Origin of the sequence: Okeania sp. KiyG1 (assembly GCF_014132355.1) — a bacterium.
Classification (GTDB): Bacteria; Cyanobacteriota; Cyanobacteriia; order Cyanobacteriales; family Microcoleaceae; genus Okeania.
In genome coordinates, this window is sequence record NZ_BLZO01000094.1 from 1 (window position 1) to 57,671 (window position 57,671).

At 37.4% G+C, this 57,671-nt stretch carries 36 protein-coding genes and 1 pseudogene; 25 read left to right on the forward strand and 12 right to left on the reverse strand.

Features of this window, described 5'->3' with window-relative positions:
- Positions 1-475: 475 nt before the first annotated feature.
- The 7 genes from SAGCYANO_RS22735 to SAGCYANO_RS22760 all read right to left on the reverse strand — a co-directional run bounded on the left by SAGCYANO_RS22735 (position 476) and on the right by SAGCYANO_RS22760 (position 7,437).
- Complete coding sequence (locus SAGCYANO_RS22735) at positions 476-1,612, reverse strand: agmatine/peptidylarginine deiminase (RefSeq protein WP_237396540.1); 1,137 nt, start codon at positions 1,610-1,612, stop codon at positions 476-478.
- 745 nt (positions 1,613-2,357) lie between these two features.
- Positions 2,358-2,534 carry a hypothetical protein gene (locus SAGCYANO_RS45375; protein ID WP_237396542.1) on the reverse strand — a complete coding sequence of 59 codons (177 nt, stop codon included), beginning with the start codon at positions 2,532-2,534 and terminating at the stop codon, positions 2,358-2,360.
- Positions 2,535-2,549: 15 nt separating this feature from the next.
- Positions 2,550-2,777, reverse strand: a complete 228-nt coding sequence (locus tag SAGCYANO_RS45380) for a hypothetical protein (RefSeq protein WP_237396544.1) — start codon at positions 2,775-2,777, stop codon at positions 2,550-2,552.
- A gap of 331 nt (positions 2,778-3,108) precedes the next feature.
- Positions 3,109-3,450, reverse strand: coding sequence for a Uma2 family endonuclease (locus tag SAGCYANO_RS22745; RefSeq protein ID WP_202222278.1), 342 nt, complete (start codon positions 3,448-3,450; stop codon positions 3,109-3,111).
- A gap of 180 nt (positions 3,451-3,630) precedes the next feature.
- The gene (locus SAGCYANO_RS22750; RefSeq protein ID WP_202222162.1) at positions 3,631-3,918 is read right to left on the reverse strand and encodes a Uma2 family endonuclease; all 288 of its coding nucleotides are present in this window, start codon (positions 3,916-3,918) and stop codon (positions 3,631-3,633) included.
- Between the two features lie 1,082 nt (positions 3,919-5,000).
- Positions 5,001-6,356 (reverse strand): vWA domain-containing protein, encoded by a 1,356-nt coding sequence (locus tag SAGCYANO_RS22755; protein ID WP_202222163.1) that lies wholly within the window; start codon positions 6,354-6,356, stop codon positions 5,001-5,003.
- Positions 6,319-7,437 carry a hypothetical protein gene (locus SAGCYANO_RS22760; RefSeq protein WP_202222164.1) on the reverse strand — a complete coding sequence of 373 codons (1,119 nt, stop codon included), beginning with the start codon at positions 7,435-7,437 and terminating at the stop codon, positions 6,319-6,321. The genes SAGCYANO_RS22755 and SAGCYANO_RS22760 overlap by 38 nt, the downstream gene beginning before the upstream one ends.
- Before the next feature lie 697 nt (positions 7,438-8,134).
- On the opposite strand from SAGCYANO_RS22760, the pseudogene SAGCYANO_RS22765 reads away from it, so the two are divergent.
- The 7 genes and pseudogenes from SAGCYANO_RS22765 (at position 8,135) to SAGCYANO_RS22790 (ending at position 32,187) form a co-directional block, all read left to right on the forward strand.
- Positions 8,135-9,321, forward strand: a pseudogene (locus SAGCYANO_RS22765) (RNA-guided endonuclease InsQ/TnpB family protein).
- 411 nt (positions 9,322-9,732) lie between these two features.
- A complete protein-coding gene (locus SAGCYANO_RS22770; protein ID WP_307785956.1) occupies positions 9,733-15,135 on the forward strand; it encodes an AAA family ATPase in 5,403 nt (1,800 codons plus the stop codon).
- A 540-nt stretch (positions 15,136-15,675) separates the two neighbouring features.
- Entirely contained in the window at positions 15,676-21,138 is a 5,463-nt protein-coding gene (locus SAGCYANO_RS22775) for an ATP-binding sensor histidine kinase (RefSeq protein WP_202222280.1), read from the forward strand.
- A gap of 166 nt (positions 21,139-21,304) precedes the next feature.
- Positions 21,305-22,336, forward strand: coding sequence for a serine/threonine-protein kinase (locus SAGCYANO_RS50585; protein WP_202222165.1), 1,032 nt, complete (start codon positions 21,305-21,307; stop codon positions 22,334-22,336).
- Positions 22,333-26,676: an AAA family ATPase gene (locus SAGCYANO_RS22785; RefSeq protein WP_202222166.1), complete on the forward strand. Its 4,344-nt coding sequence runs from the start codon at positions 22,333-22,335 to the stop codon at positions 26,674-26,676. Before SAGCYANO_RS50585 ends, SAGCYANO_RS22785 begins: the two co-directional genes overlap by 4 nt.
- Positions 26,677-26,782: 106 nt before the next feature.
- Complete coding sequence (locus tag SAGCYANO_RS49400; RefSeq protein ID WP_307785957.1) at positions 26,783-27,808, forward strand: serine/threonine-protein kinase; 1,026 nt, start codon at positions 26,783-26,785, stop codon at positions 27,806-27,808.
- Positions 27,805-32,187: an AAA family ATPase gene (locus SAGCYANO_RS22790; protein WP_307785958.1), complete on the forward strand. Its 4,383-nt coding sequence runs from the start codon at positions 27,805-27,807 to the stop codon at positions 32,185-32,187. The genes SAGCYANO_RS49400 and SAGCYANO_RS22790 overlap by 4 nt, the downstream gene beginning before the upstream one ends.
- A gap of 306 nt (positions 32,188-32,493) precedes the next feature.
- On the opposite strand, the gene SAGCYANO_RS22795 is transcribed toward SAGCYANO_RS22790, so the two are convergent.
- The 5 genes from SAGCYANO_RS22795 to SAGCYANO_RS47925 form a co-directional block, all read right to left on the reverse strand.
- Positions 32,494-32,844 carry a hypothetical protein gene (locus SAGCYANO_RS22795; RefSeq protein WP_202222167.1) on the reverse strand — a complete coding sequence of 117 codons (351 nt, stop codon included), beginning with the start codon at positions 32,842-32,844 and terminating at the stop codon, positions 32,494-32,496.
- A gap of 44 nt (positions 32,845-32,888) precedes the next feature.
- Positions 32,889-34,790, reverse strand: a complete 1,902-nt coding sequence (locus tag SAGCYANO_RS22800; RefSeq protein ID WP_202222168.1) for a GTPase family protein — start codon at positions 34,788-34,790, stop codon at positions 32,889-32,891.
- A 548-nt stretch (positions 34,791-35,338) separates the two neighbouring features.
- On the reverse strand, positions 35,339-36,226 hold the full coding sequence (locus SAGCYANO_RS22805) for an alpha/beta fold hydrolase (protein ID WP_202222169.1): 888 nt from the start codon (positions 36,224-36,226) through the stop codon (positions 35,339-35,341).
- Positions 36,227-36,508: 282 nt separating this feature from the next.
- Positions 36,509-36,982 carry a helix-turn-helix domain-containing protein gene (locus tag SAGCYANO_RS22810; protein WP_202222170.1) on the reverse strand — a complete coding sequence of 158 codons (474 nt, stop codon included), beginning with the start codon at positions 36,980-36,982 and terminating at the stop codon, positions 36,509-36,511.
- A 726-nt stretch (positions 36,983-37,708) separates the two neighbouring features.
- The gene (locus tag SAGCYANO_RS47925; RefSeq protein ID WP_255502664.1) at positions 37,709-37,840 is read right to left on the reverse strand and encodes a hypothetical protein; all 132 of its coding nucleotides are present in this window, start codon (positions 37,838-37,840) and stop codon (positions 37,709-37,711) included.
- Positions 37,841-37,972: 132 nt separating this feature from the next.
- Here SAGCYANO_RS47925 and SAGCYANO_RS22815 point away from each other — a divergent pair, with 132 nt between their 5' ends.
- From SAGCYANO_RS22815 to SAGCYANO_RS47935, 18 genes are all read left to right on the forward strand, one after another.
- The gene (locus SAGCYANO_RS22815; RefSeq protein WP_202222171.1) at positions 37,973-38,647 is read left to right on the forward strand and encodes a hypothetical protein; all 675 of its coding nucleotides are present in this window, start codon (positions 37,973-37,975) and stop codon (positions 38,645-38,647) included.
- Complete coding sequence (locus SAGCYANO_RS22820) at positions 38,644-39,585, forward strand: DUF1822 family protein (RefSeq protein WP_202222172.1); 942 nt, start codon at positions 38,644-38,646, stop codon at positions 39,583-39,585. The genes SAGCYANO_RS22815 and SAGCYANO_RS22820 overlap by 4 nt, the downstream gene beginning before the upstream one ends.
- Positions 39,586-40,623: 1,038 nt before the next feature.
- Positions 40,624-41,898: a CHAT domain-containing protein gene (locus SAGCYANO_RS22825; RefSeq protein ID WP_202222173.1), complete on the forward strand. Its 1,275-nt coding sequence runs from the start codon at positions 40,624-40,626 to the stop codon at positions 41,896-41,898.
- Complete coding sequence (locus SAGCYANO_RS22830) at positions 41,892-43,217, forward strand: ABC transporter substrate-binding protein (protein WP_202222174.1); 1,326 nt, start codon at positions 41,892-41,894, stop codon at positions 43,215-43,217. The genes SAGCYANO_RS22825 and SAGCYANO_RS22830 overlap by 7 nt, the downstream gene beginning before the upstream one ends.
- A gap of 20 nt (positions 43,218-43,237) precedes the next feature.
- On the forward strand, positions 43,238-43,360 hold the full coding sequence (locus SAGCYANO_RS47930) for a hypothetical protein (protein ID WP_255502665.1): 123 nt from the start codon (positions 43,238-43,240) through the stop codon (positions 43,358-43,360).
- 978 nt (positions 43,361-44,338) lie between these two features.
- Positions 44,339-45,919 (forward strand): ABC transporter substrate-binding protein, encoded by a 1,581-nt coding sequence (locus tag SAGCYANO_RS22835; protein ID WP_237396546.1) that lies wholly within the window; start codon positions 44,339-44,341, stop codon positions 45,917-45,919.
- Positions 45,920-46,470: 551 nt separating this feature from the next.
- Positions 46,471-46,740, forward strand: coding sequence for a hypothetical protein (locus SAGCYANO_RS22840; protein WP_202222176.1), 270 nt, complete (start codon positions 46,471-46,473; stop codon positions 46,738-46,740).
- A gap of 59 nt (positions 46,741-46,799) precedes the next feature.
- Positions 46,800-47,528, forward strand: coding sequence for a CHAT domain-containing protein (locus SAGCYANO_RS22845; protein WP_202222177.1), 729 nt, complete (start codon positions 46,800-46,802; stop codon positions 47,526-47,528).
- A gap of 103 nt (positions 47,529-47,631) precedes the next feature.
- Positions 47,632-48,552 (forward strand): PstS family phosphate ABC transporter substrate-binding protein, encoded by a 921-nt coding sequence (locus tag SAGCYANO_RS22850; protein WP_202222178.1) that lies wholly within the window; start codon positions 47,632-47,634, stop codon positions 48,550-48,552.
- A 59-nt stretch (positions 48,553-48,611) separates the two neighbouring features.
- Complete coding sequence (locus SAGCYANO_RS22855) at positions 48,612-48,755, forward strand: hypothetical protein (protein ID WP_202222179.1); 144 nt, start codon at positions 48,612-48,614, stop codon at positions 48,753-48,755.
- 516 nt (positions 48,756-49,271) lie between these two features.
- The gene (locus SAGCYANO_RS22860) at positions 49,272-50,147 is read left to right on the forward strand and encodes a hypothetical protein (protein WP_202222180.1); all 876 of its coding nucleotides are present in this window, start codon (positions 49,272-49,274) and stop codon (positions 50,145-50,147) included.
- 270 nt (positions 50,148-50,417) lie between these two features.
- Positions 50,418-51,278 carry a hypothetical protein gene (locus tag SAGCYANO_RS22865; RefSeq protein ID WP_202222181.1) on the forward strand — a complete coding sequence of 287 codons (861 nt, stop codon included), beginning with the start codon at positions 50,418-50,420 and terminating at the stop codon, positions 51,276-51,278.
- 245 nt (positions 51,279-51,523) lie between these two features.
- Positions 51,524-52,384 (forward strand): hypothetical protein, encoded by an 861-nt coding sequence (locus tag SAGCYANO_RS22870; protein WP_202222182.1) that lies wholly within the window; start codon positions 51,524-51,526, stop codon positions 52,382-52,384.
- Positions 52,385-52,657: 273 nt separating this feature from the next.
- Positions 52,658-53,524, forward strand: coding sequence for a hypothetical protein (locus tag SAGCYANO_RS22875; protein ID WP_202222183.1), 867 nt, complete (start codon positions 52,658-52,660; stop codon positions 53,522-53,524).
- A 296-nt stretch (positions 53,525-53,820) separates the two neighbouring features.
- The gene (locus tag SAGCYANO_RS22880) at positions 53,821-54,021 is read left to right on the forward strand and encodes a hypothetical protein (protein WP_237396548.1); all 201 of its coding nucleotides are present in this window, start codon (positions 53,821-53,823) and stop codon (positions 54,019-54,021) included.
- 993 nt (positions 54,022-55,014) lie between these two features.
- On the forward strand, positions 55,015-56,712 hold the full coding sequence (locus SAGCYANO_RS22885) for an extracellular solute-binding protein (protein ID WP_202222184.1): 1,698 nt from the start codon (positions 55,015-55,017) through the stop codon (positions 56,710-56,712).
- Positions 56,713-56,731: 19 nt separating this feature from the next.
- Positions 56,732-57,451 (forward strand): hypothetical protein, encoded by a 720-nt coding sequence (locus tag SAGCYANO_RS22890; RefSeq protein ID WP_202222185.1) that lies wholly within the window; start codon positions 56,732-56,734, stop codon positions 57,449-57,451.
- Positions 57,448-57,570 carry a hypothetical protein gene (locus SAGCYANO_RS47935; protein ID WP_255502666.1) on the forward strand — a complete coding sequence of 41 codons (123 nt, stop codon included), beginning with the start codon at positions 57,448-57,450 and terminating at the stop codon, positions 57,568-57,570. The genes SAGCYANO_RS22890 and SAGCYANO_RS47935 overlap by 4 nt, the downstream gene beginning before the upstream one ends.
- The last annotated feature ends 101 nt before the right edge of the window (positions 57,571-57,671 follow it).

The following is a 57,671-nucleotide window of genomic DNA, read 5'->3' on the forward strand; positions in this document are numbered from 1 at the left end:
GGCGTTGCTGAATTGAAGTATGAATGCGCGATTGTTTGGTTCTGCTCAAGCTCCCTAAATCCCCCGTTCAACAAAAAGCGCAGCAACATCTAGCTTCCCCTTTCCAAGGGGGACGGGAGGGGGATCAAGGGGGACTTTTAGAGTTTTATTCCCCCAAAATTGGGGGGTTAGGGGGGCAAAATCATACCCAGAATCAGCAACGCCGAAGGAAGAAGGAAGAAGGAAGAGGAGGAAAAGGAGAAAGTTTTGTTGTTTGCTGGCGCAAAACTGCGTTAACGCGTCAGTGGAACTGAGTTCCATCGCTAATTATCCAGAAATGATCGGGACTTATATCATGTCCGGTAGCATCGTTTGTGTATAAAATTAAGGTGACAATAGGAGAAAACCTTCTGCTTAGGGAGAGGTAATTATCAATTATCAATTATCCATTATCCATTATCCATTATTGAATCCTCTTTTTACTTCAACTCCCTAACTAAACTAATGGTTCTTGCTGAGTCGTGCAATGTATTCCTCCGCCTCCTGCCGCAATTTCATCAATATTAATTTGCACAATATCTCGACTGGGGAAAAGTTCTGCTAGAGTTTCTTTGGCACGACGGTCACTCTGGCGATCGCCAAATTCTGGTGCAATAACAGCACCGTTAATCACATAAAAATTAATATATCCTGCTGCAAAGTCATCGCTTTCGTATCCCGGTCTGATTCTTTTCGGTGCTTCCAGCACAACAACTTCTAGTTTTTTCCCATCCGCATCCGTTGACGACCGCAAAATTTCTAAATGTTTTTTGGTAACAGCATGGTCAAAAGATTCAGGGTCTGGATCGTATGCAGCAACAACAACACCGGGACGAACAAAACGGGCATAAAAATCTGTATGTCCATCGGTAATATCATAACCTCTAATACCTGGTAACCAGATGATTTTACGCAACCCCAATAAATACTTCAATTCTGTTTCGCAATCAATTTTACTCCAACCAGGATTGCGATTATTATTGATAATACAACTTTCAGTTACGATCGCTGTACCCTGACCATCAACTTCAATACCACCTCCTTCAAATACAAGTTCTGTATTGATTAGCGGTACTCCTGATTTTTTGGCCACAAACCGAGCTACTTCAGCATCGCGGTCATGATATTGTTTGTTTCCCCAACCATTAAAATTAAAATCAATAGCTGCTTTCTGACCTGCTTCATTCACCACAAAAACTGGCCCTGTATCCCTAATCCAAAGGTCATCTATTGGGCAAACAATCAACTCCACACTAGAGCCACATTTGTCTGCGGCCACATCATAGTCTGCTTCACGAACTAACATTTTTACGGGTTCATATTTGGCGATCGCTCTGGCGATGTTTGCTAGATTATCTTGTACGCCAGAATAGTATTTGTGTCCCCAAATATCTTTACTTGCACTAAATGCCATCCAAGTACACAAATGAGGTTCGCCTTCATCTGGCATATAAAACGAGGTATTTGATGACATAGAAATTGATGTTTGATTTAATAATTGAGGATTAGTTGTGGCAAAACTGACTAAATTCTTGAGAAGAATATAGCTTGATGTGGTCGATATTAACTGGAGAAAAAATCGTCTATTCATCATAAGTAATATCATACATATATTTGGGGGTGGGGAGTAGGGGAGTAGGGGAGTAGGGGAGTAGGGAAGTAGGGGAGTAGGGGAGTAGGGGAGTAGGGGAGTAGGGGAGTAGGGGAGTAGGGGAGTAGTTATAGAATTATAAACATATCAGGACTTACCCACCCATAAGAAATTATACACCATTTGTAGGGGCGGGCGGCCGTAGTAATTCCCAAGAAGCGTGAGGTACAAAATTCTTGTATTGCGCGGGAGTAGGGAGTAGAAAATCAGAAAAACAACTGTACCTCAGTAACTTGAGAAAGGCTATATTCATTTTAAGGAGGGGTCATTTCAGTTATCAGTTATCAGTTATCAGTTATCAGTTATCAGTACCTCTGTCTATTTGCGCAGCATGACCTAGGAAAGCAAAGTGAATTGAAAATACTGAATCGAATATTTTTTTCATCCCCTTCAAAGGGGAGGCGCATACCCCTATTTTTTGGTAATTATGAATTGTTAATTGTTAATTATTAATTGTGATTGTTTTTCTATTTATCTACTCTTCATTCTCTTCTTTAACTCCGGTGATAATTGCTACTAAAATTTTCATTAATTCTTCTAAATCATTAGGTACTCGATATAAGTTTAGGTCTTGCTTAACTTGATTTTATTGTCGTTTCAACAGAGCAAATTGCCAAATTTTACCGATAGAAACAGCTCCATATAATAAATTTTGTTCTGCTTCTATTCCTTGATCGAGAGCAATTAATTAAACTGCCAATTGCTTAAACCCTCTTTCTAAGTTTTCATCCTTTGCTTCAATAACTAATAAATTATTTCCTGCTTGTAAAAAATAATCTAGAGAACCTTTAAGCTGAGGTGAAACTTCCAAAGGATAGGAAACTTTGAGTTTTGCCTGACAATAATCGACTAATTCTATTAACACTGGAGCAATTAAAAATTATCGCCTTGCCATCTCACTATCTAAAGTAATATAGGGAAGACTTTTGCGAAATCTTTGCTTGAGATTTTCTACCCCATCAACTTGCTGTTGAGACTTTGGCAAAACCAACTCTTCTGTGATTAATTGATAACCAAAATAATTTAATATATCTTCCGGGTAATAATTGAACTTGAAATAATCTGAAAAGTTACAACTATCAGGTAATGTAATTGATATATTTTTCATAAATTTTGCCAGAATATTTTTATGGTTTAAGAGGTTGCCTGAGAAGTCCAATTTGCTACATTCAAGCCCCCTAAATTCCCTAATGCGTGGGGGACTAGAGCAAGCAAATTGACTCTTGTTCCCCCCAAAGTTGGGGGGCTAGGGGGGCAAAATTAAGTGCCCCCTAAATCCCCCAAAATTGGGGGACTAGAGCAAGCAAATTGACTCTTGTTCCCCCCAAAGTTGGCTTGCTCGGGGGGCAAAATTCAGTATCAAAAAACTTTTCAGATATCCTCTAAATACCCCATCATCTATCTTACTTCTTCCTTCTTACTTCTTTATTCTTCCTTATTCAACCTTGAAATATTTGGTCAACGGTTAAATTTAATCCAGGAAAAGTAGTGGATTTAATTGATTCATTACCTCTAAAATATTGAACTTGATATTCATCATCAATAAGCTGATAAATAGAAATAGTTGGTTGTTTTGGATTACCAATATAACGATAACCGCCTATCCCTAAATAATCGACAATCCAGTATTCATTAATGCCAATTCCCTCGTAATTTATTAATTTAGTTAAATAATCATCTCGCCAATTACTACTCACAATTTCTACTACTAAGGGAATTGATTCTCCTTTTGTTAGGGTTGAAGATTTTTCCCACAAAGGTTTATCTTTAAGAGCATTTATATCTACAACTAATACATCAGTTCAACAATTAATAATGAATAATGAATAATGAATAATTACCTCTCCTTGAAAGAAGAGGATTGACAAAGAGATGAAAATTTTTCTTCTCTTGGTCGATTGGATATGGCGAGGAGACCTCGCCATCCCATCCTAACGGACTGCTCCGCAAACGACCGCTTATTATCCCCTTAAAAGGGGAGGCTTTAAACCACAATTTTTCGGTAAATAACCACTATTTTCATTGGGTACTTTTACTAATGCTTGTTTCGGTAAAAAATACGATAGTTTACTCTGTCTAAAAAAAACAGCCAATTCAACTGCTAAAAAGCCTGAAATTTCTTCATGTTTTCCTGTTAGTTGTATTTCTACAATCATTCCTTTATATAATTCATAATGCCCATTTTCTGGCTTCCAATCAAGAAATTCATTAAAGCTCATTAATTTAGGTAAAGCTTGATTTTGTATCATCTTAAATTAGCCTCAAATTATTGATAGGGAATAGGGAATAGTTAGGGTCTGTTGAAAAAATTGATTGCTGGGAGTAGGACACGGGGACGCGGAGACGCGGAGACGCGGAGGTGGGAAGAACAGGCAACGGTTACTGCCATTTTATGTTAAGGAATTTTCTGGAATTTCAGTCGTTATTTTATTGCTTCTTCCCTCTTCCTTCTTCCTTCTTCTTTTAACTTTTAACTTTTAACTTTTGACTTTTGATTTTTGACTTATAACTTCTCTTCCTTCTTCCTTCTTCTTTTAACTTTTAACTTTTAACTTTTGACTTTTGACTTTTGACTTATAACTTCTCTTCCTTCTTCTTTTAACTTTTAACTTTTAACTTTTGACTTTTGATTTATAACTTCTCTTCCTTCTTCCTTCTTCTTTTAACTTTTAACTTTTAACTTTTGACTTTTGACTTTTGACTTATAACTTCTCTTCCTTCTGCCTTCTTCCTTCTTCTTTTAACTTTTAACTTTTGACTTTTGACTTTTGACTTATAACTTCTCTTCCTTCTGCCTTCTTCCTTCTTCTTTTAACTTTTAACTTTTAACTTTTGACTTTTGACTTTTGACTTATAACTTCTCTTCCTTCTTCCTTCTTCTTTTAACTTTTAACTTTTAACTTTTAACTTTTAACTTTTAACTTTTGACTTTTGACTTATAACTTCTCTTCCTTCTGCCTTCTTCCTTCTTCTTTTAACTTTTAACTTTTGACTTTTGACTTTTGACTTATAACTTCTCTTCCTTCTTCCTTCTTCTTTTAACTTTTAACTTTTAACTTTTGACTTTTGACTTTTGACTTATAACTTCTCTTCCTTCTGCCTTCTTCCTTCTTCTTTTAACTTTTAACTTTTAACTTTTAACTTTTGACTTTTGACTTATAACTTCTCTTCCTTCTTCTTTTAACTTTTAACTTTTAACTTTTAACTTTTAACTTTTGACTTTTGACTTATAACTTCTCTTCCTTCTTCCTTCTTCTTTTAACTTTTAACTTTTGACTTTTGACTTATAACTTCTCTTCCTTCTTCCTTCTTCCTTCTTCCTTCTTCCTTCTTACTGATACTCTCGCTTAATTGATTTTGCCCATAACAAAAATGGTATTACACCACCCCCTAATAATACTGCTAAAGTAAATAAGAAAATGATTAGTCTAGTCAAAAAAGGTAGGGAGCGCGACACCCAAGGAAATACATAAGGTTGTTGTTCTGAATCTACTGAACTATCTGGTAAATTGAGACTAACTTGCACATTATGTAACGAACCACGGTCGGCATTTATTGGCTGAATATAGTTAATTTGATACTCATCAAATAAAGCCTCTAAAAATTCGGTCAAACTACTAGAAATATCCTCAGCATTACCAGAAAATTCAGCAATACCATTAGTTACTCCCGCAATTTGTTGTAGTCGTTGTTGGTCAACAAATTCTTCGGCAGCAAGTTCGGTTAATTCTTCAGAATTATTACTTTTTTTTCCTCCTCTCACACTAATATCTCTAATAGTAGGAAGTTCCTCTAAATCATATTTTTCCTGCAATTGTTGGGGAGTCAAACCATAACCCAAAGTATGCACAGTAATATTAGGATAACTTTTCAACATAAACACAAGTTTTTCAAAGTCTTGTGCTTCTAACTCTGGTTCATTTTCTCTATTTCCATAAATACTATGATAGCCATCAGAAAGTAAAATTATCGAACGTCTTGGTTGAGATAAATTAGAATTTGGGCGTGGGTTAAAACGAGTATCTTCGGAATTACCAAAAAATTGTACTGCCTGACGTAAAGGTTCATAAATATTTGTAGCTGCACAAAGATTATCCAATTGATTTTCTAGTTTTTTGAGAGATTGTTCAACCTTTCTATTACCTGCTAAAACAAAATTATCTAGTTCCTTTTTCGTTACTTGATTTCCCGGACAATTTTCACCTCCTTTACCAAAAGGTACAATAGAAATTTTGGTATTTTCCCCCTTGTCCGCTAAATCTTGATTGAATTTTCTAATCGCAGCGATCGCTCCTTCTAATTTGGTTTTTTCCCCACTACTATCTAATTGTTTCATACTGCCACTAAAATCTAATAAAACAATTACCCAAGCAGTGGGTAATTCTTCGGGTAGGGGAATTTTCCAATTAATATCAATAGGATTTAAGGTTTGACATTTTCGAGCTTTAGGGTCTGTTTTAGGCGGACAAACTGTTAAATTAAAATTATCTTTTTGCAGACCTCTTACTGGTTTATTATTTTGGTCATAAGCTTTGACTCGCAAAGTAACTTTACTGTCATTACGTTCAGGAATAGCTTCGATAATTTCTACATTTTTTACTTGAGCAAAGCTAGGATTAATGTAGGAGGTTACTATTAATAAAGATAAACTAACCTTGCGGGTCCAAGAAACGATTGTAGTAGACAAATCTGAATAATTTTTTACCATTATAGCCCTCATTTTCGGCATGAAATGCAATTAAATCGTTATGTTTTAGTTTGATTGGCGTACTTTCCTTCAAGCGATCGCCTTGATATTCTATTTTATTAAAAAACTTGAGATTAGGTACTAAAATTGTTTGGCTAGATGCTAAGTCTAAGTCAGCAATATGTAGTGGCAAACCAGGGATACAAATATCTACACCAAATTGTTGATTGCCCATAATTTTTAACTGAGCTGAACCAATTTTAATTTTACCTCTTGCGGGTAATTGAATTGATAATCCTTCCTCAATTTTATCGGCAAAATCATTACTCACAAATTTAATTCTGGGTGATAATTCTTTCTGTATATGGGGATAATTACTCGATGTTTCAGACTGATTAAAATTGATATTTTCAATATATTCAAAACCAGCTCCAGCTCTCAGGGCAACTAAATGACTAGGAGAGGTAGAAAAACTCAAGACTAAACCTAATAAACCGCCCAATAAAGAAAAGCCTATTGTGTCTTCCCAAACTTGTAATGCAGTGGGTATTCCATCCATTTGTTGTCGTATCCATTCAAAGATAATTGCTGCAATTAAAGCAGTCAAAATACTGGTAGTCAAACTAATGGTAAGTCGCTGCAAAAAACGCCGTTTATCTCCTGCTTCTATACTACGCCATCGCCAAGTCAAACCTTCAGCTAAACCCACTGCTCCACCAATTAAAATCCATCCGACTATTCTGACAAATTCATCAGGTACAGTTATAACTTTATCTCTTAATTGTGGATTGAGTAATATTTGTACTAATCCTCCAGAAGCAATACCGATTAATAATCCTAATCCCGCAGCAATACTCAGTGGTATTATACCTCTGCTGAAGTTGCGTTTAAATCGAGTGGGATTACTTAAAAATATATCTGTTGCAACTATACCAACTGCTAGAGAAATTGCCACACAAGGAAATAATGCTAATTCAGGAAACTTTTGTAACCAGCCTAAATCGCTGAGGATAAATTGCCCTATACTCCAGCCGATTAATGCCGATGTAATTCCTGATAGAATATATAGATATATTCTCATAATTTATAATTAATTTTAATTTTAGATAGAGTCAGAATTAGTAGATAATTATACAAGTTTTGAATCTTTTGCATTTTAAATATTATCTTCCAGAATGTCAATAGTATGTTGACAAAAAGAAGCCACGGCAGGGATTTTTAATACAGATTAGACGAAATGAAGAAAAAAAGATTAATACTATTTTTTTATCCTCTGGTTATTTAGAAATAATATACATCTCCAAAAATTAAAAATAAAATCAATTCTTATCCAGAAATTATCAATTATTCCCTCCTGGGAGGGTTCAGGGTGGGTTCCCTGTTCCCTGTTCCCTGTTCCCTGTTCCCTCTTTTCTGGAGATGTTTAATGAACAAATCTTCTCAAACAAAAATCAGGGGAGGATTTAGCCTGATTTTAGATGATTCATATCATGTCCGGTAGCATCGATCTTGTATAGCAAAGGTAAGGAAGAGGGAAGAAGGAAGAAGGAAGAAGGAAGAGGGAAGAGGGAAGAGGAAGAAAGGCTACCCTCGCAAGAAAAAAACCATTATTTCCTGTAGATATTCACCCTTGGGTTTACACAAACGATATAAACGGACATGATATCAGGCCATAGTTAAAGAGTGGTAATTTGACAGCGGGAGCATTGACTTAATCAGAGAATAACGATATAATACGCTCTTAAGCATACTTTTAGACAGGCTGCACTTACTCAGGAATGAAATCCATTAGAACAAAGCTGAAACTTAATAATAAACAGAAAACTCTGATGGCTCAACACGCAGGCTATTCACGCTGGTGTTATAACTGGGGTTTAAGTCTGTGGAATGCTGTAGTTCGAGATGGTTATAAGCCAAATGCCCGTAAGCTTAGAGAGGTTTTTACTAATCACACCAAACCCCTCTACCCCTGGATGAAAAACCTCTCATCTAAAGTTTATCAATATGCTTTTATTAACTTGGGTGAAGCATTTAAAAGGTTTTTTTCCTACGGAATGCTGCGCAAACAAGGGTTAGGTAAATACCCAAGATTTAAGAAGAAAGGTAAGTCTGATTCATTTCCTACGGAATGCTACGCAAACACAATAGAAAACCAGTGGAAAACCAATAGAATTAAACGGATGGAATCATAAATTACCTTTTATTGGTATGGTCAAAACTTATGAACCAATTGAAGCAACAACTCAAAAAATAACTATCAGTAAACAAGCAGGTGAATGGTATTTAAGTTGTAGGGGCGAACGGCCGTTCGCCCCTACGAATGAATTTACTCCAACTTCAACACCAAAAACTACAGAAGTTGTAGGTGTAGATTTAGGAATTAAGACACTAGCAACACTAAGTAATGGTGAAGTATTCAAGAGTGTTTTTCCTTACAAAAAAGCGCAAAACAAACTAGCTAAATTACAACGACTACTGAGTAGGAAAGTTAAGCATTCAAGCAATTGGTACAAAGCAGTAGTCAAGCTAGCCAAACAACATAGACGAGTAGCTAACATCCGTAAAGACGCACTTCATAAATTGACAACTTACTTAGCCAAAAACCACGGCACTGTTGTCATAGAAGATTTGAATGTGTCTGGTATGTTAGCCAACCATAAACTAGCTAAATCAGATAGCAGATAGTGATTGTATGAATTTAGAAGACAGCTTGAATACAAGTGTCAATGGTACGGCTGTGAATTAGTAGTAGTAGACAGATTTTTTCCATCTTCGTTCGACTTGCTCTAGTTGTGGTCATGTACAGGATATGCCTTTAAACATCAGAACTTATGACTGCCCAGAATGCGGTTTATTAATTGACCGAGACTTAAATGCCTCAATTAATTTAAGGAATGCGGTCGGCTTGACCGTTGATGCCTGTGGACGGAGTGCTGCTGACAGTTCCGGTAGAAGCAGGAAGTAAACAGTAAAATATCGCGCTTGTGACGTTTTATATCGGTTTTATGAAGCAGTAGACAGGCAATACATAGGTAATACCATTTCTCAAAAACTTTTCTACATTTTGTTAAGCAGGGGACCCACCCTAACCCTCCCAGGAGGGGAAATAGGGGAGTGAGGGAGAAATAAAAAGTAATAATAATTCACATTAACTGGGCTATTATTATCAAAAAGTAATTCTGCCTATTTTAATTAGTTAATAACTGAAGTCTTACCCAAGTATAGCTTTACTTTTAGGAATTGGTATAAGAGTGTTACCGTAACTACTCATTGATTTTTGGGAGAAGTCTAAGAGTTGGACTTTCGGGAAAAAACGAATTAAAATAGGTATAGATATGATAAAAACTAGACTCAAAAGACAAACAAATTGAGCCAAATGATGAATACAAAAACAATTAAAGTTGCTAATTATCAAACCCTTGAACTTATCCACAAAAGCGAGCGTACCCTAGTCTATCGTGGTAGAAATATCAAAAGCGGGCAACCCGTAATTGTCAAATTAATGGGTCAGGAATATCCTTCCTTTAGCGAATTAGTTCAGTTTAGAAATCAATACGCCATTGCCAAAAATCTAGACATCCCCGGTATTGTCAAACCATACTCACTCTTGCGTTACAACAATGGCTATGCTCTAATCATGGAAGATATAGGAGCCATCTCCCTCGCCGAATATCAGCGCCAATTTTCTATATCTATTGAAAAAGCATTGCAAATAGCTCTTAAAATAGCAGAAATTCTCCATTATCTCCATCAAAATCAAATTATTCATAAAGATATCAAACCAGCAAATATATTAATTCATCCAGAAACAAAACAAGTAAAACTAATAGATTTTAGTATCTCATCGTTACTGCCGAAAGAAACCCAAAGTTTGCAAACCCCCAATGTTTTAGAAGGAACTCTAGCTTATATTTCTCCAGAACAAACAGGAAGGATGAATAGAGGGATAGACTATCGCAGCGATTTTTATTCTCTAGGTGTTACGTTTTATGAACTATTGACAGGAAAACGCCCCTTTGAAAGTGAAGACCCTCTAGAACTTGTCCACGCACATATCGCCAAAACACCTCCGACAATTCCTGAGTACCAAGTACCGACACCCTTAGCCAATATAGTATTCAAATTAATGGCGAAAAATGCGGAACAGCGGTATCAAAGTGCTTTGGGGCTAAAATATGACCTGGAAAAATGTAGGATTGAATATGAAGAAACGGGGAAAATTGAGGCATTTGCCTTGGGAGAGCGGGATTTATGCGATCGCTTTTTAATCCCAGAAAAACTATACGGACGGGAAAAAGAAGTACAAAGTTTGCTTGATGTCTTTGAAAGAGTAGTATCCCCCCCAACCCCCCTTGGTAAGGGGGGAGGAGCAGAAATGATGCTAGTAGCGGGATATTCTGGTATAGGTAAAACCGCTGTAGTTAACGAAGTACACAAACCCATCACCAGGCAAAAAGGGTACTTTATCAAAGGAAAATTCGACCAATTCAATCGCAATATTCCTTTCTCTGCCTTTGTTCAAGCCTTCCGAGACTTAATGGGGCAATTACTGGGAGAATCTGATGCCGAATTGCAACAGTGGAAAGCCAAAATCCTGGAAGCAGTGGGAGAAAATGGGCAAGTTCTCATTGATGTCATTCCCGAACTCGAAAGGATTATTGGACAACAGTCTCCTGTACCCGAACTCTCTGGCAGTGCTGCTCAGAACCGCTTTAACCTCCTGTTTGAGAAATTTATCGCCGTCTTCACAACAATTGAGCATCCCTTAACCCTATTTCTTGATGACTTGCAATGGGCAGATTCAGCATCATTAAATTTATTGAAAGTGCTGATGGGAGACAGTCGGACGGGGTATTTGCTGCTGTTGGGAGCATATAGAGATAACGAAGTTTTCCCAGCTCATCCTTTGATGTTATGTTTGTCAGAGTTGGAGAAGCAGGAAGCAGTAGTTTCGACGGTTACTCTGGCCCCCTTATCTGTGAATCATATCAATCAATTGGTGGCAGAAACTCTCAGTTGTGCGGTAGAGTTAGCCACTCCCTTAACAGATTTAATCTATCAAAAGACGAAAGGAAATCCCTTCTTTACCAACCAATTCTTAAAAGCACTCTATGAAGATGATTTGATTACTTTTAATCAAAATTTGGGATATTGGGAATGTGATTTAGTGAAGGTGCGAGATGCTGCTATCACTGATGATGTGGTGGAATTTATGGCGGGACGGTTATATAAGTTACCGGAAACTACCCAAAACGCCCTGAAATTAGCGGCTTGTATCGGCAATCAATTCGACCTAGAGACCTTAGCAATTACCAGCAAAACCTCTTCCGAAGAAGTGGCCACCAATCTGTGGAGCGCCCTGCGAGAAGGGTTGATTTTACCTCAGAGCGAAGCCTATAAATTTTTTCAAGAATGGGAAAAAGACGAAGAAAAAGCAGATGGTATTGCCGTTGGTTATCGCTTCCTGCATGACCGCGTGCAACAAGCTGCTTATTCTTTGATTCCGGAAGAGCAAAGAAAAATAACTCATTTTAATATTGGCACGTTATTACTGGAGAAAACCCCAGAAGCTCAACTAGAAGAAGGAATTTTTGAGATTATTTCTCATCTGAATCGGGGGATAGAACTGATTACCACTAACGAGAAACAAATGCAACTGTGTAAGTTGAATTTATTAGGAACTCGAAAAGCCAAATCTTCCACAGCTTATATCGTGGCTTGGGAATATTTAGAAACAGGAATTCAACTCCTGGAGGAAAATAGTTGGGAAGCTGATTATGAACTTACACTGAATCTATACACAGAAGCTGTAGAGATAAGTTATCTCAAGAGTAATTTTGAAACGATGGAAAAAATGGCAGAAATTGTTCTCAGCCAAGCTCGCAATATTCTGGATCGGGTCAAGGTGTATGAGATGCAGGTTCAGCGTCTCTCTGTTCAGAATCAATTTGTTGAGGCCATTGAGGTAGGATTAGACTGCCTAAAACTCTTGGGGGTTGATTTACCATTAGAACCAACAACGGAAGAAGCTGGCAGTTGGCTCGAGAAAACAAATATTGCTCTGGATAATTTTTCAGATGAAGCGATAATTGAACTTCCCGACATGACAGACCGGAAAATTAAAGCAGTTATGGGAATGCTATCACGCTTGATTCCACCTTGTTACTTCGGTCGTCCCAGCTTATTATCTATCATTGTGTGTCAGTCGGTCTTGTTATCCTTGGAATATGGGAACACTTTCGATACACCCCCCGCTTTTAGCTCCTATGCTATGGTTTTGTGTAGTTCCAATGATATATCCAGAGGGTATAGAACTGGAAACGCTGGAATACAAATTCTCAAGAAACAAAACAGTAACCCGCGTAAAGCAATAGTATACAATATGTTTTATGCTCATGTCTCTCATTGGAGTCAACATTCTCGTCATAGCATTGCAGCTTTGCACGAAGGCTACCAAAGTAGCATTAATGTTGGCGATCTAGAATATGCAGCTTATACTTTAAACAATCACAGGGTTTTTAAATATTGCGTAGGAGAAGAACTGAGTGGGTTGATACCCGAATTAAAGCAGTCTGTCGAATTCTGTTATTCGATTCAATTTGAAGGAACAGCCTTGCATATCGCTACTATATTGCAGACTGTTCATAACTTAATTCATTTGTCCGAGTGTCCTTGGTCTCTGCAAGGGAAGTTTTATGATGAAACTACAACAGTCGAGATATTCCAGAAAAATAGTAATATCGCAGCACTCACGATTCACAACTGGAGCAAGATATATCTAAACTATCTGTTTGAAGGAGATTTAGATGTTGTCTATTTCCTTTCTGAAGTAGAAGAAGCTCTCAATTCACTTGTGGGGCATGTATTTTTTCCTATTTTTACGTTCATTGCTGGTTTGACTTATCTTTCTCTGGCAGGGGAAGAGATAGGCGAACAGAGGAATCAATATCTCGAACAAGGGAAAAAATTTAGCGACCGCGTTGAATTATGGGCAACTTATGCGCCAATGAATTATCAGCATAAATCAGATTTGATGCAAGCGGAAAAATGTCGGGTATTGGGACAGAAATTAGAAGCAATAGAACTCTACGACAAAGCCATAGCTGGAGCTCAAGAAAACGAATACATTCAAGAAGAAGCTCTTGCCAACGAACTCGCAGCCAAGTTCTACCTCGACTGGGGCAAAGAAACGGTTGCTGAAGCCTATATGCAAAAAGCTTATTATTGTTACGCTCACTGGGGAGCCAAAGCTAAAACCGACCACCTCAAAAAACGCTATCCCCAACTGCTCTGCTCCATTCTCCAACGACAACAATTGGGTTTGACTGCCAACAGTAAGATAACTACTCTCACCAAAGGAACAGTTTCCAGCACAAGTACAGGAACTGGAGAACTGTTAGATTTAGCTAGTTTAATGAAAGCCTCCCGCAACCTTTCCGAGGAAATAGACCTTGATCGCGCCATTACCAACTTTATGGAAGTTATCCAAGAAAACGCTGGAGCTGAAACTGTGGCTATCATGCTCTTTGAAGCAGATACTCTCATGCTGAAAGCTCACGCGACAAAAGAGGAAATGTCTGTAATCAGCATTCCGGTTGAAACAAGTAACGATGTTCCCCTAACCCTCATTAATCAAGTCAAAAACACGCGATCGCACCTAGTCCTCGATAATGCCAAAGAAGACAACAACTATAGCCGAGATGACTACATCCAAAAGCATCAACCAAAGTCTATCTTATGTATACCTTTAATTGATAGAGGCCAACTCATAGGCATTCTCTACTTGGAAAACAATCAAACCAGTGGTGCATTCACCAGCGACCGCATCGAAATTTTGAATTTGCTATGTTCCCAAGCCGCCATAGCGCTCCAAAATGCCAAATTATATGATAAAGAACAACAAGCACGGAACGACTTACAACAAGCCTTAACAGATTTACAACAGGCACAATTGCAACTTGTTCAAAGTGAAAAAATGGCAACCTTGGGCAATCTTGTCGCGGGAGTCGCCCACGAGATTAATAATCCTGTTGGCTTTATTGGTGGCAATGTGGATGCAGCTCAAGAACATTTGCAAGATTTGCTATCTATTCTTTCTCTCTATCAAGAAAACACATCTCCTCCTAAAGAAATTGCCGAAGAGATCGAAGAGCTGGAACCAGATTTTATTGCTGAAGATTTTCCCAAACTAATTGGGTCAATGGAAGAGGGATGCAATATCATTCGCAATATCAGCAAGTCTCTACGAACGTTTTCCCGCACCGATACCGCCAGCAAAACCGAGTTTAATCTGCACGATGGGATAGATAGCACCTTATTAATCTTAAAATACCGTCTGAAAGGAAACGAGCAAAGACCAACCATTGAAATTGTCAAAAAATATGGGGATATTCCCCTATTGAAATGCTATCCTGGGCAAATCAATCAAGTGTTTATGAACTTATTGGCAAATGCCATAGATGCTTTAGATGAAAGCAATGAAGGAAAAACATTTGCCGATATCGAAAAAGAACCAAATCAGATTACCATTGTCACAGAATTAAGCGGAGACAATAAGCAGGTCATCGTGCGAATTGCTGACAATGGAATGGGAATGCCAGAAGAGGTGAAGTCTAGGCTATTCGAGCAAGGATTTACCACCAAAGGAGTGGGCAAAGGAACGGGTTTGGGGATGGCGATCGCCAAGTCTATCATCGTCGAAAAACATCAAGGTAGCATCAGCGTTAATTCAGAAATTGGTGTCGGAACAGAATTTATAATCTTTCTACCCATGATATAGAATCAGGTTGAATAGTTATTGTATAGTTGGGAGTAGGGGACCCACCCCTAGCCCCTCCCAGGAGGGGAATTTGGGGAGTGGGGAGTGGGGAGATTAAAGGCTTGAAGTAATTATAGAATTATCAACATATACTATATAATCGGATTCTATCTAGAAATTGTTGGCATTGGGCTGACTTTAGTGTATAGTATTAATCTACATTACTCAGGAGTCAGGAGTCATATCAAATCCGGTTAAATACTTATTATATGAGATGGGGGGATGGGGAGATGGGGAGATGGGGGGATGGGGAGATGGGGGATGGGGGGATGGGGAGATTTAAGGCGAGAAAGTGTGGATAGAATTATAAACATATACTGTATAACCGGATTCTATATCAGGAGGGAAGAAAGAAGAAACCGAAACAGGAGTAGAAGGAGAAAGTTTTTTGTTTGCTGGCGCACAACGTATTAACGCGGAGCGCGGAAGGGACTCCGATCGGGAATGATATCATACCTCAAATCACTAACGCCAAATTGTTTAACAAACCAGAAACAAATTATCAACATGATACCCAACTTACCTAATTATCAAATCACAGAGCAACTGTACGCAGGTACCCGCACTCTAGTCTATCGAGGTATCCGTAACAGTGACGAGCAACCTATCGTTATCAAACTACTACGAAACAAATACCCAAACTTTAACGAAATAGTTCAATTTCGCAACCAATATACTATTGCTCAAAATCTCGACTTTCCTAATATTATTAAAGCTTTAAGCCTAGAAGTTTATGATAATAGCTATGCCTTAATTATGGAAGACATGGGTGGAATTTCCCTATCTAATTATCTCCAAATAGTCACAGATAAAAATCCTCAATGTAAATATTTATCTTTAACAGAATTTCTGGAAATAGCCATCCCCCTTACAGAAACCCTGCACTATCTTTACCAAAATCTAGTCATTCACAAAGACATAAAACCTGCCAACATTCTAATTAATCCCCAGACTAAACAAATTAAATTAATTGACTTTAGTATTGCCTCTCTTCTCCCAAGGGAGACCCAAGAAATTCAGAACCCTAATATCTTAGAAGGCACATTAGCCTATATTTCTCCCGAACAAACAGGTAGAATGAATCGAGGTATAGATTATCGCAGCGACTTTTATTCCTTGGGAGTAACATTCTATGAATTATTGACAGGAAAACTACCATTTGTCTCAGAAGATGCAATGGAATTATTACATTTTCATTTAGCAAAAGAACCCATAAAAATACACGAAATCAATTCAAAAATACCACTGGAATTATCAAAGATTGTCAGCAAATTAATGGCAAAAAATGCCGAAATACGTTATCAGAGTGCATTGGGAATTAAGCATGATTTAGAGCTGTGTTTAACTCAACTTCAAGAAACCGGAAAAATATCAGATTTTGAACTGGGAAAACGAGATATTAGCGATAGATTTATGATTCCCGAAAAACTCTATGGTCGGGAAATAGAAGTTAATCAACTCTTAGATGCTTTTGAACGAGTTAGTAATCCCCCCCAGACCTCCCTTAGTAAGGAGGGGGAAGGAAGAGCGGAATTGATGTTAGTTGCAGGTTTTTCAGGCATAGGAAAAACCGCAGTTATCAATGAAGTTCATAAACCTATTGTTCGACAACAAGGTTATTTTATTCAAGGCAAATATGACCAATTTAATCGCAACATTCCTTTTTCTGCTTTTGTGCAAGCTTTCCGGGATTTAATGGAGCAATTATTATCAGAATCAGAAGCCAAAGTAGAAAATTGGAAAACTAATATTCTCGCAGCAGTAGGAGAAAACGGACAAGTATTAATAGATGTAATTCCTGAGTTAGAAAACATCATTGGGAAACAACCAGCAGTCATTGAATTATCGGGAACAGCAGCCCAAAATCGGTTTAATTTATTATTTCAAAAATTTGTCAAAGTCTTCACAAGTAAAGAACATCCCTTAGTAATATTTTTAGATGACTGGCAATGGGCAGATTCTGCCTCATTAAATCTGCTGAAATTATTGGTGCAAGATACAGAATATTTATTATTATTAGGAGCTTATCGGGATAATGAAGTTTCCCCAGTTCATCCCTTTATTTTAACCATAGATGAAATTGTGAAAACTGAAGCAACGGTAAACACAATTACTTTAACCCCGTTAAGTGAATCCGATCTAAATTTGTTAGTAGCAGATACACTGAATTGTGAATCATCTGTTGCCCAACCTTTAACAAAATTGGTATATCAAAAAACAAAGGGAAATCCTTTTTTTACCACTCAGTTTATCAAAGCATTATATGACGAAAAATTAATTCGCTTTAATTGGAATATCCAACATTGGGAATGTGATATTACTCAAGTTAAAGCATTAGCAATTACAGATGATGTTGTAGAATTTATGGCATTACAATTGCAGAAATTACCAACAGAAAATCAGGAAATTATTAAACTAGCAGCTTGTATTGGGGCAGGTTTTGATTTGAATACGTTAGGAATTGTGACTGAGAAATTACCTCAAAAAATAGCTACAGATTTATGGAAAGCATTACAGGAAGGCTTGGTAATTCCCACTACAAAAATCTATAAATTCTTTACCCAATCTGATAGTGAGGAAGTCAGATATGCTTCAGCAAATCCCAGTTATCGATTTTTACACGACCGCGTTCAACAAGCAGCCTATTCCTTAATTCTTGAGGAGCAAAAACAGTCAATTCATCTGAAAATTGGTCAACTGCTCCAAGAAAATTTATCAGACATAGAAAAGCAAGAAAAACTCTTTGATATTGTCGGACATTTGAATTTAGCAATTGAGTTAATTACTCTACCAAGAGAGCGGGAAAACCTAGCAAGACTTAACTTAGCAGCTGCACAAAAAGCCAGAAATTCAACTGCTTACGTTGCTGCTAGAAATTTTGTGCAAACCGGAATTAATTTGCTTCCCACAGACTGTTGGCAAAGTCAGTATGAATTAACCCTAAATCTGTATGTGACTGCCACAGAAACTGCTTACTTAAATGCTGATTTTGAGGGTATGGAAGAAATGGCTACCTTAGTTTTGGAATCGGCTAAAACAATACTAGACAAAGTAAAAATTTATGAGATTAAAATCAACGCACTCACAGGTAGAACTCAGATATTAGAAGCACTCGCTGTCGGCCAAAAAGCCCTCGAACAATTGGATATTACATGGCCTTTAGAACCAGACGAAGCCTTTATTGAGCAAGCATTACACACCCTGGATCAGCAACTTAAAGACAAACAAATAGAGGAATTAATTAACCTACCTGTAATGAGTGAACCTCGAATAATTGCCGCGATGCAATTGTTAGCAATTTTGTTTCCGCCTATTTTCCAAGCAAAATCTGCCTTGTTGCCTCTACTGGGTGCGACAATGGTTAGTTTATCCCTAAAATTTGGGAATACTTCCGCATCAAGCATCGGGTATGCAACCTATGGCTTCGTGTTGTCTAGTTTTTTGCAACAAGTCAAAAGGGGATATTACTTTGGGCGAGTTGCACTAAATTTAGTTCATAAATTAAATGTTAGGAAATTCAAGTGCATAGCTTTACTTATATTTTGTGCTTTTGTTCAGCATCGTCGAGAATCACTGAGAGAGACAATAATTACAGCGAAAGAGGCTTATCTAGCGAGTATAGAAGTTGGTGATTTGCTCTATGCTGGCTATAGCATACTTAATTATTTTTATAATAACTTTTTGGCTGGAGTCGAGCTACAGGATTGGGAAACTGAAATTGAAAATCACTGTATTATCATAGCAAATTTCAAGCAAAGTTCGGCTCTAGATTACCTGAATATGCAACAACAAATAGGGTATAACTTGAGGGAAATCATCCATCAACCGGATTTATTAATTGGCACTGCTTACGATGAAAGTGTGATGATTCCTAAGCACTATCAGGATAATGAGCTTATTATTCTAGGTTTTGTCTATGTTTATAAATTGATGCTTGCTTATCTGTTTGGTTACTATACAAATGCTTTAGATTACATGGCCCAAGCTGAAGGCTATTCAATTACAAAAGGAGGAAACGTTCAAACTCCAGTTTTTCATTTTTATGCAGCATTAACCTACTTACAATTATACTCAAATCAGTCAGAAATTGAGAAAAATAATACTCTTGAAACAGTAAAAAATCATCAAATATCTTTGGCAAAATGGGCGGTTCATGCTCCGATGAATCATCAACATAAACTTGAATTAGTAGAAGCAGAAAAATACCGAATCTTAGGACAGAAAACCGAAGCAATTGAGTTCTACGATCGCGCAATTACAGGTGCAAAAGAAAATCAATATCTTCAAGAAGAAGCCTTAGCAAATGAACTTGCAGCTAAATTTTATCTGAATTGGGGAAAAGAAAAAGTTGCTGCCGGATATATGCAAGAAGCTTACTATTGTTATACCCGATGGGGAGCAAAAGCCAAAGTTGCCCATTTAGAACAAAAATATCCCCAACTACTAGAAGTAATTCTGCAACCTCCTCAGCCTGCGAGCAGATTGAGCGGCACAATCTCTCCCAGTATAACGAAAACTGTAAGTAGTAGCACTAATGGCCAAAGCTCAAATTTATTGTTAGATTTTCCAGCGGTGATGAAAGCAGCACAAGCTATTTCTGAGGAAATCGAGTTAGAGAAACTCTTAGCCACTTTAATGCAAGTTGCCCTCGCTAATGGGGGTGCGGAAACTGGATTTTTAGTGATTCATCGAGAAACTGAATGGTTAATCGTAGCCAAAGCCAATCAAAATCAGACAGAAAACCTAGAAATTCCTCTCCTTCAATGTCAAGAACTACCCCAAAGTTTGATTTATTATGTCGCCAGAAGTAAAAAAATCGCAGTTTTTGATGACTTGAGTGCCACATCTCAATTGGCAGGCGATCGCTACATCATTACCCACCAACCCAAATCAGTTTTATGTACTCCCATTAGCAAGCAAGGAAAATTAATCGCAATTTTATATTTAGAAAATAATCTCACAGTGGGAGCATTTACCAGCGATCGGATTGAAACATTACAATTTTTAACTTCTCAAGCTGCGATATCAATTGAAAATGCCCGTTTGTATCAACAAGTGGAAAACTATTCTCAAACCTTGGAAGTTGAAGTAGAGAAAAAAACTCAAGCTTTAAGTCAAAAAGCCAGGGATTTAGAGCAAGCATTGACAAATTTACAACAAACTCAATCCCAACTAATTCACAGCGAAAAAATGTCAGCCCTCGGTCAATTGGTGGCGGGAATTGCTCACGAAATTAACAATCCTGTTAGTTTTATTCATGGCAATATTACCCATGCCAACACATATATGGAAGAAGTACTGAAATTACTTGCTCTTTATCAAAGCCACTATCCTCAGCCACACCCGGACATTGAAATCGCCATAGAGGAGATGGATTTAGAGTTCCTGCGTTCTGACTTTGAAAAACTTTTAAAATCCATGGGAAATGGGAGCGACCGCATCAAAAATATCGTGACATCTCTACGAACCTTTGCACGTCTCGATGAGTCAAAATTCAAACCTGTAGATTTAAATACAGGGATTGAAAGTACCTTAACGGTTTTACAACATCGGTTGCAAAAACAGGAAAAACGAGCAGAAATTCAAGTAGTTAAAGACTATGGAGAATTACCTTTAGTGGAATGTTATGCTGGACAATTAAACCAAGTGTTTCTGAATATACTTAATAATGCCATTGATGCTTTGGAAGAATGCGAGGATCAAGATTCTCTAGCCCTGAGCATTCGCACGGAAACGGATGGAAAACAAGTAAGAATTACCATCTATGACAATGGAGCGGGAATGAGCGAAGAAACGCAAAAGCGAATCTTCGATCCGTTTTTTACCACCAAAGAAGTGGGTAAAGGAACAGGATTGGGGATGGCGATCGCCCATCAAATCGTGACAGAAAAACATGGTGGTAAGATTATCTGTAATTCCACGGTTGGGCAAGGTACAATTTTTACAATCGTGATTCCTAGATAAAATATGGTTTTCCTGGAAACTGACTATAATTCTCTTTCTTTTGGGGAGTAATCACAATTTATTGATTTTTGGGAGATGTCTAAGAGTTAGACTGTCCGAAAAAAACGAATTAAAATAGGTATAGACATGATAAAAATCAAACTCAAAAGACGAACAAACCAAGCCAATGATAGAGACAAAAACAATTAAAGTTGATAATTATCAAACCCTTGAACTCATCCATAAAAGCGAACGTACCCTAGTCTATCGGGGTATAAATCTGGAGAACGGGCAATCGGTAGTGGTCAAATTGATGGGTAACGAATATCCTTCCTTTAACGAATTAGTTCAGTTTAGAAATCAATACGCCATTGCCAAAAATCTAAACATCAAAGGAATTGTCAAACCATACTCGTTCTTGCGTTACAACAATGGCTATGCTCTAATCATGGAAGACATAGGAGCCATCTCCCTCGTCGAATATCAGCGCCAATTGTCTATATCCGTTGAACAATTAATAGAAATTGCTCTTCAACTAGCAGAAATTCTGCACCATCTCCATCAAAATCAAATTATTCATAAAGATATAAAACCCGCCAATATATTAATTCATCCAGAAACCCAAGAAGTAAAATTAATAGATTTTAGTATTTCATCATTACTGCCGAAAGAAACCCAAAGTTTGCAAACCCCCAATGTTTTAGAAGGAACCCTGGCTTATATTTCTCCAGAACAAACAGGAAGGATGAATAGAGGGATAGACTATCGCAGCGATTTTTATTCTCTAGGTGTTACCTTTTACGAACTGTTGACAGGAAAACGCCCCTTTGAAAGTGAAGACCCGCTAGAACTCGTCCACGCACACATCGCCAAAACACCCCCGACAATTCCTAAAACCCAAGTACCGACACCCTTAGCTAATATAGTTATGAAATTGATGGCGAAAAATGCGGAACAGCGGTATCAAAGTGCATTGGGATTAAAATATGACCTAGAAAAATGTAGAGTTGAATATGAAGAAACCGGGAAAATTGAGCCATTTGCCTTGGGAGAAAGAGACCTGTGCGATCGCTTCTTGCTCCCAGAAAAACTCTATGGCAGGGAAAAAGAAGTACAAACCCTTCTCAATGCCTTTGAAAGAATAGCATCCCCCAAACTCCCAATCCCCCCAACCCCCTTTGAAAAGGGGGAAGGGGAGAAGGGGGAAGAGCAGAAATGATGCTGGTGGCGGGATATTCGGGTATAGGGAAAACAGCAGTTGTTAACGAGGTTCACAAACCCATCACCAGACAGAAAGGATACTTTATCAAAGGAAAATTCGACCAATTCAATCGCAACATTCCCTTCTCTGCTTTCGTCATCGCCTTTCGAGATTTGATGGGTCAATTATTAGGAGAATCCGATGCCCAATTGCAAAAGTGGAAAGAGAAAATCCTAGAAGCAGTGGGAGAAAATGGACAAGTTATCATTGATGTCATTCCCGAACTGGAAAGAATTATTGGAGAACAGCCAAGAGTCCCCGAACTATCAGGCAATGCGGCCCAAAACCGCTTTAACCTTTTGTTTGAAAAATTTATCGGCGTTTTCACAAGCATTGAGCATCCCTTAACCCTGTTTCTGGATGACTTGCAATGGGTGGATTCAGCATCGTTAAACTTGCTGAAAGTGCTGATGGGAGATAATCAGACGGGATATTTGCTGCTGTTGGGAGCATATCGAGATAATGAAGTCTTCCCCGCTCATCCGTTGATGTTAACTTTGGGGGAGTTGGAGAAGCAAAACACGACGATTTCAACCATTACTCTGGCCCCATTATCTGTGGCTCATATCAATCAATTGGTGGCCGAAACCCTCAGTTGTTCAGTAGAGTTAGCCACTCCTTTAACAGATTTAGTCTATCAAAAAACTCAAGGCAATCCCTTCTTCACCACTCAATTCTTAAAAGGATTGCATGAGGATGGGTTGATTGCATTTAATCCCTATTTTGGATATTGGGAATGCGATTTGGCTCAGGTACGAGATGCTGCTCTCACGGATGATGTGGTGGAATTTATGGCCTCCCGATTGCACAAGTTACCTGATGCCACCCAAGCAGTGTTGAAATTAGCTGCTTGTATTGGTAATCAATTTGATTTAGAGACTTTAGCCATTATCTGTGAAGCTCCTAGCGAAGAAGTAGCTGTTAATCTTTGGAGTGCCCTGCAAAGTCGTCTAATTTTACCCCAGAGTGAAGCCTACAAGTTTTTCCAAGGATGGGAAAAAGATGAAGTTCAAAGTCAGAATATCCCAGTGAGTTATCATTTCCTGCACGATCGCGTGCAACAAGCTGCCTATGCTTTAATTGGGTACGATAGCAAGCAAATGACCCACCTGAACATTGGGCGTTTGTTATTGCAGACAATTTCTCCAGGGGAACGGGAAAAAAATCTCTTCAAAATTGTCAATCAGTTGAATATGGGGATTTCCTTAATTGAGCAATCGAGGGAACAAGAAGAGCTAGCACAATTGAATTTAGTGGCTGCACGGAAAGCCAAATCTTCTGCTGCTTACAATGCGGCTGCAAGCTACTTAAATATAGCAATAGAGCTACTGCATACTGAGATGATTTCTGCTGAACCATGGCACACTCACTATGCATTGATGCTGCCATTACACAATTTACTGGCTGAAGTAAGCTATCTCAACGGCGAGTATGAAGCATCACAGCAACAGACACAAACAGTTATTGATAATACCCAAGATATCCTATACCGGGTTAAAGTCTACGAAATCAAAATATCACTGTCAGTAGCACAAGGTCAGTGTCAGATGGCTTTGGATGTAGGGTTAGAAATCTTGAATTTGCTCAATGTTTCCCTCGACGATGCTCCCTTACCAGATATCGATATCGATCGCCTTTACACTCTACCTGCAATTACAAATCCTCAAATTATTGCCGCTTTAAGTATTCTCAGTAAATTATGGGCACCTGCCTTTATTGGCAATCCCCAGTTGCTACCGTCAATCGTTTTAACGATGCTTAACCTGTCTGTAAGCTATGGTAACTCAGCAACAGCAGCATTTGCCTATGCACTTTACGGGATGCTGCTCTGTGGCAAGATGACGGATATTGAATTGGGCTACAGCTTTGGACAACTAGCACTGCATACCCTTGAGCGATATGAAGATGCGGAACTAACCTGCAAAGTCAATCAACTATTCCATGCCTTTATTCGCAACTGGAAAGAGCCAGCACGCGATCGCGTTAGATGTCTGGCGGATAACGTATTAACAGGCTTAGAAAATGGTGACATTGAGTTTGCTTGTTATTCTGCGATTAACTATTGCGATAACCTTTGCTTAATCGGCGAATCCCTAACCGTTATTCATCAAAAACAAACCTACTACATTGAGGTGATCGAGAGTCTCAAGCAAGAATTTCAATACTTTGCTGCCGCAATCTGGGGACAGTTCGTTGAAAATTTAATGGGTATGGCTGTCGAGCCAACACAGCTTGTGGGACAAAGGTTTGACGAATATGCACAAATTCCCAAACTTCAAGAGAGCGGAGCAATTACTTCTTTGTTCTTTGTCTATACCACTAAAACTATTCTCAATTATTTGTTTAACGATTACGAACAAGCCCTGATTGATTCCCAGTGGGCGATTAATTACGAAAAAGGTGGAGAGGGAATGTTACCGATTACTCAGATTTCACTGTATCGGGCATTAGTATTATTAGCTCTTTACCCCACTGCTGACCCTCAAAAGCAGACTCAAATCCTAGACGAGGTCAAAACTCATCAACAACGCCTAGAATTATGGGCAACCCACGCCCCGGAAAATTTTCAGCATAAACTAGATTTGCTTGCTGCGGAAAAGGCAAAAATTCTAAGTCATCGAGAGGAAGCAATAGAGTTATACGATCGCGCCATTGCTGGAGCAAAAGAAAACCAATACATCCAAGAAGAAGCCCTCGCTAACGAACTGTTTGCTAAATTTTACCTCGACTGGGGCAAAAAAAAATATGCTGCACTGCATATGCAAGAAGCCTACTACTGCTATGCTCGTTGGGGGGCTAAAGCCAAAACCGATGACTTAGAACAACGCTATTCTCAGCTACTCCAACCTATTCTCCAGCAACCTAAAATGGGATTAACCCCGCACAGTAGCTCGAACCATTTCAGCACCAAAACTATCGCCAGTACCACTGATGCAGTGGAATTATTGGATTTCGCAACTTTAATCAAAGCCTCCCGCACCCTATCGCGAGACATTGAAACTGAGCGCGTCATTGCTAATTTAATGCAGATTATTTTAGAAAATGCCGGAGCTGAAACCGCGACCTTGATGATATTTAACGATGATCTATTAATCTTAGAAGCACAAATTATCAACGGAGAAATTGACCAAAAAGACTCCATCCCAGTAGAGAAAACCAACAAAGTTCCCTTGGAAATAGTCAATACAGTCAAACGCACCCAAATTCCTCTAATTTTAGACGATGCTCGTAAAGAAATACAATATCTCGGAGACCCTTATATTCAATACCATCAACCCCGTTCTCTACTCTGTTTACCGTTGCAGGATCGAGGTGAACTCCGAGGCATTCTTTACTTAGAAAACAATCAATCGACAGGAGCTTTTACCGAAAAGCGGGTGGAAGTTATCTCGTTACTTTGCGCCCAAGCAGCAATTACTCTAGAAAATGCTCGCCTCTACGAACAAGCGCGTCAAGCTCTAAAACTGGAACGGGAACTCCACGAACTGCAACGCACTCAACTGACTCTCATTCAAAGCGAGAAAATGTTTAGTTTGGGTCAAATGGTAGCAGGAATTGCCCATGAAATCAACAATCCTGTTAGTTTTATTCATGGCAATATTACTCATGCCAACACATATATGGAAGAAGTACTGGAATTACTCGCCCTTTATCAAAGCCACTATCCTCAGCCCCACCAGGAAATTGAAGAGGCAATGGAGGAGATGGATTTAGACTTTCTGCAAGAGGACTTTGAAAAACTGTTAAAATCTATGAAAAATGGGAGCGACCGCATCAAAAATATCGTGACATCTCTACGAACCTTTGCACGTCTCGATGAGTCAAAATTCAAATGTGTAGATTTAAATAAAGGGATTGAAAGTACCTTAACGGTTTTACAACATCGGTTGCAAAAACAGGAAAAACGAGCAGAAATTCAAGTAGTTAAAGACTATGGAGAATTACCTTTAGTGGAATGTTATGCTGGACAATTAAACCAAGTGTTTCTGAATATACTTAATAATGCCATTGATGCTTTGGAAGAATACGAGGATCAAGATTCTCTAGCCCTGAGCATTCGCACGGAAACGGATGGAAAACAAGTAAAGATTGCGATAGCTGATAATGGAGTTGGTATGAATGAAGAAACGCAAAAGCGACTTTTCGATCCTTTTTTTACTACAAAAGAAGTAGGAAAAGGTACGGGACTGGGGTTAGCGATCGCTCATCAAATAGTCACAGAAAAACACGGTGGTAAGATTAGCTGTGATTCAACAGTTGGGCAAGGTACAATTTTTACAATCGTGATTCCGAGATAAAATATGAATTTCAATTCCCTCCTCTTGCTGGACTTTCGGAAAAAAATGAAATAAACTAGGCATAGATATTATCAAAATTAGACTCAAGAATGAACAAGGCAAGCCCATGAGAGAGATAAAAACAATTAAAGTCGCTAATTATCAAACCCTTGAACTCATCTATGAAAGCGAACGTACCCTAGTCTATCGTGGCATAAATTTGGAGAGCAAGCAATCCGTAGTGGTCAAATTAATGGGTCACGAATATCCGTCCTTTAACGAATTAGTTCAGTTTAGAAATCAATACGCCATTGCCAAAAATCTAAACATCAAAGGAATTGTCAAACCATACTCACTCTTGCGTTACAACAATGGCTATGCTCTAATCATGGAAGATATAGGAGCCATCTCCCTCGCCGAATATCAGCGCCAATTGTCTATATCCCTCAAACAATTTTGGGAAATTTCTCTGCAAATAACAGAGATTTTGCATCATCTCCATCAAAATTGCATTATTCATAAAGATATCAAACCCGCCAATATATTAATTCATCCAGAAACCCAAGAAGTAAAATTAATAGATTTTAGTATCTCATCGTTACTGCCGAAAGAACGAACAAGTTTGCAAACCCCCAATGTTTTAGAAGGAACTCTAGCTTATATTTCTCCAGAACAAACAGGAAGGATGAATAGAGGGATAGACTATCGCAGCGATTTTTATTCTCTAGGTGTTACCTTTTACGAACTATTGACAGGAAAACGCCCCTTTGAAAGTGAAGACCCTTTAGAACTCGTCCACGCACACATCGCCAAAATACCCCCGGCAATTCCTAAAACCCAAGTACCGACACCCTTAGCTAATATAGTTATGAAATTGATGGCGAAAAATGCGGAACAGCGGTATCAAAGTGCTTTGGGATTAAAATATGACCTAGAAAAATGTAGAGTTGAATATGAAGAAACGGGGAAAATTGAGCCGTTTGTCTTGGGAAAAAAAGACCTGTGCGATCGCTTCCTCGTCCCAGAAAAACTATACGGACGTGAAATTGAAGTACAAACCCTTCTCAATGCCTTTGAAAGAGTAACATCCCCCAAACTCCCAATCCCCCAACCCCCTTTGAAAGGAGGGAGAAGGGGGGAAGAGCAGAAATGATGCTGGTGGCGGGATATTCGGGTATAGGGAAGACAGCAGTTGTTAACGAGGTTCACAAACCCATCACCAGACAGAAAGGATATTTCATCAAAGGAAAATTCGACCAATTCAATCGCAACATTCCCTTCTCTGCTTTCGTCATCGCCTTTCGAGATTTGATGGGGCAATTATTGGGAGAATCCGATGCCCAATTGCAAAAGTGGAAAGAGAAAATCCTAGAAGCAGTGGGAGAAAATGGACAAGTTCTCATTGATGTCATTCCCGAACTTGAAAGGATTATTGGAGAACAGCCTCCTGTCTCCGAACTCTCTGGCAGTGCTGCTCAGAACCGCTTTCACCTGCTGTTTGAGAAATTTATCGCCATTTTCACCACCCAAGAGCATCCCTTAACAATCTTTCTCGATGATTTGCAATGGGTGGATTCAGCATCGTTAAACTTGCTGAAAGTGCTGATGGGAGATAATCAGACGGGATATTTGCTCCTATTGGGAGCATACCGAGATAACGAAGTGTTTCCTGCCCATCCGTTGATGTTATCTTTGGCAGAGTTGGAGAAACAAAACACGACGATTTCAACCATTACTCTGGCCCCATTATCTGTTGCTCATATCAATCAATTGGTGGCAGAAACTCTCAGTTGTTCGGTGGAGTTAGCCGAACCTTTAACAGATTTAGTCTATCAAAAAACTCAAGGCAATCCCTTCTTTACAACTCAGTTCTTAAAAGGATTATATGAGGATGGGCTGATTGCATTTAATCAAAATTTAGGATATTGGGAATGTGATTTGGTTCAGGTACGAGATGCTGCTCTCACGGATAATGTAGTGGATTTTATGGCCGGACGATTGCACAAGTTGCCTGAAGCAACCCAAGCAGTGTTGAAATTGGCTGCTTGTATCGGCAATCAATTTGACTTAGAGACCTTAGCCATTATCTGTGAAACCCCTGTGGAGGAAGTCGCTACCGATCTGTGGAATGCTCTGCGAGAAGGGTTAATTTTACCCCAGAGCGAAGCATATAAGTTTTTTCAAGAATGGGAAAAAGAGGAGGATAATGCTGAGGGAATTAGAGTTGGTTATCGCTTTTTGCATGATCGCGTTCAACAAGCTGCTTATTCTTTAATTCCCGAAAGTCGAAAACAGCAGACCCATCTAATCATTGGTCGATTACTGCTCGGATATACATCAGAGGAGAACTTAGAAGATAAAATTTTTGATATTATCAATCATCTCAATATGGGAGCGGGTTTAATCGCCACAGATGATGAGAAAAAACAACTCTGTAAGTTAAATTTGCAAGCAGGACGCAAAGCCAAAAATGCAACTGCTTACGAAGCAGCCATTGAATATTTATTATTGGGAATCGAATTATTGACCGAAAATAGTTGGGAGTGCGATTATGAACTGACCTTGGCACTCTACGAGTCGGCCACTGAGTCCGCTTATCTCAATGGTGACTTTGAAAAAATGGAGCAGTTGGCCGAAGTGGGACTGAACAATGCTCGTGCTTTGCTCGATACTATCAAATTTTATGAGGTCAAAATGCAGGCATTAGAAAATAGCACTCGCTTTCAGGAAGCAGTTGATACTGGCATGATGGTTTTGGAAAAATTAGGGATTCGGCAGTTTCCTAAAAAAACAAATTCCTCGGATATTGAGCTTTGGTGGAATGATTTAAAAACAACTTTGGGCGATCGCCATCCAACTACCTTAGCAGAACTTCCTGTGATGACCAACCCTAAGATGCTAGCAGCGATGAGACTTCTATTCTATGTAAGTCCTATTACTTACAAATGCGACCCAATGTTGATGGTATTACTTACTTTTGAGCAAGTTAATTTATCGCTGCGGTACGGCAACTCACCTGTTTCTGCTAGTGGGTATTGCTTTCAAGGTTTTTTGTCATGTAACAATTTTGGTGACATCGAACAAGGATATCAATTCGGCAAACTAGCACTCCAACTCGAACACCAAAGTAATGCAGTTGCCTATGGTCGGGCTTTTTACATGATGACTAATCATATCCAGCATTACAAAGAACACTTGAGAAATAGTATCAAAAATCTTAAAGAAGCCTATACAATCTGTTTAGAAGTTGGAGACCTTCAATTTGCAGCCTATGCTCTTGCCTTTTACTCATTCTATAGCTATCTTAGCGGCAAAGAATTATCCGAACTAGCAAAAGAAATGTTAGTTAATAGTAAAGCTGTAGAACGCATGAACAAGGAAACTTCTAAGAATTGGATTGATATATATCGTCAGATAGTTGATAACTTGTTGGGTAACTCTCAAAATCCTTGTGCGATTGTCGGTGAAGCTTATGATGAAGAAAAAATGCTGCCTCTTTGCAAGCAAGCCAATGATTTGACAACACAAAGTTATTTTTACATTCCTCGGGTATTTCTTTGCTATTTATTTCAAGATTGGAATGGTGCATTTGAGAGTCTGGAAAATGCAGAGAACTGTTTGGGAGGTGCTACCGCAACGCCGTTGGTGACTCTCTTTTATTTTTATCAATCTCTGGTGATGTTAGCTGAGTTCATATCGCAACCAGAAAGCGAATGCCAAAAGAGGCTGGAAAAAATTGCAGCTAATCAGAAGATATTGCAGAATGCAGCAATTCATGCCCCAACTAATTTTTTGCACAAATGGCATTTGGTTGAAGCAGAAACATATCAGGTGTTGGGCAATAAAACCGAAGCAATGGAGCTATACGACCGCGCTATTGCTGGAGCTAAAGAAAACGAATACATTCAAGAAGAAGCTCTCGCTAACGAACTCGCAGCTAAATTCTATCTTGATTGGGGTAAAGAAAAAATAGCGTGTACCTATATGCAGGAAGCTTATTATTGTTATGCTCAGTGGGGAGCAAAAGCTAAAACCGACGACCTCGAAAAACGTTATCCTCAACTGCTATATCCCATTCTACAACGGCAGCAATTTAGGGGAAATGCCAACGATACCATAGCAAATCTTACTAAAGGAAAGGTTCCCAACACCAGTACCTCCACTGGAGAACTATTAGATTTAGCCAGCATTATGAAAGCTGCCCGCAGCCTTTCTCAAGAAATCGACCTTAAGGGTGCCATCGCTAACTTCATGCAAGTTATCCAAGAAAATGCTGGTGCAGAAACTGTCGCATTAATGTTATTCCGCGAGGAAACCTTAATCCTAGAAGCCAAGTTAACTGACGGACAAATCCAACCAATAGAGAGCCTTCCCGTCGAAGAAAGTATAGAAGTTCCCTTCGCGATCGTCAATACCGTCAAACGCACCCGAAAGTCTCTGCTCTTAGATAATGGTGCAGGTGAAAATGACTATGTACGAGATAGGTATATAAAAGAAAATCAGCCTGTTTCTATTTTCTGTCTGCCTCTATCAGACCCCGGAAAACTCATAGGTATTGTTTATCTGGAAAACAATCTAACAATGGGAGCTTTTACCACAGACCGGGTAGAATTGATAGAATTGCTCTGCGCTCAAGCTGCTATTACCCTGGAAAATGCCCGCCTCTACCAACAAGCACAACAAGCACTCCAACTCGAACGAGAACTTCAAGAACTGCAACGCACTCAACTAACTCTCATTCAAAGTGAAAAAATGTTTAGTTTGGGTCAAATGGTAGCAGGAATTGCCCATGAAATCAACAATCCCATCAGTTTTATTCATGGCAATGTTACCCATGCTAACACATATATGGAAGAAGTGCTGGAATTACTTGCTCTTTATCAAAGCCACTATCCTCAGCCGCACCAGGACATTAAAATCGCAATGGAGAAGATGGATTTAGAGTTCCTGCGTTCTGACTTTGAAGAATTGTTAAAATCCATGAAAAATGGGAGCGAGCGCATCAAAAATATCGTGACATCCCTACGAACCTTTGCACGTCTGGATGAGTCAAAATTAAAACCTGTAGATTTAAATAAAGGGATTGAAAGTACCTTAACGATTTTACAGCATCGGTTGCAAAAACAGGAAAAACGAGCAGAAATTCAAGTAGTTAAAGACTATGGAGAATTACCTTTAGTGGAATGTTATGCTGGACAATTAAACCAAGTGTTTCTGAATATACTTAATAATGCCATTGATGCTTTGGAAGAATGCGAGGGTCAAGATTCTCTAGCCCTGAGCATTCGCACGGAAACGGATGGAAAACAAGTGAAAATTGCGATAGCTGACAATGGAGTGGGCATGAGTGAAGAAACGCAAAAGCGACTTTTCGATCCTTTTTTTACTACAAAAGAAGCAGGAAAAGGGACGGGACTGGGGTTAGCGATCGCCTATCAAATAGTGACAGAAAACCACGGTGGTATGATTAGCTGTGATTCAACAGTTGGGCAAGGTACAATTTTTATGATCATGATTCCTATCGCAATATGATTTGAGTTGTGAGATATTGGAAACTTTTAGGGAATAGGGAACAGGGAACAGGGAACAGAGAAGAAGAAAAAAACGTATCATATGAATATAATAATTGCTATATTCTATACTTTTAAGGAACACCTCAATTCTCACAACTGATTCCTGATTGCTATAAATAAAATATAGTTTTCCTTGACATAGAATACTTGACAAGATATAATAAGCATAATGGAAAAGGTGCGCTCATATATAGTAATAATTGAAGGGTCATTTCAGTTATCAGTTATCAGTTATCAGTACCTCTGTCTGTTTGCGCAGTATGACCTAGGAAAGCCAGAGGCTTGAAAATACGGTTTTACCTAATTCTGATTTTGTTGAGAACAAGTAATCAGGCGTTCCATTTAATTTAGCATCATAAGTTATGGACTTGTGGCTCCAAAGAGTATATTTATCAATAAAGTCTTTATAAACTTCTCTTAAAATTGGATAAATAATATTTTCGCATCTTGATGATTCAGATGTGTATATATCCATGTTTTTTTCGCTGAATTCAAATTCCTTGACAAACAAATCAGAAGGTTTTAAATCAGCGACCTCAATAAAGTCTTCTTCCAAATACTTGATATTATACTCTTCTTGAACTTGAGCAATAGTTTTATAATCACTAAAAGCCATTAATAACTCCTATTTAAATGACTGAATACGCTGCTTCTTCAACCTTACTGAAGATAATTATCAAACCTTTCCCGTAATTGTTCAACTGTCAAATTCTGCATCCAATATTCTACCAAAGCGTGACCAAATGCCCAAGCATTCCGGTCTGGTGAAGAGGGATTTTCTAATAACAAAGGCCAAAGTGCCAGTAAGTCAAAACTACCTAAATTTGCATCTCCACTTAAAAGGGAAAATAAGTCGTAAGCCATTTGTAACTTACCAATAACCACAGGCAACTCTTCAACCGGAATTTTTTCCGCCAGCAAATAAGCTAAAGTTGGCGAACCAGTTGTCAGAGTAGAAACGAACTGCAACACTGGACTCTTTAATAAAGCAGTTAACCCCTGAGTAGTCGCCATTTGGAAAGTGTAATGGTCAATAATTTTAGCTGCTGCAACAGTACGAACTTCGCGATCGCGCAAAAACCGAGCCAGACGTAGTTGTTTAGCAGGAGCAATAGCTTCGAGCAAAGACATAGATATCGCATCAACATTCCAAGCACCTCTATTACTTTTAATATCCCCCGTAACTACAGGCAAAACTTGATTACAAAGCTCCCCAAATATTTCCGCGCGATATTGAGTCGCCTCCCGAATAGACTTTTCCTTCGCACCTTTACCCCAAACAAAATCATAAGGAGGTTGCCATTCTCGGATAGGTCGCAAACGGTCAACTTGCGTCACAATAACAATAGTAGGCAAACCTGCAATTTCCTGTTTCATATCTTGGAGAAAGTCTACATCCATTTGTAGCGCTGGATCGAGAGCAGGAGTAACAAGCAACAATAGATCGGCAGTTTCAGCATAGTCGAGTACAAGTTCCCGCAAGTCTGGGCGGTTTGCTTGTTCGTAACCTGGTGTATCCCACAAATTGAGAATTTCTCCAGTTTGCTGCCATTGATAATTTTGAATTTTATCCGTACTAGGTAATACATCCACTTCAGCACGGTCAGCTTGAAACAGAGTATTAATCAAACTACTCTTTCCCGCTCCCGTGCGTCCCACCAACAAAATATTAACAGGTTTTTGCTCTACAATTTCAGCAGGTTGAGCTTGTTCAAGAATTTGTTCGAGGGTTTGAGTTTCTGCCTTCGGGAGAGTAGGAGCAGGAATAACAGACTCAGAAAATTCTAAGTTGTTGCCTCCGTAGAGAGCGATCGCTTGCTGACATAGATTTCGCAATGCCACTTCCCGTAATATCTGACTGAAATTAATCAATAACTGTTGGTTTGCCTGGTTACTGTAACGCCGACTTGCTAGTTTAGCTGCTGCTGTTACTGGGTTAAGAAACCATTGTGCCAAACCCCAAACTCGGAAAAGTTTCCGTGCAGAGGGTTCTAATTTACGATAAATTTCATATCCCTGATACGCCTGACCGACAGTTATTTGGTTCAAAGTTGGAGATAATTTTTGCATCCATCGGTCCATATCATCAACGGTACCTCGAATGAGACCGTAAGCTTGGGGAATGTAGATATTGAGCAGAGGATATTTGCCCTCCGGATGGTAAGTATTAGCAACAGCAACTATTACTGCTTGACAACGTTGCCAAAATGTTTGCCAGTCTTCCCACAGAGGGAGGTCGTTGCGGGATGATTTGAGAATTTCTTGCAGAGCAGTTTCTATCTGGAGAGTTGTATTGCTTTTTGTGGGTAGGGTTATGGTGTCATCAGTAAATTCGATTTGTTTGTTAACTTCTGCTATTACCTCTTTCATTTGTTCAACTGCTGGTCGCGTCCATTTGACCAGTAACCAACGCCATCCCACAAATAGGAGGATAAATACGCCCCATATCCAGTTTATTCCCCACTGGTTGATTTGCATTCCAGCAGATATCATCAGGAAAGCTACAACACTAACAAGGGGAATAGCTAAAATTACTAATTGCCACAGTTTTAATCGTATCATTGTTTATATTTATTAATAGGGGAGCGGGGAGTGGGGGAGTGGGAGTGAGGGAGATTTAAGAGGTTGTCTGAGAAGTCCCATTTGCTACATCGCTCGCCCCCTAAATCCCCCAAAATTGGGGGACTTAAAGATAGCAAATCGACTCTTTCCCCTTTGCTACATCGCTCGCCCCCTAAATCCCCCAAAATTGGGGGACTTAAAGATAGCAAATTGACTCTTGTTCCCCCCAAAATTGGGGGCTAGGGGGCAAAATCCAAAATTGGGGGCTAGGGGGCAAAATCCAAAATTGGGGGGCTAGGGGGCAAAATCCAAAATTGGGGGGCTAGGGGGCAAAATTCCGTATCAAAAAACTTTTCAGATATCCTCTAAGGCTTGAAGTATAGTTATAAACATATACTATATAACCGGATTCTACATAAGGGGATAAAAAAAAGAGAATATTCCTGATGTCAATCCCAATACTTTCCTAGGTCATGCTGCGCAAACAGCTAGAGGTACTGATAACTGATAACTGAAATGACAACCCCCTCTTCTCCCCTCCCTACTCCCTACTCCCTACTCCCTACTCCCTCAAGAAAAAAATCAAGCAATACCTGAGTTGTTTCCTCTGGAGCTTCCTCTGGCAAAAAGTGACCACAGGGGAAAGCTTGACCCCGCACATCTGTTGCTCTTTCTCGCCAAGTTTCCAGCACATCATAACATTTTTCCATCACTCCGCGCTCTCCCCACAACACAAGTAACGGACATTGTATTCTACTGTTAATATCTTCTGCATCATGTTCCAAGTCAATAGTAGCTGCGGCACGATAGTCTTCACAAGTTCCATGAATACTGGCAGGGTCAAAACAACGAATGTATTCTGCTACAGCATTCTCGGTAAAAGCAGCTTGGTTATAACTCCACTGTTTTAGTTTACTGACAAGATAAAATGCCGGGTCAGAACCGATCAGGCGTTCGGGAATATTGTTGGGTTCGAGCAGAAAAAACCAATGAGAGTAAGCAGTAGCTAGTTGTTGGTTGACAGTTTGAAAAATTTTCCTGGTTGGTACGATGTCGAGAACTGCTGCTTTTTCCACACATTGGGGATGGTCGAGTAAAAGGCGATGGAGAACTCTACCTCCGCGATCGTGACCTGCTGCCAAGAATTTGGAGTAACCTAGAGCTGCCATGACTTCTACTTGGTCTTGAGCAGTAACTCGTTTAGAATAGGTGAGATGTTGAGGATCGGAGGGTGGTTTGTCACTATCGCCATAACCGCGTAGGTCTGTGCAGATGACGGTGAAGTGTTGGGCAAGTGCGGGAGCGACTTTGTGCCACATAATGTGGGTTTGAGGATAGCCATGTAATAGTAGTAGTGGATAACCTTTTCCACCTTTTACTAAATTAATGGTGGCATTGGAAGTGGGTATTTTGTGGTAGGTAAATTGTTCAAACATGAAAATGTATTTGAGTTATAGCGTTTCACGGAAGTTATAAGTCAAAAGTCAAAAGTCAAAAGTTAGATTTTATCAGTTCAAAACTGTGATGCTACAGTAATTTCAGGAAATTATTTAACATTTAAAGGAAAAAAGCGGTCGAGGGATGGTGAGGTCTCCTCGCCATATCCATGAGACCAAGAGAAAAGAAAAAATTTTCATTATTAGTCAATCCTATCCGTTTTCAAGGAAAGGTAACTATTAACTATTAATTATTAATTATTAATTATTAATTATTAATTGTTAAATCCCTTTCTGTGAATTTTCATCTACATCAGAGAATACCCTATGAGTAATTTGTACTTCTGGGTTAATTTCAATCCATAAATTTGTTTCCTCAGTATGATGAGAATTATGTTGAGAGGGTTGATAGATAATTTTGCAAGGTCCGAGAATATCAGCTTCATGGCATAAATGATGGCGATCGCCCTGCTGAATATTAATTGCTGGTAAACAAGTGCCGTTTTGATGATTAGCATTGATAACGGTAGGCAATATCTGAATAACTGTTTTGTTTGTACGTTGTCCTTTATTCCAAGTACCATCAGGACCACGACTACCTGGAATAATTTCTGGTATTCCTTGACTATTAAGAGGAATTAGCCAAGACCGTCCTTTTTTATTAGCTCCCTTAATCCGACCTTCTTTCAGCAATACCCGCACCCTAGCAGTTGAGATATTTAGGAGAAAAGCTGCTTCTGTTGTACCTACTACCATCTGAAAAAACCATTACGAAACACTTATTTTATTAGTATAACGTATAGTAGGGAATAGGGTTCATTAATGGATAATGGATAATGGATAATTGATAATTACCTCGGATTTTAACCGTTACGGAATTGAATATAAGGAAATATCCTAGCACTTTTTTTCCCCTTAAAAGGGTCGGCTTCAAGGCACGAATTATTTAATTCTTAATTATTAATTATTCGGTAAGCATTCCGGAGGAAATGCTTACATTAATAGTTGCATTTATCTATATTTTTAATATTGGGTTTAAGACCCCTTTCATATTTCCCTTTTTTTCAAAATTTACAAATTTACAACTGATAACTGAAATGACCCCTTCTTTCTTCTTTCTTATATTTCTTATACCAATTCATTTTCAAGATGTCACAAATAGTTTTGCTCCTTTAAATGTTAAATAACTTCCTTCAATAATTGATAATGGATAATTGATAATTACCTCTCTCTGTCTAAAAGGAAGAGGATTGAATCAAAGGAAAATTTTTTCTTGTTTCTGCTTAAAAGGAGAGGCTTTAAACCTTAATTATTCGGTAAATTACTGTAGCATCAAAGTTTTGAGCCGATAAAATCTAACTTTTGACTTTTGAGTTATAACTTACTTCCTTCTTCCCTCTTCCTTTCAAATCTTACTTTTAACTTTTAACTTTTGACTTTTGAGTTATAACTTACTTCCTTCTTCCCTCTTCCCTCTTCCTTTCAAATCTTACTTTTGACTTTTGAGTTATAACTTACTTTCTTCTTCCTTCTTCCTTCTTCCCTCTTCCTTTCAAATCTTACTTTTAACTTTTGACTTTTGACTTTTGACTTATTTCCTTCTTCCTTCTTCAATAATTTGCATAAAAATCCTTTCCAGGGCAGATATATATACATGGGGTAAAGATTGGGTCTAAGCCAAAATAGTTAGAACTTTGATAAGCTCAACTCATAACATTCAACTGTTGTGATAGGAGAGCGATCGCTGTGGAGGACCAATTACAAAATCTAATTACCCAAATAAAACAATATCAAAATCCGAGTCCAGAACGCCAGAAAGCTATTAATCGTCTATTGATATTAATTCAACAACTCCCTGGACTATATAGTTCGTCCCACCAGGATTATCTGGAGGCTTTTAATCGGACATTAGAATGGGTCTGCAAAAACATTCAAAGTTTTGAACCTCGGCCTCCTTCTTGGGAAAGAAGCTTTGTTGTCTGGATTAATGGTTATCTGAAATGGCGTATCCAAGACCTATATACCCCAGATAATAGATATGAAAGTTTGGATAAACTTATTAGTAATGAAGGAGAAAAACTAACAACTTTAGGAGAAATTTTACCAGCTAATAGTCTAAGTTTACTGGAACAAAAAATTGCTGAATTACAGAAAGCAAAACGTCAAAGACAAGGTGAATCTGTGAGGCAATATATTGAGACAGACCCAGAAGAAAAGCTCAGGTCTTCTCATCCGAAAAAACATCCTGAATGTAATTGTCAAGTCTTAGCTATTCAGTTAAATTTTACAGAACCACCAAATAAAATCTCTGATATTTGTAAAGAAATAAATATTAGTAAACAAACTGTTTATTCCCACTGGAAGCGCAGATGTATTCCGTTATTAAGAGAAATCGCTAATCAATTTGGAGAAGAATTATGAATCTGAATTTTTCACAAGCATTAAAAGTTTTTTTGACTGCAGAAGCTCATAGTTATGCAGAGCTATTTGCAGCAGAACAAGCTACTCCTGAAAAAGGAAAACAAGTTTATCTAAATACTCTTGCTGTTGTGGCAGTTCAAACTTATTTAAAGTGTTTAGGTATTCAGACCGCGATTCATCAAGGTGATTGTTGGCATCCTGGTTCAAGAACAATATTTAATGTGGCTGATTTAGTTTTACCAAATATTGGCAAAGTGGAATGTCGTCCGGTATTTCCTGGTGAAAAAGAATTGTTTTTGCCTCCAGAGGTTATTGATAACCGCATCGGTTATATAGCAGTTCTATTTGAGGAAAATTTAAACCAAGTACAAATATTAGGATTTGTTTCTGCGAGAAATGTTGATGAGTTTCAAGATTCTATTCCCCTCACACAAATAGAATCTTTGGATGCTTTAATTGATGAAATTGATTGGTGTCAAAAGTGGGTGAATTTACGTCGGTGGTTTGAAGGTTTTTTTCCGGCAGAATGGCAAAGTTTACAGTCACTATCTACATCTACATCTACAAGAAGTTTAAGAGTTTCAAAGGATAGTATTTCTCAATCTCCAACGGATGATGTAAGTATTAGTTGTGGAAAAATTATTAATTGGGGTAGTGGAGTAAATGAAAAATCTACAGAATTAGCGGTAAAATTGACGGATAGATTTGAGGAGGAAATAGATATTTGTGTGCGACTTTCTAGTACGAATAAAATTCCATATTTACCTCCTGGTTTACGAGTACAAATATTGGATGAATCTGGTAATTCTTGTATGGAAGCTGAAGCTAGGGAAGCGGATGATTGGATACAATTAGAATTTGGTTGTCAACCTCAAGAACAATTTACTATAGAAATGAGTTTAAATGAGCAAATAATTAGGGAAAATTTTGTAGTTTAAGGGTAAGTATTTCCTGCGGAATGCTGTGCAAATAGCTGTTAGCTGTCAGCTCTCGATGCATAAAAGAGGGGGTTTAAATGAATATAGACTTTAACTTGAAAGCCAGCTTTTGTAGTAAATTTAATTCTGACTCAATTAGTAAAGCTTTTATCTAATACCAATTTCATAAAATATTGCAAAGCGTGAGGACACAGGGAACAGGGAACACCTGAACTGTGACCAGTGAAAGAAAAACATAAATATTAAAGAGGAAAAAAGGTGGCAATTTTATAATTTATGGAATTTATAATTTTTCTTTTAGGAATAAATCACAAATTAAGATGTAACTGCCTTTTTTGAATTTGGTATCAAACTAAAAAAGTAATAGCTGATGGCTGAATGCTGATGGCTGAATGCTTAAAAATTAAGATGTAACTGCCTTTTGAATTTGGTATCAAACTAAAAAAAGTAATAGCTGATGGCTGAATGCTGATGGCTGAATGCTTAAAAATTAAGATGTAACTGCCTTTTTGAATTTGGTATCAAACTAAAAAAAGTAATAGCTGATGGCTGAATGCTGATGGCTGAATGCTTAAAAATTAAGATGTAACTGCCTTTTTTGAATTTGGTATCAAACTAAAAAAAAGTAATAGCTGATGGCTGAATGCTGATGGCTGAATGCTTAAAAATTAAGATGTAACTGCCTTTTTGAATTTGGTATCAAACTAAAAAAAGTAATAGCTGATGGCTGAATGCTGATGGCTGAATGCTTAAAAATTAAGATGTAACTGCCTTTTTGAATTTGGTATCAAACTAAAAAAGTAATAGCTGATGGCTGAATGCTGATGGCTGAATGCTTAAAAATTAAGATGTAACTGCCTTTTTGAATTTGGTATCAAACTAAAAAAGTAATAGCTGATGGCTGAATGCTGATGGCTGAATGCTTAAAAATTAAGATGTAACTGCCTTTTTGAATTTGGTATCAAACTAAAAAAGTAATAGCTGATGGCTGAATGCTGACGGCTGAATGCTTAAAAATTAAGATTATCGCAGATAAATATGGAAGTTATTAAAATTATTAAGATTAAACTTATAGATAGTGGTGAAAATGGGTTTCATGTGATTTTAAATTCAATAGGTGCTAATTTTGAGCCTATTGATGGTTTTTTACCATGTCTACCTGCTGAATTAGAAAAATCTTTTAATCAATGGCAGTCAGCTTATTCTCAGTTAGAAGATGTGAGAAAAGTAGCAACTCGTATTAGTCCACAATCAGTAGTTAATTATTCTAGTTATGAGGAAAAAGAACAACTTAAAATCACTCTTAATCAATGGTTGGATAGTGGCGATCTTAATTGGCAACCTGTACGAGATGAATTAATTTCTGTGTTAACTTATCTAGGAAATTCTGATTCAGAAATTCGGCTATTTTTGGATATTAAAAATCCTAATTTATGTCGCATTCCTTGGCAAGAATGGAATTTATTTCAGTCTCGTTTCCCTCAAACAGAAATTGCTATTCGAGTTCGAGGTAAAGGAAAGTTTAGACGGCCTCGTAAATCCTCAAAAGTAAGAATTATTGCCATAGTCGGCAAGAGTGATGGTATTAATACACAATTGGATTTAGAAGTAATTCAAAAGTTAAAAGAAAAGGGTGCAGAAGTAAGATTTTTAAATCAACCAACACAGGAGATTTTATCTGATACTTTGCGGGAGGAACCTGGTTATCATATATTGATTTTTGCAGGCCATAGTTGTAGTAAAGAAGATGGTTCAATTGGTTGGATATATTTGAACGACCGGGATAAATTAAGTATTAAAGAGTTTAAAAATTCTTTGAGATATGCAATAGATAATGGGTTGCAGTTGGCAATTTTTAATTCTTGTGATGGTTTGGGTTTAGCAAATCAGTTGGCCCAGCTTGGTTTATCACGAATTATTGTCATGCGAGAACCTGTTCCTGACCTGGTGGCAGTGAAATTTTTAGAGTATTTTTTTGCAGAATTTGCGAATAATAAATCTCTGTTTAAATCTATGAAAATAGCTCGAGGAAGATTAGAACATTTTGAGTCTGAATATCCAGGGGCGATGTGGTTACCTACTCTTTGTATTCAAGAAACAGCTTTGTCTCATCCTCTGAGTTGGCAGCAGTTAATTTATCCCAATTTCTGGCAGGCATCAATCAATAAATTTAAGCTTCCTTTGGGACTAACAGCAGGAATTTTGTTGATAATTTTGGCGATAAATTTAGTTAAAAATAAATTCACTGAAACTAAAACAACCGGGATACAACCAGAAATTCATAAAAATATTAGTCAGGGGAAAAGTTGTTAATTTCTTCCGATAAAAATCCGGCAAAAGAAGAAGGAATAGAACAATTTTATAATGGTAACTTTGCTCAGGCGATCGCTAAATTTCGCCAATCTCTCCAAGTCAATAAAAATGACCCGGAAATTTTGATTTATTTGAATAATGCAATTGCTCAAAAAAAATCTGATACTAATATTGGGCAAAAGGTAGAAATTGCAGTTAGCGTTCCTATTAGTCAGGAATCAGATATTTCCCAGGAAATTTTGCGAGGAGTTGCTCAAGCTCAAAGCGAATTTAATTGTGGTTTACCGGAAATTTCTCTGGCGATTAAAAATCCTGAAAATAAACTAAATTGCTCTGGTAGTTTCAATGGTAAATTTTTAAAAGTTACTATTGCTGATGATGAATATCTACCAGAAACAGCAGAAAAAATTGCTCAAGCTTTAATAGCAAAAGAAGAAATTATTGCCGTTATTGGTCATTCTTCTAGTGATATGACTTTACAAGCAGGAGAGATTTATAACAAAGCAGAATTAGTAGTAATTTCTCCTACTAGCACTTCTATTCTTTTGAAAAATTTAGGTAAATTTGTCCTGAGAGTTGCACCAAATGACAGTCTAGCAGCTCAAGCTCTATTCAATTATTTGGAGCGACAAAATTGGGCAGATAAAAAAATAGCAGTTGCCTATGTACCTGGTAATAGTTATAGTCAGTCTTTAGCTAAAGAATTTAATAAATTACTGCCAGAAAAATTCGTATATAAGTGCAATATTTCCTCCGGGAATTTTAGTGCCAGTGACTGTGTGAAAGAAGCACAAAATCGAGGTGCAAAAATAATGCTTTTAGTCCCTGCTACAGACAGAACTTTGAGTAATGTTATCGGCATAATTAATAATGCTAAAGGGTTGAAATTATTGGGTGGAGATTCTGTTTATAATCCTAGGGTATTAAAAGATGCTGGCCAACAAGCAGACCGAGGAAATTTAACCCTTGCTATTCCTTGGCACCGTCATCCTAACTCCCAATTTAGTCAAACAGCTCAAAAGTTTTGGAATGCGGAAATTAATTGGCGTACTACTACATCTTATGATGCCACTCAAACTATTATTAAAGCTGTAGATGAAATGATAGGTAATTATTCTCGTAAACAGTTACAAAGTATTTTATCTAGTCATGATTTTTATCTGGAAGGAGTAACAGGAAAAATTAGATTTGGGGAGTTAGGCGATCGGCAGTTTCTCGAGAAAGATAAACCAGTATTAGTTCAGGTAAAACCTAATGCTAAATCTGGAAAATATGAATTTGTAATTCTGGAGGAGGGGAGTGAGGGAGTGGGGGAGTAGGGGAGTAGGGGAGTAGGGGAGTGTGGGGAGTGTGGGGAGTATGGGGAGTATGGGGAGATGGGGAGATGGGGAGACCTGGAGTGGAAAAAACTGTGATTAGGAAAGAAACCGAAATACATCCTTTTTCTTTTAATTGGAGCTGAGGTAATTAGAACTGACATAATTAGATAATTTGTCCCAAGTTCAATCAATACTATTACCGAAATATTGTTATTTAAAGCCTCCCCTTTTAAGGGGATAATAAATAGACATCTGGTGAAAAAGATATAGATTTTTTGCAGGAGTAGGCAACAGGCAACAGCTCCGAAAGGCAACAGGTAAGATATTTTTATGAAAAAGGCATGAAAAAGGATTTTTTAGGGTAAATTTTTCCTATCCTTAGACTGCTCTAATTAAAATATTTGTTTTCTGGAGATGTCTAATCAAAATTTTCCTGTTCGTCAATCCTCATTCTTTTCAAGGAGAGGTAATTCGCGCATTCTAAATTCGCGCATTCTTGAAGGTTGCAAAACTGGCAAATTATCCTGCATCTACAAGGCTGATATTTTAACTAAAACTGATAGCTGAAAGTTGTTAAACTAGAGCTATTTCAAGTAGTTATTAATATCATGTATCTTTAAACAATCACAATAAAAATTTTAGAGAATAGGGAAAAGGGAAAAGGGAACAGGGAGAATTGATCAGAGAAAACATTTTTATTATGGCTAATTAATGAGACTTGATATAAGTCACAATTATTTGCCACCTCACTTAACGAAGTCAGAAGTCAGAATGAATAGGTTTGATACCATTTCCTATGTAGTAATTTATCTTTTTCGTCCAATAGATATTTCCTACAAATTATTTTAATACTGCTTATTATTTGTAGCATTCTTTTTTCAAATTGGTATAATACCCAATACCCAATACCTAGGGTTTGCTGAAAAAGTCTTATGGGTGAGGGTAGGAGACAGGAGACAGAAGACAGAAGAAATGGGAATGAGCGAGGAGGTAGGAGCAAGAATTGTAAGAATGATTTTTCTGCCCAACTATGCCCCTAAAATACTAACTTTTTGAGTGTTTTAGACTGAAACAGGTACACTTTTTAAAGGCCATAAAAAGGCTAAAACCTTTATCTGTAAATGCTTTTATATTTAATCAGCAAGCCCTACCTAACACCTAAATTAATTGTTAAACCATTACCAATAAACCTATTACTTATTATCTATAAAATGACTCAACAAAATATTTGGTATACATTTCTTCAGCGAGCCAAACTACCCTTAGAATTGGCAGGATTATCCATTGCAGCTATTCTGCTGCTCAAAGATGTAGGCCAATTAATTAAAACCATAATTCCAGAGATTCCCAAAATTAATAGTACCATTGGCGAAAAAACCATGTTTCCTTCTGGGAAAATATCCTCAGAAAAAAAATTAGGAATGGAAGAATTCAACAACAAAAGATTTAGTAGTGCTATTTACCAATTCCGCAAATCTCTGAATAGGGATAAAAATGACCCAGAGACAGTTATTTTTTTGAACAATGCCATTGCTAAACAAACAAAAATACTCAATCAAACTGGAGAAATATTACAAATAGCAGTCAGTATTCCTGCTGCTGGAGAACCTAATATTGCCCAGGAAATTTTGCGAGGAGTTGCTCAACTTCAAAGTGAATTTAATTGTGGTTTATCTGAAATTTCTCTAGCAATTAAAGATACTCAAAGTCAACTAAATTGCCAAGGTAGCTCCAATAATACATTTTTACAAGTCACCATTACTGACGATCGATATAAACCAGAAACAGCAAAACAAATTGCCGAATATTTAGTAAAAAAACGAGAAATTCTTGCCGTCATAGGTCATTATTCCAGTGAAATGACTCTCCAAGCAGGACAGGTTTATAACAAACATAAATTAGTAGTAATTTCTCCTACTAGCACCTCAACTAGATTATCTAACTTTGGCAAATTTGTATTTAAAATTCCCCCTAGCGATCAAATTGCAGCCCAAACCTTATTTAACTATTTGAATCAGGAAATTTTTCTAGATAAAAATGTAGCAGTAGCTTATGTACCAAATAATGAATATAGTGAATCTCTTACTAGAGAATTCGAGATGCTATTGAAAATGAAAAAATTTGTCCATAAATGTTATCTTGATGCTGGAAATTTCAGTGCCCAAGACTGTGTTGAACAGGCAAAAAATCAAGGTGCTGAAGTAATGTTATTAGTTCCAGCAACTGACATAACTTTGACTAAAGCTATTGGAGTAATTGATAATGCTAAAGGATTAGAATTAATAGGGGGAGATTCTATCTATAATTATCGAGTAGTAAATGATGCTGGAGAAGAAGCAGCTCAGAATAATTTGACAGTTGCTATTCCTTGGCATCGTCACCCTAACTCTCAATTTAGTCAAACAGCTCAAAAGTTTTGGAATGCGGAAATTAATTGGCGTACTGCTACATCTTATGATGCTACTCAAACTATTATTAAAGCAGTGGATGAAATGGCGGGAAATTACTCTCGTCAAAAATTACAAAGAATCTTGTCTAGTCCTGATTTTTTAGTAGAAGGAGTAACTGGAAAAATTAGATTTACTGAGTTAGGCGATCGCCAGTTTCTCGATACAGATAAATCAGTATTAGTTAAGGTAAAACCTAATGCTAAATCTGGCAAATATGAATTTATTATCTTGGAGGAGGGAAGCTCAAAATAATTAATAATTAATAATTAATAATTAACAATTACCTCTCCTTGAAAAGAAGAGGATTTATTCAAAGAAAAATTTTTCCTTCTTTATCCCTTTAAAGGAGAAGCTTTAAACCTTATATATGTTAATGAAAACCGCTATAATTAGGGTTTGCTTATGGAAAATCTTTTTGCTGGGGTAGGAGACAGGAGACAGGAGAAATGGGAATTTAGAAGAGGTAGGAGAAAGAATTGTCTCAAGATTGTTGTGCCCAACTATGCGCCTAAAATACGCTCCTTTTTGAGCATGAAGAGCCGAAAACCAAGGTATTACAGACCTAAAAAGGCTAATGTCTTTATATGTCAATGCTTTTAGATTTAATCAGCAAGCCCTAATTATTCGGTAACTAGCACAATTTTTGTATTTCATATTACTTCTTCCTTCTTACTTCTTACTTCTTACTTCTTCCTTCTTACTTCTTCCTTCTTACTTCTTACTTCTTCCTTCTTACTTCTTCCTTCTTACTTTTGACTTTTGACTTTTGACTTTTGAATTTTGACTTCCTTTAGGATGCAACTATGAGTATTGTTAAGATTAAACTTCTCGAAACTGAAGCCTCTGGATTTTATGTAACTCTCACTGCTAACGATGGTAAATTTGATTCTCTTGATGGTTTTTTACCAGCTTTACCACCAGAATTAGAATCATCATTGAGTAATTGGCAGTTAGCTTATAACCAACTAGAAAAAGTTCGTAAAATTTCTACTAGAATTAGTCCCAAAAAAACTATTTCTTTCTCCAGTTCAGAACAAAGAAAACTGGTAAAAATCATATTAATAAATGGCTAGATTCTGACGATAGTCGATGGCGACCAATCCGAGAAGAATTAATTTCTGTATTTAGCTCATTGCAAAACTCTGAATCAGAAATTCGTGTATTTCTAGATGCGAAAAATCCTAAACTACGACGACTACCTTGGCAAGAATGGGGTTTATTAGCATCTCGGTTTCCTCAAGCAGAAATTGCTATGAGAGTCAGAGGAAAAGGTGCATTAAAACCTTCTCCTAATCATGGCAAACTCAGAGTGCTTTTAGTCGTAGGAAAAAGTGCCGGAATTAATACCGATTTAGATGTAGAAATAGTGCGAAAATTACAGACAAAAGGAGCAGAAATTATATGCTTAAAACAGCCCAATAGAGAAAAATTTGCTAATACTCTCAGAGAAGAATTAGGTTATCATATCTTTATTTTCTCCGGTCATAGTCGCAGTGAAGAAGATGGTACAATTGGCTGGATTTCTCTCAACGACCGTGACGAATTAAGCATTGACGAATTCAAGAATTCTCTCAGATATGTAATAGATAAAGGATTACAATTAGCAATATTTAACTCCTGTGATGGTTTAGGATTAGCGAGTCAATTAGCTCAGTTAAGTTTGCCTCGTAGTATTGTCATGCGAGAACCCATACCTGATGAAGTAGCAGTCAAATTTTTAGAATATTTTTTGAGGAGTTTACTAAAAATAAATCCTTATTTAGTTCTGTTCATGCTGCCAGAGAACGTCTGGAATATTTTGAATCTGATTATCCAGGAGCAATGTGGTTACCAACAATATGTATTCGAGAGTCAGCATTAGATAAACCTTTAACTTGGCAACAAATTACTGGCAACTTAATCCAGACTCCCCAAACTTCATTACTGAATAAAAAATTTTATTATTATTAGGAGCTATAGGTTTATTGATTATTGGTGGAGTAATTTTCTCGCTGATTAGTGGAGAAAAAACACCAGAACAAGATGTCGTAAATTCTCCCTGTCCGCAACAACCCATCCAAAATAAACCCCCCACAGAAAATCAAATCAAACCTGTCAGATGTCTTGCTTATGTTTCTGATGTTCCTAATGGTAAATGGCTACATGGAGCTAGTACAACTTGGGCACCAATTCGCGCTAAAATCAATCCTAAAATTCAAGCAATCTTTCCAGAATTTCAGTTAAATTACAGACAACATCCTAGCTTACCTCCTGGTTCAGGAACTGGAATTAAAATGCTATTAGAAGGTCAAATTTCTTTTGCTGAATCTTCACGACCTGTGACAGATACTGAATTGCAAATCGCCAGAAATAGAGGATTTCAACTAAAGCAAATTCCTGTGGCTATGGATGGCATTGCTATAGTAGTTCATCCAGAACTTGATGTGGCAGGTTTAACCTTAAAACAACTCCAAGAAATCTATACTGGTAAGATTCAAAATTGGAGTGAAATAGGAGGACCTAATATTGAAATTATTCTCTATACTCGTCCTTTGAATAGTGGTACAACTCCTTTCTTTCAAGAAAACATTTTAGGTAACAAAGAATTTGGTGAAAATGTAGCTTTGGTTCCCACTACTACTCAAGCTTTACGAGAGGTAACTGCAAATAAAGGAGGAATTTATTTTGCCACAGCTTCAGAAATAATTCCTCAGTGTGGTGTAAAACCTTTATCAATTGCCTATCGATCGGGAGGTACTTTTATTCCTCCTTATAAAGGTGAATTTGTGCCGCCAGAAAATTGTCCTGAACAGCGTAACCAACCAAATTTAGAAGCATTTGAAAATGGAACATATCCGATTTCGAGACGGTTATTTGTGATTGTGAAAAAAAGATGGTTCTTTTGATGAAAAAGCTGGAGAAGCTTATGGAAATTTACTGTTGACAGATGAAGGGCAAAAATTAATTGAAGAAGCTGGATATAGTCCCATTCGTTAATGTTTTGAAGAAGGAAGAAGGAAGGAGGAAGAAGGAAGAAGGAAGAAGGAAGAGGGAAGAAGGAAGAAGGAAGAGGGAAGAAGGAAGAAGGAAAAAGCAGATAGTCCAGTAGGGTGCGTTAATGAAATGTAACGCACCATCTCCCGACAAAAAAGAAACTAAATCATTCTTAACCCATAAAGTGCGGTGCGTTACGCTAGCGCGCTTCACAACCTACCAATAGCTAATGTTTTAAAGAAGGAAGAAGGAAAAGTACAATAGTAGTCCAGTAGGGTGTGTTAATGAAATGTAACGCACCATCTATCAACAAAAACCAATCCAGTAGGGTGCGTTAATGAAATGTAACGCACCATCTATGGACAAAAAGAAACCAAACCATTCTTAACCCATCAGGTGCGGTGCGTTACGCTAGCGCTAACACACCCTACCAATAGCTCAACGGATATGGCAATAAATTTAATTCCTGGAATTTGGCATAAATTTCTCGGTAGTGCCTGATAAATTAGTAAATCTTCATTTGGGAACCCTCTGTATCTATAGATATATAGATATATGGTTGCCCAATTCAGGTATCAAGGGAGAAATATATGTATCTGGAAATAGTTAAGCAGACTGAAAAAAACTTGTTTTGAAAAATAAATTATCTTATGGTTATGTCTTTTTCTTCGCTTTTCCCTTGACAGGAATATCGTTGCTTTCGAGTTTAGCATTTTTACGGGGGATGGGAGTCATTAGCGTTTCATGTCAACGAGTCGAACCAACTCAAGTTAATTGTCAGGTTAATCACTCAGAGTATTTAGGTTTAACCCAAGGATCTTCTACTTCCTTGACTCGGGTAACAGAAGCCAAATTTAATTCACGGAAGAAGAAAAATAGTGATGGTGAAACTTATTTTGATTATTTTGTTACCCTAGTAACTCAAAAAGGAAAAGAAGTTGTCAGTTGGCAGGGTAATTCATATATCAATGGTGTTAAGGGTTACCCTCAAGAAATGAATGAAATGGTGGCAAAAATTAACACATTTATCAATAATTCAACTCAACCATCTCTTCTTATTCAGTACGATCTACGTTGGAAATTGGAAAACCTGCTATTTTTACCTATCTGCATTATCTTTCTTGGAACAGGAGTTTTACTTCTGTATATACTTTTGTATCTAAAAATCATGACACTTAACAAAAGTGAACGACGATTAACCTACAAAATCTATTCTTTATTGGGTATCAAAACCAAACACTATTCTTTTGCCCAAATTCAAGCATTAATTCTAGAAAGTTATACAGATAGTGATGGAGATACATCCTATAGCTTAAAGGTAGTATTACCAGCAAACAATCAAAATGATTGGTGGGAAATCCCTTTAATATTACCAGCAGAAAATCAAAATGACCAGTGGAAAATCCCTTTAATATTACATGATTCTGACATTTACAAAGTTAAAAAATTAGCTAATGTTGTTAGTGATTTTATCGATAAACCCTATAAAGAACAGTCAAATAAGTAATCATTTTTTTTGAATGCTTTGGGTGAGTTTAGTAGAACGGAAATGTCTATACATTTAAAGTGTTAAGTTTTGTAAAGGATACTGGTAATATCTGTAAAATTGCCATGTTTTGTTGATGAATAATACAGTAAGGCGCTTTGATTTCTGACGATTTATTCCTAGCTAGATCGAATTTTGCATAAATTTTTCGGTAGTGCCTGATAAATGATGGGAACCTTCTCTATCCGTAGATATATGGTTGTCCAATTAAGGTATTACAGGAGAAATTATATGGAAATAGTTAAGTGTACTGGAAAAGAAATTGTCTTAAAAGATGAATTATCTACTCGTTTTGCGGCCTCGTTGGTTTTTGTTTTTCCCTGGATAGGAATACCATTGTTGATTAGTTTAATAATTTTATCGGAGATGGGAGTAATTAAAGCTTCATGTCAACGGGTCGAACCAACTCAAGTTAATTGTCAGGTCAATAGCTCAAAGTATTTAGGTTTAATCCAAGGTTCTTCTACTTCCTTAACTCGGGTAAAAGAAGCCAAATTTAATTCCCAAAATGATAGTGATGGCAGTAATTATTTTGTGACATTGGTAACTCAAACAGGAAAAGAAGTTGTCAGTTGGCAGGGTAATTCATATCAAGAAATGAATCAAATGGTCGCAAAAATTAACACATTTATCAATAATTCAAACGATCCATCTCTGCTTATTCAATACGATCTACGTTGGAAAGAGAAAAATCTGGTAAATTTAGCTATCTGCATTCCCTTTATTGCAATAGGAATCTTACTTCTATACGCAGTTTTTTATCTAAAAACACTAATACTCAATAAAAGTGAACGACAATTAACCTACAAAGTATTTTCTTTATTGGGTAGTAAAACCAAACACTATTCCTTTGCCCAAATCCAAAAATTAATTCTAGAAAGTTATACAAATAGTGATGAAGATGAAAATAAATCCTATCGCTTAGAGTTAGTCTTACCAGGAGAAAATCTAAATCATCAGTTGAAAATAACTTTAAAATATCATGATAATATCAAAGAATTAAAAAATCGGCCACAATGTTCTCCGATTTTATCGAGATACCCTATCAAGAAGTGTCAAATTAGTAATCATTTTTTTTTAGCGTTTGGGTGAGTTTAGTAGAATGGAAATGTCTATACATTTAAAGTATTAAGTTTTGTAAACGATGCCGATAATATCTGTAAAATTGCCATGTTTTGTTGATGAATAATACAGTAAGGCGCTTTGATTTCTGACGATTTATTCCTAGCTAGATCGAATTTTGCATAAATTTTTTGGTAGTGCCTGATAAATGATTGGGAACCTTCTCTATCCGTAGATATATGGTTGTCCAATTAAGGTATTACAGGAGAAATTATATGGAAATAGTTCAGCAGAATGAAAAAGAACTTGTCCTAAAAGATAAATTATGGATCTTGTTGTTTTTTGTTTTTCCCAGTATAGGAATACCAGTGTTTACTCCTCCAATGATTGTATTACAGAAGGATTTAGTAATTAAGGCTTCGTGTCAACGGGTTGAACCAACTCAAGTTAATTGTCAGGTCGATAGCTCAAAATATTTCGGTTTAATCAAAGATTCTTCTACTTCCTTAACTAGGGTAACGGAAGCTAAATTTAATTCACAGAAGAAGAAGGATCGTAATGGTGACACTTATTTTGATTATTTTGTTACCCTAGTAAGTCAAACAGGAAAAGAAGTTGTCAGTTTGCAGGGTAATTCATATATCGATGGTTTTAAGGGTAACCCCCAAAAAATGAATCAAATTGTGGCAGAAATTAACACATTTATCAATAATTCAACTAAGCCATCTCTGTTTATTCACTACGATCTACGTTTTAAATGGAAAAACCTGCTACCTTTAGCTATCAGCATTACCTTTATTGCAATAGGAATCTTAATTGTAGCAGTTTTGTATCTAAGAACACTAATACTTAACAAAAGTGAACGACAATTAACCTACGAAGAATCTTCTTTATTGAATACTTATACCAAACACTATTCTTTTGTCCAAATCAAAGAATTAATTATAGACATTTATACAGATAGCGATGGAGATAAATTCTGTAGCTTAAAGATAGTATTAGTATTACCAGCAGAAAATCAAAATCATCAGCGGGAAGTCACTTTAATAAAAGGTTTTGACATTGAAAAAGTTAAAAATTTAGCTAATACTGTGGCTGATTTGATCGAGATACCCTATCAAGAACTGTCAAATTAGTAATTATTTTTTTTAAGAGCTTGGGTGAGTTTAGTAGAACGGAAATGTCTATACATTTAAAATATTAAGTTTTGTAAACGATGCCGATAATATCTGTAAAATAGCCATGTTTTGTTGATGAATAATACAGTAAGACGCTTTGATTTCTTACTATTTATTCCTAGCTAGATCGAATTTTGCATAAATTTTTCGGTAGTGCCTGATAAATTATTGGGAACCTTCTCTATCTGTAGATATATGGTTGCCCAATTCAGGTATCACAGGAGAAATTATATGGATATAGTTAAGCAGACTGAAAAAGAACTGGTTTTTAAGAATAGATTATCTTATGGTTTTGCCTTTATCTTCGCTTTTCCCTGGACAGGAATTTCGTTGCTTTTTACTTTAGTAGGTTTATGGCAGATAGGAGTAATTAAGGTTTCGTGTCAACGAGTCGAACCAACTCAAGTCAATTGTCAGGTCAATAACTCAGAGTATTTAGGTTTAATCCCATATTCTTCTACTTCCTTGACTCGGGTAGCAGAAGCTAAATTTAATTCGAGGAAAAGTCAGGATAGTGATGGTGACACTTCTTTTGATTATTTTGTTACCCTAGTAACTCAAACAGGAGAAGAAGTTGTCAGTTGGCAGGGTAATTCATATTCCAATGGTATTCATGGTTCCCCTCAAGAAATGAATGAAATGGCAACAAAAATTAACACATTTATCAATAATTCAACTGAGTCATCTCTGCTTATTCAGTACGATCTAGGCTGGAAAAAGGAAAACCTGATACCTTTAGCTATCGGCATTACCTTTCTTGGAATAGGAGTTTTACTTCTATACGCATCTTTTTATCTAAAAATCATTACACTTAACAAAAGTGAACGACAATTAACCTACAAAATCTATTCTTTATTGGGTATCAAAACCAAACATTATTCCTTTGCCCAAATCAAAGAGTTAATTCTAGACAGTTATACAGATAGCGATGGAGATAAATCCTGTAGCTTAGAGTTAGTATTACCAGCAGAAAATCAAAATCATCAGTTTAAAATTCCTTTAATATTATATGATTCTGACATTGAAAAAGTTAAAAAATTAGCTAATGTTGTTGCTAATTTTATCGATAAGCCCTACCAATATTTATCAAATAAGTAATCATTTTTTTTAGAGTTTAGGTGAGTTTAGTAGAACGGAAATGTCTATACATTTAAAATATTAAGTTTTGTAAACGATGCCGATAATATCTGTAAAATAGCCATGTTTTGTTGATGAATAAGATAGTTAAGATGCTTTGATTTCTGACGATTTATTCCTCGCTAGATCGAATTTTGCATAATTTTCCAGAAACTAGCTGATTAATAAGTATAAAGAAAAAATAGACACTTAATATATGGCCTCAATTATTAGAGTGCCTATAGAAAATTATATCAATCTCAAATAGGTGAAATATCATGATGAAAATAGGTGAAATTCTAATCCGTAGACAATTAATTTCTCAAGCTCAATTAAATCAAGTAATAGATATTCAGACTTCATGTCATCAAAAAATTGGTGAGCTTTTATTATTTCAAGGTTGGATTGGAGAAGATGATTTAGAAGCCGCTTTAAGAGAACAATATTGGCGAGATAATGGTTATTGGGTAATTGATTAAATCAAGTCAAAAGTCAAAAGTCAAAAGTCAAAAGTAAGAAGGAACAAAGCATTTAGTTAAGTAGGGGCGGGTTCCGCGTTAAGTTAATGGTCTCACCCACGACTGGGTAAACCCGCCCCCCGCCCCAATAATCAAAAGTCAAAAGTAAGAAGGAACAAAGCATTTAGTTAAGTAGGGGCGGGTTCCGCGTTAAGTTAATGGTCTCACCCACAACTGAGTAAACCCGCCCCCCGCCCCAATAATCAAAAGTCAAAAGTAAGAAGGAACAAAGCATTTAGTTAAGTAGGGGCGGGTTCCGCGTTAAGTTAATGGTCTCACCCACGACTGGGTAAACCCGCCCCCCGCCCCAATAATCAAAAGTCAAAAGTAAGAAGGAACAAAGCATTTAGTTAAGTAGGGGCGGGTTCCGCGTTAAGTTAATGGTCTCACCCACAACTGAGTAAACCCGCCCCCCGCCCCAATAATCAAAAGTCAAAAGTAAGAAGGAACAAAGCATTTAGTTAAGTAGGGGCGGGTTCCGCGTTAAGTTAATGGTCTCACCCACAACTGAGTAAACCCGCCCCCCGCCCCAATAATCAAAAGTCAAAAGTAAGAAGGAACAAAGCATTTAGTTAAGTAGGGGCGGGTTCCGCGTTAAGTTAATGGTCTCACCCACGACTGGGTAAACCCGCCCCCCGCCCCAATAATCAAAAGTCAAAAGTAAGAAGGAACAAAGCATTTAGTTAAGTAGGGGCGGGTTCCGCGTTAAGTTAATGGTCTCACCCACGACTGGGTAAACCCGCCCCCCGCCCCTAATTATTCATAAAGGCATTCTACAGGATGCCTATTTTTTTTGCATAAATAGGGAGAAAAAGGCTGATTAATAAATATATAGCAGTCGCCACTATAAGTTAGGACATCAGATCGGATGATTCATGTCACGAGCAAGATGCTCGCACTAATTTTCCTAACCAACCTGGCCGTTGCTATAGCTAAATTAACTATCACAGAAAAATGAAAATCAACTGGCAAAAAATCAGTCTAATTCCCAGCTTAGGACTTCTGTTTTTGGGAGCTTGTACTCCAGCTAATAATTCCTCAAATACTTCAGGGTTGGAAGTAAAATTTTTAGTTGGCAGTGCCTTAGAAAAATTCTGTAACCAAGCAGCGACCCAACTAAACCAACAACAACCAAAACTCGATAATGGTAAATCTTTTTACCTAAAATGCGAAGCGAAAGGTAGTGGAGATGTAGTCAAAGATATCGTTTCTTTATCCCAAAAACTCAAAAGTGGAACCATCCAACCAGACTCCCCAGAATTTCCCACCCTAATTTCCGTAGATGGAGAAATTTATCATTCCCAACTCTTATACCAAATCAATCAAATCTATCCCGGACAAAACTATATTCCTCAAATTACTGATGCACCTTTGTTGGCAAACAGTCCCATGGTATTCATGGCATCACAAGAAATAGCAGCAGGACTACGGAAACAACCAGATATATATAGATCGCTCGTCAGTGCTAAAACTCACCAAGACCTAGACCCTAATAGTCCCCAACTACCAATACATTATGTTCACACTGCTCCCACTCGTTCCAATTCTGGTCTACAAACTTTGGTAGCTCAGTTTGCCTCTGTTGCCAATAAACGCCCCGAACAACTCACAGTTGCTAACGTAAAACAATATCAATTCCAAGTCCAAAAAATTCAGAGCAAAGTCACTCGTTACGGGGTTTCCACCAGTTCTCTAGCTGAAGATATGGTGAAAAATGGTCCGTTTTGGGCATCCATCGCTTCTGTTTATGAGTCTTCCGTAATTGAGGCAAATACTGATAATACTCAAACTCGCTATGAAGCAATTTATCCCAGTTCTACTTTTACTTCTAATATGAGGGCAATTTTACCAACTGCACCCTGGGTGAGCGAGGAGGAAAAAGAAGCAGCAGAAAAAGTCATTGAATATTTGCGATCGCCAGTCGCCCAAAAAATTCTTACAGACTTAGGTCTTAGACCAGGGATACCGGGGGTCCCTTTGGGAGCAAAATTTTCTTCCCAATACGGAGTAGACCCCAATGCTAGATATGATTCTCTGCGGACTCCCCAACCAGAAGTAGTGAATGCCATGATTAAGTCTTGGCAGGAATTTGCGAAGAAACCATCTCAGGTAGTTTTGGTAGTTGACTCTTCTGGGTCTATGAGCGGTGAAAAGTTACCTGCTGTTCAGAATACCTTGCGCTATTATCTCGAAGGTTTAGGACCAAAAGAAAAAATTGCTCTAATTGACTTTGACTCTAAAATTAAAGCTCCGGTTTGGGTTGATGGTACTACTGAAGGTCGCGCTCGCGGTATGCAGTTTATTAGTAGTTTGAAAGCGGATGGTGGTACGAAACTTTATGATGCTGCTTTGAATGCCAGAAATTTATTACAGGAAAATCTGCGTTCTGATGCTATTAATGCTGTAGTTCTTTTAACTGATGGGGAAGACTCTGGTTCTCAAACTTCTCTCAAACAACTTAGCGATAATCTGAAAAACAGTGGATTTGATTCTGACAAAAGGATTGCTTTTTTTACTATTGGTTATGGGAAAAAGGGAGAATTTGATGCTGGAGTCTTGAAACAAATTGCTAGTTTAAATGGTGGTTATTATCGTCAGGGAGACCCAGAAAGTATTGTTAATTTAATGTCCGATCTACAAACAGAATTTTAATTTTTATCTGGAGGTAAATATGAAATTAGTTAATCCGTTTGATTATCCTATATCTATATTAATAGGTGGATTTTTGTTAATAGCTGGTGTCCGGTTTGTGAGGTTGCCAAGTTTTGTAATTTTACCTGCTACGGCGGTTGTTTCTGTGGCAAGTGCTACAGTGTTGAAATCTCAAGAACCCGATCCAGAAAAGTTGGCAAAAAAACAGTTAGAACAAGAATTAGAAGTTATTTCTGGACTGGCAAAAAATTTGGCACAGAAAGCTGAAGTTTTGCGGCAAGAAGCTAATCAATTGTTAGGTGGTGAAGCGTTCCAAATGGAATTATTAGTAACAGTTCAATCAGTTTGCGATCGCGCTATTGAATTGCCCCATAAAATTACACAAATGTCTCAAAATTTACCTAAGAATGAGGCGTTATTATCTGTGGAGGATTTGGAAAGACAACTATTAGAAGTTAAGAGTAAGCAAAGGTCAAATTCTGATATTACTCAACAGCACTTAAAACAATTAGCTGCGAGTTTAGAGCGAAATATTCAGTTAGCAAAAGCTGGAAAAGATACTCGGCAAGCTAAAATTGTTAGTCTGCATACAATGGTTCAAGATTCGGCAGGATTATTGCAAGAACTAGAGAATAAATTGCGGAATGCTAATTTGAATGATTTGGCAGAAATTCAAGAATTACGCAGTTTAAGTGACGAGTTAAATAGCTATCAAAATAATATGAAAATATTTCTTTGATAAGAAGGAAGAAAGAAGAAGGAAGAAGGAAGAAAGAAGAAGTAAAAGTATTACGTTATCTGAGTTTTATACCAATTCCTAAAAGGAACGGTATACTTGGGTCAGACTTCAGTTGTTAATTAATTAAAACAGGTATAGTTACTTTTTTGCTAAAAATAGCCCAGTTAATGTTAATTATTCTTACTTTTTACTTCTCCCCCCACTCCCCCAATTTCCCCTC

Excerpts from the sequence above, each read along its gene's own strand:
- SAGCYANO_RS22805 (WP_202222169.1), bottom strand. The coding sequence starts at position 36,226 with ATGTTTGAACAATTTACCTACCACAAAATACCCACTTCCAATGCCACC.
- SAGCYANO_RS22785 (WP_202222166.1), top strand. The coding sequence starts at position 22,333 with ATGATGCTGGTGGCGGGATATTCGGGTATAGGGAAAACAGCAGTTGTT.
- SAGCYANO_RS22800 (WP_202222168.1), bottom strand. The coding sequence starts at position 34,790 with ATGATACGATTAAAACTGTGGCAATTAGTAATTTTAGCTATTCCCCTT.
- SAGCYANO_RS22835 (WP_237396546.1), top strand. The coding sequence starts at position 44,339 with ATGCTTTTATATTTAATCAGCAAGCCCTACCTAACACCTAAATTAATT.
- SAGCYANO_RS22820 (WP_202222172.1), top strand. The coding sequence starts at position 38,644 with ATGAATCTGAATTTTTCACAAGCATTAAAAGTTTTTTTGACTGCAGAA.
- SAGCYANO_RS22810 (WP_202222170.1), bottom strand. The coding sequence starts at position 36,982 with ATGGTAGTAGGTACAACAGAAGCAGCTTTTCTCCTAAATATCTCAACT.
- SAGCYANO_RS22795 (WP_202222167.1), bottom strand. The coding sequence starts at position 32,844 with ATGGCTTTTAGTGATTATAAAACTATTGCTCAAGTTCAAGAAGAGTAT.
- SAGCYANO_RS22790 (WP_307785958.1), top strand. The coding sequence starts at position 27,805 with ATGATGCTGGTGGCGGGATATTCGGGTATAGGGAAGACAGCAGTTGTT.
- SAGCYANO_RS22770 (WP_307785956.1), top strand. The coding sequence starts at position 9,733 with ATGATGAATACAAAAACAATTAAAGTTGCTAATTATCAAACCCTTGAA.
- SAGCYANO_RS22760 (WP_202222164.1), bottom strand. The coding sequence starts at position 7,437 with ATGAGAATATATCTATATATTCTATCAGGAATTACATCGGCATTAATC.
- SAGCYANO_RS22735 (WP_237396540.1), bottom strand. The coding sequence starts at position 1,612 with ATGATGAATAGACGATTTTTTCTCCAGTTAATATCGACCACATCAAGC.
- SAGCYANO_RS22870 (WP_202222182.1), top strand. The coding sequence starts at position 51,524 with ATGGAAATAGTTCAGCAGAATGAAAAAGAACTTGTCCTAAAAGATAAA.
- SAGCYANO_RS22890 (WP_202222185.1), top strand. The coding sequence starts at position 56,732 with ATGAAATTAGTTAATCCGTTTGATTATCCTATATCTATATTAATAGGT.
- SAGCYANO_RS45380 (WP_237396544.1), bottom strand. The coding sequence starts at position 2,777 with ATGAAAAATATATCAATTACATTACCTGATAGTTGTAACTTTTCAGAT.
- SAGCYANO_RS22865 (WP_202222181.1), top strand. The coding sequence starts at position 50,418 with ATGGAAATAGTTAAGTGTACTGGAAAAGAAATTGTCTTAAAAGATGAA.
- SAGCYANO_RS22840 (WP_202222176.1), top strand. The coding sequence starts at position 46,471 with ATGAGTATTGTTAAGATTAAACTTCTCGAAACTGAAGCCTCTGGATTT.
- SAGCYANO_RS50585 (WP_202222165.1), top strand. The coding sequence starts at position 21,305 with ATGATAGAGACAAAAACAATTAAAGTTGATAATTATCAAACCCTTGAA.
- SAGCYANO_RS22875 (WP_202222183.1), top strand. The coding sequence starts at position 52,658 with ATGGATATAGTTAAGCAGACTGAAAAAGAACTGGTTTTTAAGAATAGA.
- SAGCYANO_RS22880 (WP_237396548.1), top strand. The coding sequence starts at position 53,821 with ATGATGAAAATAGGTGAAATTCTAATCCGTAGACAATTAATTTCTCAA.
- SAGCYANO_RS22885 (WP_202222184.1), top strand. The coding sequence starts at position 55,015 with ATGAAAATCAACTGGCAAAAAATCAGTCTAATTCCCAGCTTAGGACTT.
- SAGCYANO_RS22750 (WP_202222162.1), bottom strand. The coding sequence starts at position 3,918 with ATGATACAAAATCAAGCTTTACCTAAATTAATGAGCTTTAATGAATTT.
- SAGCYANO_RS22825 (WP_202222173.1), top strand. The coding sequence starts at position 40,624 with ATGGAAGTTATTAAAATTATTAAGATTAAACTTATAGATAGTGGTGAA.
- SAGCYANO_RS49400 (WP_307785957.1), top strand. The coding sequence starts at position 26,783 with ATGAGAGAGATAAAAACAATTAAAGTCGCTAATTATCAAACCCTTGAA.